Below are 57,671 nucleotides of genomic sequence, written 5' to 3'. Positions count from 1 at the left end.
AATCCTGTTTGGTAGCAGGGGAAAGTTCCGTCTTTGGTATTACGGAGAGCTGACCGCTGGTCTCAAGTATGGCATATTCCACATCCGATAGATTGTAATATCCCTGCATTCTGAGTTCCTCCATGAGGTTGTTTATGTTGAACTTTTCATCTTTCATTTTTTTCAGATCGAGTTTACCCTTGTTTATCAGTATACTTGGTTTGCCGCTGAAAACGAGCCTCATTTTTTCACTCTTGAGCTGTAAAAGTGCAAGTAGGGTCTGCAGGGTAAGGAGGGTTATTATCGGGATTATACCGTGGGTTAAAGATATTCTGGTATCCTGCATGGGAAGGGATGCAAGTTCCGATATCATTATCGCCACTGCCAGTTCAAAGGGCTCCATTTCTCCTATCTGCTTTTTGCCCATGAGTCTCATGGATACTACAACTAGCAAATACAGTATAATTGTCCTAAAAAGTACTATAAGCATAAAATACCACTACCACCTTTCGAGTTGTATACTTTGAATTTTCCACTTACCTATATTCTTGCATTAATATAAAAAAATATGAGTAAAATGAGAACATTTTCTGGTAAACATGAAGTATAATAGTAGTAACACTTAAATTAAGGGGATGAAATTATGGATGAACTTACTACTGGCTTGAGGTATGAAAATGCCAATACCTTTAGAAGCAAAGAAGACAATATGCTAAACCTTAAATTGGGGTGTAAAAATATTAGAGTAGAATATAACACCATTTTATATAAAATATTTAAGGATAATTATAGGACGCCGGATGTACCTGTAGTGCTGGCCAAGGTAAACGGGGAATATCTTGAACTTACAAATCCGCTCAAACAATCGGGAAACTTTGAAGTTGTGGATATAAGTGATAAACTCGGGAATAAAACTTATGTAAGGACCCTGCAGTTTGTACTTATCAAGGCTGCCTATGATTTATTTCCCGAAGCTAAGGTAACTATAGAACATTCCCTGAGCAAGGGGATATTTGGGGAAATCCACAAGAATACCCCACTTTTGAAAAAAAACATACGAGATATAAAGAAAAGAATGCAGGAAATAATAAAACTGGATATACCCATAAGGAAAATAAGCGTCAGCAGGGAAAAGGCTATAGAGCTTTTTAAAAGCTACAATATGGATGATAAAGTCAGGCTTTTAAATCATGTAGATGCAGATAAGGTGAAATTATACGAGCTGGATGGAAGATATGACTATTTTTACGGCCCCATGGCTTTTTCCACAGGGGCACTTAAAATATTTGACATCATGTATTACAAACCGGGATTCATATTGAGATATCCTGAGGAATCGGATCCCGGCCAACTTCCCGAATTTATGGAATATAAAAAATTGAGCAGGATATTTTACGAGACGGAACGGTGGGGCAATATACTCGATGTAGGAGATGTCGGCTCCTTGGACGACAAGGTGGATGACGGTGAAATGGTGGATATCATAAGGGTGGCGGAAGCTCTCCATGAAAAGAAGATAGCAAATATAGCAGATATGATAAATGAGAGGAAAGACGTGAAAATCATATTGATTGCAGGCCCTACTTCTTCCGGGAAGACTACTTTTGCAAAGAGGCTCTCGGTTCAGTTGAGGGTAAATGGAATGAAACCTGTTCCCATTTCACTGGATGATTATTTTGTGGACAGGGAATATACTCCCAAAGACGAGAATGGAAATTATGATTTTGAATCACTGTATGCCCTGGATCTGAAACTTTTCAACCAGCATCTGGAGTCTCTTATGGAAGGCAGGGAAATTGAAATCCCGGTGTTTAATTTTAAAAAGGGGGTCCGCGAATGGGTTGGGAAAAAGATAAAACTGCCCCCTAACGGTATAATTGTGGTTGAGGGCATACACGGCCTAAATGAAGCGCTTACCCGTGAAATACCGAGAAAGTATAAATTCAAAATATATATAAGTGCACTTACCCAGCTGAACCTGGATGATCACAACAGGATAGCCACCACGGACGTGAGGATTATAAGGAGGATGGTGAGGGATCATCTTTTCAGGGGATACAGCGGTGAGGACACCCTTAAAATGTGGCCTTCAGTAAAGAGGGGAGAGGAGAAGAACATATTTGTGTTTCAGGAAAATGCAGATGTGATGTTTAATTCAACACTGGTGTATGAGCTCTGTGTACTGAAAAATTATGCCCTTGAGCAGCTGGAAAGGATAGACAGCTCCAGCCCGGTGTACTATGAGGCATTGAGACTTAAAAGTTTCCTCCACTTTTTCAAGGAGGTGGATAAAAAATTTGTCCCTCCTAATTCTATTTTGAGGGAATTTATAGGCGGAAGTGAATTTGAAAGCTAAAAGTCCGGTCCCCGCCGGATAATCAGTTGAAATTTATTGGTACTACCAATATAATTATACTCGAGGCAGTGTTTGAGTTTAATATATTTTGTCTATGAGGTGAAAAAATTGGATGAAGCTGACTTAAGAAAATTGTTGAAAGATATCAGAGAAAAGAAAATAGATGTAGATGAAGGCGTGGAAAAATTAAAAGATTTGCCTTTCAAGGATTTGGGATATGCCATGATAGATAACCACAGGGAAATAAGAGTCGGATATCCCGAAGTCATATACTGCGAGGGGAAAACTGTAAAACAGGTGAGGGGAATTGTGAAATTTATGCTTACCAAGGGAAACAATATACTGGGAACCAGGGCCAGCATGGAGATGTACAGGGCAGTGAAGGAACTCTGCCCTTCTGCAAAATACAACGAATCCGGAAGGACCATAACCATAAGGCAAAAGGAGCAGAAGGAAACGGATTCCTATATTGCCATAGTTACGGCTGGTACTTCGGATATACCCGTAGCTGAAGAGGCATTTGAAACTGCCAGAATATTTGACAATAAGGTAGAAAAGGTTTTTGACGTGGGAGTAGCAGGAATACATAGGCTGTTCAATAAAATGGATATTATAAGACAGGCGAAAGTAGTTGTGGTTATTGCTGGAATGGAAGGAGCCCTTGCAAGTGTGGTAGGAGGAATGGTAGACAAGCCAGTTATCGCAGTTCCTACAAGTGTGGGATACGGGGCGAATTTCGGAGGGGTAACTGCACTCCTTTCCATGCTCAACAGCTGTGCCAGCGGTGTGAGTGTGGTGAATATAGACAATGGCTTTGGTGCAGGTTATCTTGCGAGTATTATAAATAAGCTTTAGCATGCACCTTATGGTGTGAAAGAAGGTAAAAATTATGAAGATTGCTTATTTTCAATGTACTGCCGGAATAAGTGGGGATATGATTTTAGGGGCACTTGTGGATTCCGGATTGAAATTGGAAACTTTAAAGTCTGAACTTATGAAACTCAACCTTCCTTTTGATTTGAGATCAAGACATGTATTGAAAAATGGAATAAAGGGTACAAAAGTTCAGGTTGTTGTAAATGAAGGACATGTTCATAGAAATTTGAATGACATTAAGAGCATCGTGCAAAAAAGCGGTTTCAAGGGAAAAGTCAAGGAAAATATAATAAAGATATTTACTAATCTTGCAGAGGCAGAGGCGAAAGTGCACGGCACCAGTGTGGAAGCTGTGCATTTCCACGAAGTAGGTGCGATGGATTCCATAATTGATATATGCGGTGCCGCCGCCGGACTGGATCTTTTGGGAATTGAGAAGATATACTGTTCCCCGATACATATAGGCACGGGATTTACAAAATGTGCCCATGGTATCATACCTCTGCCGGCACCTGCCGTGGTACAGCTGCTTCACGGCATAAAAATATACTCGAAAGGGGTTGAAAAGGAACTCGTCACCCCTACAGGTGCTGCCGTCATTTCAACTCTCTGTAGTAATTTTGGTGAAATACCCCCTATGAATGTGGAAAGCTGCGGATGCGGAGCAGGAGACAGGGATCTTGAAATACCAAACCTGCTTAGGATTTACGTGGGACAGCTGGAACAGGGTATAAAAAACAACCTGGTAAGAGAGGGAAAAGCGGTAAAAATAGAGGCCAATATAGACGACATGAATCCCCAGTTTTACGAGTATATATCTCAGAGATTGTTTTCAGCAGGAGCAGCGGATGTATATATGCAGACGGCTTTCATGAAAAAAAACAGAATTGGCAATATACTGTGTGTCAATACCTGTGATGAAAACATGGACAATGTGTTGAAGGTTATATTTGAAGAGACCACCACCATTGGGGTGAAAGTGTTTAATTTTCACAAATACATGTTGCCCTATGAAATAAAGAAAATAAGTACAAAATTGGGAGAATTCTCTGTAAAGGTTGCATTTTATGGCGATAGAGTTTCAAATATATCTCCTGAATACGAGGAATGCCGTGAAAGGGCGAGAGAATGTGGCATACCTGTTAAAGAGGTGTATGATATTGTAAAACGGGCTGCTGTTGGACAGAATATGATATAGATGATTTTGTAAAATATCCCGGGAAATAAATTCCGGGGTATTAGTTTTTTTTGTATTTTTATTGCACAAAAAGCCTTATCGGTTCCCTGTATAATCTAACAAACTTTACAGCCTTATTTTTGAAAATAATATATATAGTGGCTGATAAATGCCGGCTATATATGCTGATAGCATATATAAATTTTAAGCATATGGATTATTTAATTAATCGATTGTTATGTATAAAGTTAAAGTAAGAGGTTTAAAGACAGGAGTGAAGACAAATGAAGAACGATGAATCAATTGACGAACGGGAAGTAGGTCGCAGAGTCCGTGAAAAAAGAGAAGAGTTGAATTTAACAAGAGAAAAATTTGCTGAGATGGTAAATCTCTCTACGCTTTATATAGGACAATTGGAACGTGGAGAAAGGCAGATGAGCCTTACGGCTCTGGTAAGAATAGCCAATTGCCTTCACGTTACCACTGATTATTTGATATATGGAGAACATAGGGAGCAGACGAAGGACATGATAATAAGGGAGAGGATTAAAAAATATAAACTGACCAGGGCGGAGGGCGATGATGTGTTATACAAACTCCTTGAGAGATGTTCCAAAAAGGAACTGGATCTAATAGAAAACATGGTGAAATTGATTCTGCCTTACATGGGGTAGTACCCGTAGGAATATTTCCAGCAGTTTGATTTTTGCGTAAAGGGTTAGAAGACCTGACAGCTTTCAGCTGAAAACTGCCAGGTCTTCTAACCCTTATTTTTTAATTTTTAATGGCTTATTACGGGATATTCTGATAAAATAAATAATAAGGAGTTGGTTAATACTAAGGGACAAGGGCGTGAAAATTTTGACAAGGATATACGATTTTGATGCAGCATGGAAAACTATATTGGAGGCTTTTGAAGCTGAAATAGTAGAGCTTGTTTTTCCAGAATTGTTTTGAAGATAAATATGAAGAATTCAAGAAATCACAGGAAGGTGTATCTAAGATGTCTGTGGATGAAATAAGGAAAATATACTATACACAAAAGGGAAAAGAGGAAGGCAGGAAAGAAGGCAGAGAAGAGGGGAAGGCAGATCTACTTATTAAACAGCTGAGAAAAAAATTTAATGGGCTGCCGGAGAATTATGAAGAAAAGATAAGAAAACTTTCAAAGGAGAAGATTGAATCTATTGCAACGGATATATTTGATTTAGAGAAAATTAAGGATCTAGAGAGATATTTTTAATGGTTTTGATTTGAAATATATAAATAAAGGGTTAAAAGCTTTGGCGGCTGTTAGCCCTTGTTTTTTTAATTTGATTTTGAATTAAATTACCAGTTGGATACAATAAATAGGCTTACTGCCAATAAAAATTTCTTACATGTAGTATATGTATTTAATTTAATTCCAGATCTAAAATTAGGTAAAGATGGAAAATGTAAAAAAGTAATTATCAGCAAATACAGTTTTTGAATAAGAATCATTAGAGAATAAAGGTATAAGGATTAATATGTAAATGTTTGAATATAATTATATATTATAAAATATATTGAATATATGTTGACAAATAACATAAGTTGATATATTATGAAATTGATAAAATAATAACTTATCAGACAGGCTTTTTAAGAATCAATAGGGAAAGTGGTCAAAAACCACTGCAGCCTCCACTACTGTAGGGAAGATGAAATCCAGGAGTGCCACTGAAGACAGAGTTCTTTGGGAAGGTCGGAGAGTAAGATGATTCCAAGCCAGTATACCTACCTGTTTGGTGATATGTTCAGTTCTTTTGGAAGGAAAGACGTATATCGGATATGTTTTCATTTAAATGTCAGGTGGAAAATATATTGATTTTGATATGTGCGGACCTTCGAAAGAGGGTCTTTTATTTTTAACAGATGTGTTTTTTTATTCAGGTAACCTGCCAAAGCGGGTTATAAAAGGGAAACCAGGTGAGAAACCTGGGCGGTCGGGCCGCTGTAAATGGGAAATTTCAAAGTAATACCTCCAAAATTTTCAGATAAATTTGAATAAACCGGAGACATACTTGAAAAAGCCATAAGTCAGAAATCTTAACCTGGATATTTCATAAATAACTTTCCATGAAAAAGTGATTATGAGCTAAAGGCAATAAGGGGACAAGCTTAGGATTTATAATTTTGCATAAATGGACATGCCTTTTTAATAGTTTATATTTGAATCACAGCCTCAAAATCACTTTCAGGAAAAGAGGACTGTGATTTTTATATTTTAAGGGGGTGATGTTATATAAGGTATATGATAACAGGTCACTTTCTATTTAACATGGAGTTTAGGGGTAGAAAAATAATTGAAAGGAGATCTTAGTTGATGTTTAAAATTTTGAAAAATAAAGCATTTGCATTTGTTCTAAGCGTACTGGTAATGGCACTTGGGGTAGTTGTAGCACCTTCTTTTACAAACAATGCGCAGGCGGCGGCAGCTTCTGAGAAAACAGTTTACGTGGACGTGGAGAAGAATGTTTTGGGAGAATCCCCACTTATAAAACCGGTAAAGGTTACACTGGATGATTCTAAAACTATACTAGATGCAACGAAACAGGCTGATCCCAATATTGGTATAGATGCAACTACGGGTCAATATGCGTATATAAAAGCATTCCAGGATAATTCAGATAATCAGGCTGATTTTCAAGCTAATTATCCATCTAAATTTTATGATAAGCTTGATACTGTAACAAAGGGTGTTATTTTTAAAAATGATATATTACATCAGCCAATTATAACTGATACAGGCTGGCTTAGAGAAAAAGAATGTGACGGAGTATCTGGTTGGACATTTACAGTAAATGATTCGCAAACTTATGGTAGTAATGGAACTTATTATACTGCAGCAACTGCTTTATCCAATGTTCCAGATAATGCTGTAATACGTTGGGAGTTCTCGGCAGCAATGGGTGCAGATCTTGGAATAGCAAATTCAGCATATTTACCAACTGAAGTTACTGATGATGGTTACTACAACTGGGATACTTCAGTATATGTTGCACCACTCTTTGAAAGAGTAAGTAAATCAGATCTTATAAGAGATATGGCTAATTATGAAAACAAAAATGATGAAAACTATAAAGCAGCATTAACAACATTACAGACACTGCAGGCTACACAAGATCAGGTTGATGAAGCAATTAAGGGGTTATCACCTGCATCAACTGGAGCTAATATGGCGGTTTCTGGTCTGTAGTTAAAACAAATAACTGGCTATAAAATAGATTGATCCTCGTGGGTCAATCTATTTTTTATGAGATATTATTTTGTATATTAATTTGTGATTTTATAGTTAACTATATGCAGTAAGCATACAGCCAATGTCATATAAGTTTTATGTAAGATCAAGAATAAATTGTTAAAATAAAATGAAAATAATGTTGACTTTGGTAAATTTATATTTTATACTAAAAATTAGAGAATTAAATAATTTATGAAAATTTAATATATTATATCAGGTGCTGCTATATTTGACAGTTAAAAGGAAAAGTGGAATCGTAGCCACTGCAGCCCACCGTTGCTGTATGGAAGATGAAACCCCAATATGTCACTGGATTATATATCCGGGAAGACGGGGGAGTAAAATGAATCCAAGCCAGAAGGCCTGCCTGGTATTTTGTCAATTCTTTCGGAGGGGAAGACATTACATAGATTGCTAGACTGTTTGCCTTTATATTTTTTGGGTAAACAGTTACATTTAAGTAAAAATGGAGAACTCTCTGAGTTCTCCATTTTTTATTTTTATAATTATAAAATACCTCCCACAGCGTGAGGTATTTTTGCTGTTATAGGCAATCTTAATTGTGGATTTTATGTTGTAAATTGAATTTTAAGGAGGGGAGATTGAAATGCTGAGGAAGAAAATCGAGATGCTGCTGTGTATATCTGCAGTATGTTCCGTATCATTTGTCGCAGCAGACACAGGAAGGCTTAATACTGTCTATGCAGAAAGCCTTAATTCCAATACACCTGTGGTGAGTGAGCAGAATACTGAAGATAGTGGAGAAGAAGCTGTCGCCATAAATAATGCAAAGTTAAAAACCAAATTGACAGAAGCGGCCAATAAAGGCAGCGGCTATACGGGAGATTTAACTACATCTGACCTTGCATCTATTACAGGAGATATTGACCTGTCAGATCTTGATATTAAAGATGAGGATATGCCAATTATGAAATATTTAACTGGAGTGTCCGGTATAAATTTATCAAATAATACAGCTATTACTAGTAAAGGATTTAATAAAAAATATTTTGACTGGACAGTACCTAAGAAATTAGACTTCAGCGGTTGCACTGGGATTTATTATAATTATTTTTCTACATCACGTTCTGCTTTTCTGGGATGTGCCACGCTGGAGTCAATTTCTTTACCAGATAACATAGGTATTATCCCTACTGGAATTTTTGAAAATTGTACTGGTTTGACTTCCATAACTATTCCGAAAGGAGTTACTGATATAAAAAGTAATGCATTTAATGGTTGTACAGGCATTAAAGAAGTTAATTTGGATGATGGATTGTTGAATGTTTGGGATGAGGTATTTAAAGACTGTACCTCATTGAAGTATATAAAAACTCCTAGTTCTGTAGCAAGCTTTGGAGTAAATTGTTTTAGTGGAGATATAAATCTTGTAGTGGATACTCGGGGGACAAACTTTAAGCCTGAAGATGAGTCAGAGTGGGGGGATACCTCAGGAGTAGTATTTCTATATGGCGAGGATGCCAAGCTTCAGGATAAACTGACTTTAAAGACTGGAGGAGAGGAAGCAATTATTTTGCAGATTCCAGATGGTAAGACTGTTAATTGGGGAAGTAGTAATAATGAAGTGGCTGCAGTTGATGAAAATGGGAAGGTTACAGCGGTGAGTCCTGGTACTGCATTTATATATGCCAAGACTTCCGACGATACCTACAGTGGATTTTGTACTGTTACAGTTACCGATGAAGACGTACCTGTAACCGGGATAAATCTTAATAAAACAAATACAACTTTGGAAAAAGGAAGTACCGATAAGCTCACGGCAACTGTTACTCCCGAAACTGCCACTGACAAGGAAGTGGCATGGACAAGTAATAAACCCGAAGTAGCCACAGTTGACCAGGATGGGAATGTAGCTGCAGTGTCCAAAGGTACGGCGATAATAACTGCGGCTGCAGGAGATGGAAAGGAAACTGCCGCTTGTACTGTAATAGTCACCGATAGTAGTGCCAGTCCCATAGAGATAAGTACTGAGCTGCCTGAAGGTAAAACTTCTTTTAAATTGGGTGATGATGCTAAAGTAATTGTAAAGGCTGTGAATAATTCTGGTGAAGAACAGCCAGTTTCACTCATGCTGGGGCTGTTTGATAAAGATAATAATAACTTTATAAAGTGTACAAGCAACAAGGAAGATGTTGAACAGGGAGGACAGATTTCTCTGATTGGAACTATAGGTATTCCGGATACGGGAAATTATGAATTGAGGGCTTTTGTATGGGATGGCCTGGAGGATATGAAACCTCTTTCCGATGTTAAAACTATATCTGTTATAGATGGTGGAAGTAGTGATGATGACAGCGAAGTAACTTTTACCGATTCAGATTTAGAAAAAGCTGTAAGAGATGATATAAAGAAACCTACTGGAACCTTACATAAAAGTGATGTAGATAAAATAACTGAATTGGATGTCAGGGGAAAAAACATAGTGGATCTTGGGGGAATTGAAAATTTGACTTCACTTAAAACTCTTAATTTAGCCGACAATAGAAATTTAAATACGAAGAGTATAAGTTTATTGAATGAATTGCCACAATTGGAATCTCTTAATCTAAGTGGAACTACAATAAATGATTTAAGCCTTTTAAGTGGTTTGAAAAATTTACAATGTCTTAATTTACAAACGCTTAGTCTTGATAGCGGACAATTTATCAATACAAGTGGATTAAAAGATTTGAAAAACCTTAAAGAACTTGATTTAAGCGGAAATGGATGGAATATTAATAGTGATTTAAGTGAGCTGGAAGATTTAACTAAGTTGCAGATACTTAAATTGGGAGCTACTAAATTGAAGAGTACAAGTGTATTAAGTCAGCTGAAAGATTTAAGGTATCTTGATTTAAGTAATAATCCCATAAATGATGATTTAGAAGGACTAGAAGGATTAACTAATTTGCAAACTTTACTTTTAAATAAAAATTTTCAATGGGGAACTGATGACAAAATAAGTGATATAAGTGCACTGAGTAATCTGAAAGATTTAACAACCTTGGATTTAAGCTATAATCAAATATCTGATATAAGTTCATTAAGTGGTTTGAAGAATTTACAGTCTCTTAACTTGCAGAATAATAAAGTGAGTAATATAACTCCACTCAAAGATTATTTATCTGCCTTGAAATTACTTGATTTAATGGGAAATCAAATAACTGATATAAGTGGATTGGAGGGGTTAAGTGCTCTTACGACTCTCAATTTATGTGGTAATGAAATAGAAAAAATAGATGAGGCAGATGAACTAAAGGGTTTAACAAGTTTAACGGATCTTAATTTAAATGGTAACAAGTTAGTTGATATAAGTGGTTTAAGTGAATTGGAAAGTTTGAAGTCTCTTGAATTAAATGATAATCCAATAAGTGATATAACTCCATTAAGTGGATTGACGGGCCTACAGTCTCTTAGTTTAAGTAATACTCAACTGGACAATATAGATGTACTGGAGAATTTAACTAATCTACAGTTACTCGATTTAAGACAAGGAAATGGTAAAAAATTAAAGAACATAAGTGCACTGAGCAACCTGACTAAATTACAGAGCCTTTTCTTATATAGTAATGAGATAAGTAATATTACTCCACTAGAAAAATTAATTGGCTTGAAATCACTTGATTTAAGTCATAATCAAATAACTGGTGTAAGTATATTGAAAGATTTAACCAATTTAACAAACCTCGATTTGGGATACAATCAGATAAGCGATATAACTCCATTGGGTGGATTGACTAATTTACAGTCTCTTGATTTATCAAGAAATTCTGGAATAACTGATTTAAATTCATTAAAAGGCTTAACGAATTTAACAAGTCTTAAGTTGTATGGAATAACAATAAACGAAAGTAAACAGCAGGATTTAAAAAAATCACTTCCAAATTGTGAGATAATATTTTAAAGTGTATAGCGGTTAATCTATTATAATGATCAGTTAAAAATGTTGAAGTAACGATAGAATATGGTGGGAATTCATTAAGAGCGTTGTTTCACATTTTTAATTGTTGATTGTAGATTGTAAATTGAACTTAATAATAAGGGGGAGAGGAAATGGAAAAGTTGTGGAAAAAGGTAGTCCTTGCAGTAGTGCTTCTGTTTTCATTTGGAATATTTGCGCCTTGTGTGGCTCTGGCAGATACTGCAACACCGACTGAAATTGATGTAGATGTAAAAATACCGGCAGAAGACAAAGTCTATGATACAAATAAGAGTGTAGAAGACAACCTCAAGACAAGCTTGAAGTTAGAAGATATAGAAGTTGTTCCTGAATCTAGTGAATATAAAAATTTACTAAAACAATATAATGTTAAAGCCACATATAGCGGCAGTAAAGATGTAGTTTTTAATGCACCTACTATTGGGGTTGTTCCTGTGAATCCCTTGAATATTGATCCAAGTAAAGTAAAAATCACTCCCGAATCTGTTGAAAATGGCAGGTATAAATTTGTGTTAAAGAATGTATCGGCTGTAGGAAATTTGATTGATAATTCAACACCTGCAATAGATGAAGAAGGACAAATTGAAGAGGCAAAAGAAGCAGAAAACATGCTTTATGGTAAATTAAAGATTGGGGTTGGATCTGTACCTTCCTTTAATTGGAGCGGTAGTAAAGCAAGTTTTGATGGAGGTGAAGGCAGTATTGAATTGAAAAATAATACATGGGAAATGTTTTCTTCTGCACGTTCTGGTTATAAAGGTGTAAGTGAAAAATATTGTGATGATTGGATTATAGCTGTAAAAGATGAACTAAGGAGGATGAAAGCTGAAGGTATAAAAGCTCAGGATGTAAAGATGACGGAATGGGAAAAGTTAGCTTTAGCAGTTACAGCTGTGGGCTATGATCCAAGGGATATAACTTATGATGGTTCTAATTTGATTGATATTATTTCGAACAAAGATTACTTAAATGCATCTAGTCAGACATTTGCAAGACAATATGCTATATTGGCATTGACTTCACAGGATTATATAAACAGTGTACCCAAGGATGAAAAACATGTTGATGAAAATGATATAGAAGATAAGATACATTCTTTAGCTGATCTCGCACGTGGTAATACAGCAGCGGACGGTTCTACTATTTTATCAAATGCTGTTCCTGATATGGGAACTATGCAGATGCAGCCACTTGCAGCATATTATGATTCAAATGCAAAAGAGGAAGATAAATATTATGATGTAAAACAAGCTGTAGAATATTGGCTTGATCATTTTTCAAATTCTCAAACTTATCTTGGATCCTTCTGGGGTGGTATGGGCAATGATTATAACAATTCATGGACAAATGCCCAGGTATATATGACTATTGGAATGGCCGCAGAAGGAAATGGGAAGAATAAAACAGAAGATGGGAAATTCAGCAATAATGTAAATATTTTTGATAAAAAATATATTAAATGCGGTAAAACTATGATAGATGCAGCTCTAAACAAATGGTCAACCTATGACAGTGCCACCTATGAGCCCACACAGATGTGTCGTGGCTTGGATTCTCTTGTAAGGGCCTATGAAGGAAGGAATTCCATATTTGACTGCAGGGATGTTGAAAATTCTACCGTACCTGTAAATAACGCCATAGAGGCACTTCCCGATGCCATAACTTCTAAAGATGAAGAAAAAATCAATGCGGCAAAGGTTCTCTATGATGCACTTGGCAGTGCAAAACAGGCATCTATTGCCCAGAGTACGAAAGATAAACTGGCTGCGGCAGAAAGAAAAGTGGGACAAACTGTTGAAATAAGTGATCCTGATGCATCTTATAAGAAAGTATCTGTAAAGGCAAAGAATGTGTCAGATTCTTCTCAGAACGTTTCGCTTATAACTGCACTTTATGATGAAACCGGCAAATTCATAACTTATGTATCCGGAGAACAGAAAGTTGAAGCGGGCAGGTCATCTACTTTGAGCAATATGCTCAAAATACCGGAAGAAGGTATATATAAAATAAAGACCTTTGTCTGGGACAGTATTGAAGGTATGAAACCTCTTTCAAATGTTATAGATATGCCTGCCGGATCTGGTAAATAATTCATTTCTGTCTGATTGATAATTACGATTAAGTTTTTTGAGGGGGTTAATATGAAAAAGATTTTAAGCAAGATTATAACTTTCTTATTTGTCATAGGTATTGCAGTATCCGGTATTGGAGGGAATGTATATGCTTCCGGTCAAAATGGATCCAGGTCTGCAGGTGCTGATGTATCCATAACCAAAGAGAGGCTTTCTGGAAGTGACAGAATAGAAACTTCACTCAAGATAAGTCAAAACGGCTGGAAAAATGGTGCGGACACAGTGGTTATAGCCCAGGGCTACGGCTATGCCGATGCTCTCTGTGCAACACCTCTTGCCAAGAAGTACAATGCACCTATAATCCTTTCCAGGCAGGATGCGCTGGGCAGTGACACCATAGCTGAAATTAAAAGGCTCAATGCAAAAAAAGCCTTCGTTATAGGGGGGGAGTTTTCTCTATCAGACAATGTAATAGCCCAGCTTAAAGACATTGATGTGGATATTGAGAGAATAGGCGGCCTGGACAGATATGAAACTTCTGTTGAAATAGCCAGGAAGCTTGGAGATTCAGGTGATATAAGCAATATAGTGGTTGCTTCCGGGGCCGGGTATGCAGACAGCCTTTCCATGGCACCCATAGCTGCGGCAAAAGGGTGGCCGATACTTCTTACGGAAAGTGACAGTCTTCCCGAGAAAGTTGAAAGCTACATAAAGAGTTTAAATATAGATAAGACTTATGTATTGGGCGGCACTGAAGTTATCACGACGGGACTTGAAAATTTTCTTCCAAATCCCCAGAGACTCGGAGGAACTACCAGATTTGATACTAATCTTGATATACTTCAGAATTTCAAATCTGATCTTGATTTTAGCAATGTCTATATAGCGGCAGGGGATGGATCCAATGGGGATGAATTTGCTGATGCTCTTTCGGGAGGAGTCCTGGCATCCCGGAAGTCTGCACCATTGGTGCTTATTTACAAGACTGTAACTCAAAATACAGCGGATTTTATAACTCGGAATATGTCTGACAAGACTGTGCTTACAGCACTTGGGGGAACTCTTGTAGTACCTGATGCAGTTCCAAATGCTATTGAGAGTTTGTATAACGGCGAGAACCCCAATGAAGGTATAGGTCCTGTTGTACCTGTTACTCCTGTCCCCGATGGTGAACATGTGTCGCTTGTAATTGACGGATATAAGGGAAATATTGTAAACAAGTCCAACCTTTCTTTTAACAAGGGTGATACGGTTTTTGATGTTTTAAAGAAAACCCTTGATGATAAAGGTATTCCCATTTACTACGAGGGTACTGGTTCCCAGATCTATGTGCAGAGTATAAACGGACAAAGGGAATTTGACAGGCCCCGGGGAGGCGGGAAATCCAACCAGAGCGGCTGGAAGTACAGTGTAAACGGAAACTTCCCGGAATACAGCTGTGGTGATGAAAAGGAAACCCTTCATGGAGGGGAGAGCATACACTGGATCTATGTACTTGGTGCCAATGATACAACTTGTTTTAGAGATGTGGATTCAGTGAAACTAAATAAAAGCAGCCTTGATATGGATAAGGGTGACTCCGAAACTTTAAGTGCAGCTGTAAGTCCTTCTGATGCTACGGACAAGAATATAGTCTGGAGCAGCAGCGATGAGTCGGTGGCAACAGTGGATGATGACGGACAAGTTGAGGCAGTTGGCTCCGGAACGGCGGCTATAACTGCAGAGTCCATAGACAATACGAAGGGATTTAAGGTAAATTACGATGCTTCAGATAATGAAGACGTCTGTGATGTCACGGTATCAGGGGCGGTTAACCCCGACAAGGTAACAGGTGTAACTTTGAACAAATCCAGTACAGATTTGGAGGTTGGAAAAACCGAAAAGCTTGAAGCAACTGTCGCTCCGTCAAATGCCGCCAATAAGAAATTAACCTGGTCCAGCAGTGACGATTCTATAGCATCTGTGAATTCGGATGGCCTTGTCACTGGTGAAAAGGCAGGTACTGCGGTTATAACAGTTAAGACCTCAGATGGAGGAAAAACTGATACTTGTACTGTAAAGGTAAAAGACAAGTCTCCGGGAAAAATTATTCAGGAAGTTCATGAGGGAGGACTTGATTTGACCATTTCCCAGGGAACAGATAAGACTGTGAATATTTATGCCAAAAGTGAGAATACTTCAGATGATATTACTTTTGAACTTTATGATGGAGACGGAAATCTTGCATATATAGATCAATCTCCTGAATCTACGGGAATCATGGATTCAACTACGGTTCTTGCACCAGGTAAATATCATGGGTATATAAGATCATCCAGCACGAGCAAAATAGAAATACCCGAATTTATGGTAGAATAAATCTATAAAATCCTTTAAAGAATGGCGGGATTTTTCCGCCATTCTTTAAGCAGTTATAAAAGGAAGTGAAAAAAGATGGAACGTGAAAAAATAAGACATTATATAGATTTCAAGCAGTATCACGTGCTGACTGCTTCACTGGTGTTCCTTTCCATGATGATAATTATATTTTCTACGGACAATCCTGTGGTGCTTGCCTCGGTGTATGTATTTATGGTGGGAATAATACTGTTTTGCAGGGAAAAGATGAAATTTAAGACGGCCATTTATTATTTTATTCCAATTGCAATTTTTATAATAGCGCTGAATGTACTTTTTGTAAGTTCCGGAAGTACGACTCTCTTCTACCTTTTCCACAAGAGATTCACGCTGGAGGCTGCAATTTATGCGATCATAATGTGTTTTAAATTTCTGGCGGTTATATATTTGTTTTTGATACTTGAACTCATGATCGATTCAGACAGGGCGGTTTCCTATTTTTCTTCCATAATGCCCAAGTCAACCCTCATGCTCATGATAAGTTTTAAACTTATGCCGAGCCTTAAAAATAGATTTAAAAGCCTCAAGGAAATCTATGAGATAAGGGGAGTGGTATTTGACAAGAAAAAGGCCAGGGAAAAAGCTGCAAGTTATATTCCGGTAATGTCCGTACTTCTGGAGGATTCAATGGAGGGATCCTTCAATATAGGTGAATCTGCCTATGTGAGGGGATTCTTGAGCGGACACAGGAGTGTGTATGAAAGGCAGAAACTTAAAAGCAGGGACTGGCAGGTGATAGGGCTCAGCATTGCCCTCATGGTACTTTTTGGCGTGGCCCAGTTTAAGGAATGGGTGAAATTTGACATATACGACGGCGTGACTGCTGTAAACTTTTTTAATATAGGTATAGCTTTGATTTTGATTTTTATAATAGCAATTACTGTAACCATAATTTTAAATAGCGAGGAGAGGGAATATGTCGTATATAGAGGTAAATAATTTGAATTTCACGTATCCCCTGGAGAAGGAAAGAGCACTTAAGGATGTGAATTTGTCTCTGGAGAAAAACGATTTTCTGCTGGTGGCCGGGAGATCCGGATCCGGTAAGTCAACCCTGGCGAGGGCCATAGTCGGAACTGTCCCCAATTTTTACGGCGGAACCATAGGCGGAGAGATAAAAATAGACGGTAAGGCAATAGACAAGATGAGCCATCAGGAGAGGGCAAAGAAGATAACCATGGTTTTTCAGGATCCTGAAAAACAGCTTATGATGAACAAGGTTCACCGGGAAGTGGCATTCGGACTTGAAAATGTAGGGGTGGATGAAGGAATTATAAAGAGGAGGGTTTATGAGGCGCTTCAGTTTACGGGAATACTCGATCTGGCAGACAGGGACGTGACTTCCCTTTCCGGCGGTGAGAAGCAAAAGGTTGCGGTGGCCTCAGCTCTTGTATACATGCCAAGCTGCATAATACTGGACGAGCCTACGTCCCAGCTGGATCCTTCTTCTGCAGAAGAGATGCTGAATATTGTGAAAAAAATAAATGAGGAACTGGGGATAACCATAATAGTCATAGAACAAAGGGTTAACAGGTGGTTTGACACTGTGGACTCCATAGCTGTCATGAACAGGGGCAGCCTGCAGCTGTTTAAGGATAAAAAAGATTTTTATTGCAACTGCAGCGAGAAACAGTATATGTTTATGCCAGACTACCTGAAATTTTTTAAACAGCTTGGCTTTAAAGATATGCCGCGGAATTTTAAAGATGCCAGGGTCAAAGTCCTGAATACGCCGATTAAGATGGAAAAACACGAAGAGGCGGCGGCTGCCGAAAAAGATCAGCCGGCCATACTTTCCGTGAAAAAAATGGGCTGTAAATGTGGTTCCAAGGAGGTTCTCTCCGATCTGAATTTCCAGATAAAAAAGGGAGAGTTCATAAGCATAATGGGTGCAAACGGTGCGGGGAAAAGTACTCTTTTAAAATCCATTATGGGTCTTAAGGCTTACAGCGGCAGCGTGAAACTCTATGGAAAGGAAATAAGAAAAATGAGCATAAGGGAAATAGCCCAGCATATAGGTTATGTATCACAGAACCCCAACGATTACCTGTCCAAGAACAGTGTGTATGAAGAAGTCAGGTTTACTATGGACAACTATGATATATATGATCAAAAAATTGTGGAAAATGTTCTAAAGGAACTTGAAATATATGAATTTAAAGACAAAAACCCGAGGGATCTGAGCGGCGGACAGCGGCAGAGAGTGGCCATAGCCACAATACTTGTGCTCCAGCCTGACATGATCCTTCTGGATGAACCTACCCGGGGACTTGAAAGTGCCCTCAAGGACAAACTCGGCAGGATGCTTCAAAAGTTAAATGACAGGGGAACTACAATCGTACTTGTAACTCATGACACGGATTTTGCCAGCAGTTTTTGCAGGAGATACATGATAATGTTCAACGGTACTGTTGTGGCAGATGGCAGCAGGGGAAAGGTACTGGGGGACGGTATATTCTATACCACTTCAATGAATAAGCTCCTCAGGGAAAAGGACAGAAGCATATTTACTCTGGAAGATGCTGTTAGAAGGTGTGAGATATGATAAAAAAGGTCATAATTGCGGTTACAGCTGCCATAATAGCAGTTCTCATGGCGCTTACTGTAAAGAGTGATTTCCAGACTGGAATTTCTACCATGTGCATGGTAGGGGTATTTGTAATACTTTTCCTGAGTTATTTTTACTTTGAGCAGAGCAATGCAGGTACCAAGGAAATAGCGATCATAGCTACCTTAAGTGCCTTTGCCACTGTGGGGAGGATTATTTTTGCCCCCATACCGAATGTAAAACCTGTTACATTCCTTGTCGCACTTACAGGATTTGTTTTCGGACCCTATGATGGATTCCTGGTGGGGAGCACCACAGCTTTTTTGTCCAATATTTTTTTTGGACAAGGCCCCTGGACTCCCTGGCAGATGTTTTCATGGGGGCTCGTCGGAATCATAGCCGGATTTTGGGGGAAGAAAGGAAAGAAAGTTTCAGCTTTCAAGTTTTCCGTGGCATGCTTCTTCTTTGGATTCATGTTTGACTGGATTATGGATCTTCAGTACGTAATTGGTTTTGTCAAACCTTTAAATTTATGGACATTCATAGGAGGATATGTGTCCGGGCTGACTTTTGATGTGCTTCATGGGGGAAGTTCCTTTATATTTTCCATAATATTTTACAACGGTTTCTTACATGTATTTGAAAGGTACAAGAGAAAATTGATTATCAGTTATATGAAGTGATAGGAGGTGGTTTTTGAATTATGAAAATCAAGGAAAACAAGAAAAAATATATAATAGCTTTGGTGGCTTTTGCCGTATTTGCCGTACTGTTTGCCATTGGCCTAAAAGCAAATTCAATATATTCAAACACACTTACCAACAAGCAGATGAGTGCCCAGGAAAGTCAGGACAAATCTTCAGGGGCCGGGAACATATCGGGAAACACCGCAAAGGCAAATAAGGATGGGAAAAATGTAAAAAACACTGATGCGGCGAATAGCTCTGCTGGAATAGGTTCATCTTCTGCGGGCAAAAAAGGTAAATCTTCTATAAATTCTTCTACAAAATCAAAAAAAGGCGGATCAGGAAATACTTCTTCAAAGTCCAGCAATCCTTCTACTGTAACTTCGAATGGTATAGTGAAGGTGAGCGCTTCGGATCCGGAGAGCAGTGCAACTTTTCAGGTAGTAGATACCGTTCATGGAAACAAGATGATCATTTCGAGGAACATCGACAGCAGTATGAACGGTCAGACAGTGGGATATATAACGGAGAGGATTTTGGACAGTGCCAAGATAAGCTATAAGGCGACGGGATCTGCTTCTACATTGTATTTTGCCGCTATAGATGGACTTGAAGAGAAAAAAGCAGGAAAACTCTCAGGATGGTGTTACTACGTAAAGAAAAAGGGAGACAGCGTCTTTCACAAACCCAACATAGGCAGCGGCCAGTGGGTATGGCATACTGGAGATGTGGTCGTATGGAGATATCTTGCAGATGGTATTAACGATGGCTATGGAATGGATTGGGGGAAAGGCAGTTTTTAAATTAAATTTGGAGGGATTAATATGAAAAAAATTTTTAGCAAACTTATTGTGTGTTTATTTACAACCAGCATTGCAGTATCTGGGTTTGCCGTAGACGCCCGTGCTGATGCGGCACCTTCTGCAAACTCAGGTGTGAGTGTATCCAAAAACAGAATTTACGGCAGCGACAGAATTGAAACTTCACTTAAGATAAGTCAGGAAGGCTGGAAAGACGGTTCAGATACCGTAGTTATAGCCCAGGGATACGGTTATGCCGATGCTCTCTGTGCAGCTCCCCTGGCTAAAAAGTACAATGCACCTGTAATTCTTTCCAGACAGGATTCTCTGGATGAAAATACAATAAATGAACTCAAGAGACTTAAAGCTGCAAATGCGTTTGTGATAGGAGGAACGGCTTCCCTGTCTGACAATGTAATATCTCAGCTGGAGAACATTGGAATCAAGCCTGAAAGGCTGGGAGGCAGAAACAGATATGAAACTTCTGTTGAAATAGCCAGGAAGCTTGGAGATTCAGGTAATATAAGCAATATAGTAGTTGCTTCCGGGGCCGGATATGCAGACAGCCTTTCCATAGCACCAATAGCTGCCAGCAAGGGTATGCCCATACTTTTATCCGAAAGGGATGTCCTGCCGGATGCTACAAGCAGTTACATCAAAGGCAGGAATATAAGCAAAACCTATGTAATCGGCGGAACTGCCTCCATAAGTGACAGCTTGGAGACTTCTCTTCCGAATGCACAGAGAATCGGTGGTGCCACGAGATTTGCGACAAACCTTGCGATACTGCAAAATTTCAAATCAGATCTGAATTTTAAAAATGTATATATAGCAGAAGGAGACGGGCCTGCTGGAAATGAATTTGCAGATGCCCTCTCGGGTTCGGTACTTGCAGCCAGGGAATCTGCTCCCATGGTGCTTATATATAAAGATATTTCCGACGACACCGCCAGCTTCATAGTGTCAAATATGGAGAAAGATACTGCTCTTACAGCTTTAGGAGGGACTATTGTAGTACCTGATACCATCCTGACTAAAATTGTAGATCTGTATGAGGGGAAATCCCCTGTTGTAAGCAGTTCATTAAGTGCTGCAGTAAATAAGATACTTTCAGACGGGAACCTGGATGACTGGCAGGCACTGGCAGTTGCAAGATATGGTGCATCGGTGCCGTCAAGCTATCTTACAAACCTTTCAAACAGCATAGCTGCTGCAAAAGGGAACTTGTCAAAACCTACGGATTATGAGAGAATTACCCTGGCACTTATGGCAGTGGGACAAGATCCTGCCAATTTTCAGGGCTACAATCTTATAGAGAAGATATACAACAATACTGGAATTGATGATCAGGGGATAAATGCCTATGTATTTGCACTTATTGCCCTTGATTCCGGAAACTTTGAAACACCTTCAGGTGCTGTTTGGACAAGAGATAAACTTATAGATAAAATTCTGGAAAACAAAACTGCCGACAATGGCTGGTCTTATGCAGAAGACAGTGCAGATCCGGATATGACCGGTATGGCTCTTATAGCTCTGGCACCTTATAGAGACGAAGCTGCGGTAAAGGATGCTGTAGATAAAGCAGTAGACAAACTTTCCTCGATGCAGGACAGCGACGGTGGATTCTCTTCCTATAATGTAAGCAACAGCGAAAGTATTTCTCAGGTTATAATGGGACTTTGTGCAAATGGAATAGACCCTGCAAGTGCCGCTTTCACCAAAAACGGGAAGACGGCGCTGGACGCACTCTTGAGTTTTGAAGTACCTGGCGGAGGATTCGGCCATACAAAGGATTCAGGATATAATGCCATGGCAACAGAACAAGCCGTTCAGGCACTTGAGGCCTACAATATGTTTGAGAGCAATACAGGCACGGGGATATATAAGTTTAAATAGTGGATACAGTGGAGCACTCTCTATCATACAAGTTGTTGATGGGAGTGCTTTTTAGAGGAATTTTCCATTCGCAGGTAATTGCAGTATTTCCTGCAGTGCTATTGAAGTAAAAGCCTTTATGGAATAAAATAAATGGTGAATGTAAATAAATTTTGATACAATAACTATAGTTCGTAAGGAGGGTTCAAATGAAAAGAGCTATTTTATTTTGCTTAGTCGTAGGGCTGCTTTTTTGCGGATGCAGTTCCGGAAATAAAACCAGCAGCAAGTCTGTTACTATAGACGAACCAAATACTGGCACTGTATATATCATGGGCGGGAAAATCGCAACAAATGACAGCATAGATGTGAGTTCGAATATTGCTGGAAAAGTTGCCGAAATACCTGTGGATTTGGGTAAAAAGGTAAATGCTGGAGATATAGTGGCCAAATTGGATACTACAGAACTTCAGAATAAAGTGGATGAGGCACAGTCAGAGGTGAGTGCAGCACAAGAGGGATTGTCTAATGCCCAGAGCAGTGCAAGTTCAGGTTCTTCCGATGCTGGTGGATATCAATCCCAGCTTTCTCAGGCCCAATCCAAACTGGATGAGTACCAGAAGGAACTTGATTCGGCTGTTATTACGTCACCTATTTCGGGTACGGTGAGCTCGAGAAATTTAAATGTAGGAAGTACGGTAACTGCAGGCAAACCCATTGTTTCCATAGTCAATACGGAAAATCTCTATGTAAATGCATATGCCCCAGCTAGCATCTTAAATGAAATTAAAGTTGGACAAAGTGTAGCTGTGAAAATACCTGATATATCCGATGATGAGCTTTCGGGTAGAATAGCTGTCATAAATTCCAAGCTTGATTCTGAGAGTTCAGATGTACTTGTAAAAGTCACCCTGAATAGCAAGAGTCAACTTTTAAAACCAGGTATGTTTGCGGAAGTTGGATTGAAGTAATAGAAAAGGTGGGGTTTATATGAAGTTTGATATAATTTCTTTTATAAAGAAAAACCGAAAAAAGGTGACTCTAGGGGTTATCATAGCTGTTATAGCAGTGGCAGTTGGCTTGATTTCCCATTATGTGTACGAGCATATTTATTATGTTTCCACTGATGATGCAAAGGTTGCTGCTGATTTGATCAATGTGAGCCCCCAGATTAGCGGGAAATTATTGGAGTTTGATGTAGATGAAGGTGACATAGTTCTGAAAGATCAGATAATAGCCCGCCAGGATTTGGGAAATCTTCCTGACTCAGGGGTAGATAAGTCTCTTATAAGGGCACCTATTGACGGCTTGATTGTAAAAAAGCAGGCTGCCGTGGGAGATAATCTGTCTCCGGACAAGACCATTGCACTTTTGGCAGATCCAGATAATTATTATGTAATTGCAAATATAGATGAGACCCAGGTCAGAAGGCTGCAGAAAAAACAGACCGTTGACATATCTATAGACGAATTCGGATCTCAGAAATTCAAAGGAAGGATTGAATCCATAGGTCAGATGTCCCAGAATGCGTTGAAATCAAATTCCTATTCGGAGAAGGGGAAATACAAGAGAGTAGTTCAAAAAGTACCTGTAAAGATAAAATTTGATGGCTCAAGCAATTTGAAGAGCAAGTTTACGTTGGGAGACAATGCATCGGTAAAAATCCACGTTGTCGTCAATAATAATGCGAATAGTAAGAAAAAATAGCGGAAATTCAGATATGGTGATCACTATCATTGTATCTGAATTTTTTATACTAGTTAAATTATTGACATATTGAAAATAATAACCTATAATGAACATAAATAAAATTAATATAAAACACTGTACGACTATATAGCACAAAGTATATTGATTGCATTAAAAAATGAAAACGATGTATTTTTTTAGAAATTAATAAGAACGGTGTACTATAATATAGTACAAACAACAATAACTAAAAAATCTTCGTACTTTCAGTGAAAAGGAGGAAGGTAGATGTGGAACTTAGAAAATATCTCTTTTCCGGTGTGAAGGATCAGAAGTGGAATTTTAAAATATTTTCCAAGCAAAGCGGAATTTTTTCCGGAAGTGCTAAACTTGAAAAAATTTCGGATGAATTAAAAGTAGAAAGGGAAAAAATATATCCGGAAGGATATAAGATTGAAGCAGGTGATTGTGTATTTTCAGGGAGGGGGGAAGCGGAACAGGTTGTCAAATCCGAGGAGATGTTTTTGGGAACAATTGGAAAGTTTTCAGGAATTGCCACTGCTGCATCTAAATTTTCTCAAAAGGCGGCCAACAATATGAAGATTGTATGCGGGGCCTTTAAGAAAGTGCCTTTTGAAGACAGAAAAGATATTCGTCTCTCTGTTGTATCCGGGGGGATAGGAACCCGTATAACGGATAGTCCTTTTGTGTATCTCGATAAGAATTATGTCAGAATTTTAGGCTGTGTTGAAAGTGCTGTTAAAAAAGCCAGAAGATATGACAGCAGCAGGATAATAGTTGTACAACTCCGGGGTGAAATAGAACCTATAGTACAGGAGGCAGCCGGGGCTGTGGAAGCTGGAGCAGGGATACTCATGGTCGATACTGGAAGTATAGATGATTTGAAGTCCGTTGCCGCTGCACTGTCAAAATATAAAGATCCTGAAAATATCAAAATAGCCTATTCTGGTGGAGTGAATCTGAAAGATATAGAGATCATAGAAGAATGCGGTGCTGATATTGTCGATGTGGGCAGGGCCATTATAGATGCACCTATGCTTGATTTTAGCCTGGATGTTATTAAATGAAAATTTTGAAAGGATGAGTTTGTTTGGAATGGGATTTACTTGAAAAAACTAATTTTTGGATTGAGGATGTGCATCTAAAAAATGCTAATCTTGATGAAATCGCACAAAAAGTTTCAAAAGTACTTGGCATGACCACCGCAGAAATTATGGTGGTGGATGTGAGACCCGGGCTTTTGGCCTTTGATATCATGAAGCGTAAAGTTCAAGCCGAGTCAGTTATAGGGAAGGAGGAGGAAATACTTTCTAAATTGGCCGAAGTCCACGGGGTGAGACTTGGAAGTAGTGTTTCAGTACATTCTGAAGGAATACTCGGGCTTATTGCACTTGACCCTGAGGAAGCGGATAGTGTTTTGAAAAAATCAGAAAAGCTTACTGAACAAGTTAAAAGAGCAGTTTCAAAACGTGCTAAAGTATTTGCTTCCGGTACGGAGATCATAGATGGGAAAGTAGAGGATACTAACTCTCCCTATATCATGAAATCACTGGAGGATCTGGGATATAAAGTGAAATTTGGGGGAGCTTTGAGGGATGATGTAATAGCTGCTCAAAACGGTATAGAAGGGGCCCTTGAAGAAGGATACGGATTAATTGTAACTACAGGCGGAGTTGGAGCTGAAAATAAGGATTTCAGCGTGGAAGCCATACTGAGAATAGATAAAAATGCATGCACGCCCTGGATTCTGAAATTTAAGCCGGATTATCACAGGCATCATAAAGAGGGAGTTCGGATTGGAGTGGGAAAAGTTGGAATGAGCTATGTAGTAGCTTTACCAGGTCCCCATGAAGAAGCAAAATTGGGCTGTAATGCTTTGATAAAGGGAATAAAAAGCGGGCTTGACAAAAATCTGTTGGCAGAAACCATTGCCAGTGCCTTGCGCCGGCGATGGATAGATAAAATGAAATAAGAATTACCAGAAGGAGGATGAAAATATGAACTATGAAGAAATAGCAAAAAAACTTTTAGAATCGGAGCTGGCTGGAACCCCTATAGCACCACTTACAGAGAAATATCCTGGCCTGAGTATTGAAGATGCATACCGTATACAGCTTGCAGGAGTTAATATGAAGCTCTCTCAGGGTCGTAAGGTGATAGGGAAAAAAATTGGACTTACCAGCCGTGGAATGCAGAAACTTCTAGGGGTGAATGAACCGGACTACGGACATTTATTGGATGATATGCTTGTTTTGGAAGGTGACACTTTAAAGCGTAGTGATCTCATTGCACCGAAAGTTGAAGGAGAACTGGCTTTTGTTTTAAAGGATACTCTCAGGGGACCGGGAGTAACTATTGCGGATGTGTATAGGGCTACAGAAGGGATTTTTCCCTCATTTGAAATTGTGGACAGCCGTATTGAGGACTGGAAGATTAAACTTCCGGATACTATTTCTGATAATGCCTCCAGTGCCAGGCTGGTTCTTGGAAGTAGAATGGCTTCTATAAAAGACATTGACTTGAAGCTTATCGGTATGATGTATGAAAAGAACGGAGAGATGGTAAACAGCGGTGTAGGTGCAGAAGTTTGGGGAAATCCCGCGGCAGCTGTGGCATGGCTTGCAAACAAGCTCAGCACATTTGATATTGCACTTGAGAAAGGTGAGATCATCCTTTCAGGTGCCTTTACTGCAGCGGAAAAAGCCGAAGCAGGGGACGTATTTACCGTTTCTTTTTATGGGCTTGGAAGTGTGAGTATAAAATTTATTTAATTATACCAAGGAGGTAATAAATACAATGAAGAAAGTTACGCTTTTACCCCGAGTTAATAATGACAGGTGTAAGGCATGTCATACTTGTGAAAAGGTGTGCCCTGTCCTTGCAATAAAGGTTAAACAGCGTAAAGCTGTGGTTGATGCCGATAGATGCAGAGGCTGTGCAAATTGTGAACAAAGGTGCCTTTTTAATGCCATAACCATGACAAAAAGGGATAAGGCATTTGAAGTTGGTGTAGATGTGAAAAGTGTTGATTACAAAGATATAATAGATCTCTGTGTGAAAGCACATCTCCATCCGGAACAGACTATCTGTTACTGTGTGGGAGTTAGGGCGGAAGAAGTAGCTGCGGCTATTTTAAAAGGTGCGAAAACTCCTGAGGAAATTTCTCTTGAAACCGGGATCCGTACAGGATGTACAATAGAGTGTATACAGCCGATACTAAGGCTTTTGGATGCTGCAGGATATAAACTTGAACCTGTTGAAGGAGGATGGCAGTGGTACGGTAAAACAGCTACTGCATGGGATTTATCAAAGGAAGTTAAAGAAAAATATTCATCCCGAGGTTTCTATTTTGAAGAGGATAGAAAAGTATTGGATAAGATTATTGATGGATGTAAGAAAGGAGAGGATAAATGATGAGACATGCAATTACCCCAATATCTCCCAAAGTGTCGCAGTATGGTGTAGATCCCTCTTTAGTAAAGACAAGAGCTGCAGATCTTCCGGGCATGACTTCGGTTTATTTGAAGGAGCTGTTTCCCGATTTGCCGGATGTGATTTTTCCAGGTGAAAATGGCATAGAAAAAGTGAAAGAAGCTGCCTATAAGGCTCTTATGAAAGTGAATATGAGTATGATAAAGCCTGAACATTCAGTGAATATTCTAGCTTCCCATCATGGTTTCACCCTTTTGGGCGGTTGGCCTTATGCAGAACTTTTGAAGACCATAAAAGATGTGATAGAAAAAAGGACTGGCTGTAGGGACATACGTCTTCGTGCAGGTGTCGGAATGCGTTTTCGTGAAACTGAGGAGTATATAAAAAGATATGGGTTGGATAAGTATTTCAACGGGAAGGCAGTAGGAGTGGCACCCGTAGATGAAGGAATCCCTATAAAAACTGAAATAGGTACCTTATATGGACTTAAAAGGGTCTATGATGCTGATTGGATAGTGCATACACATCACAGCGATGTCAGAGAGGTTCATTTTCACCGTCAGGTGGATAAGGCTCTAAAGCCGTTTGGAATGTCCTATGCACGTATCGAAACTAGGTCCACATATCATCAAAACCTTGGACCGAGAGGTGCAAATTTTGTAGCAAGAGCCTTATTCGATTCGGATTTTGTACAAAAAAAGTTTGCATTTGCAGCTTTTCTGGATGTGGCACCAAATGGAATTGTAGGGGTGGATGTGGATAATGATCTGTACAGACTGAATGATAAAGTAACTCTTATAGGGTGCAAGCAGTACGGTAAAATAATGACTTTATTTGGTGAAATAGACAAGTGCATAGCCGTACTTGATTTTCCATGTCCTGTTCCCTATGTATTTTCAGGAGGGGTAATATATGCCAATTTTGCAGGGGCAAATACGGATCTGTATGATTTGAATAAGCCCATGCCGCCATATACCTGGTACACAGAGGCATTTTATGGTAAAAACGGAAAACCGCTGCTTGACAGTATTCCTCCTATAAATCCTGCAATAAAGATGTGTATCCACAATTATGCATGGACAGGTTATCCATCTGCTTTCTTTGCACAGCACATACCTACTCTGGTTGTAGGAAACGAACAGGCAGAATTGTTTAACCGCGATCCCCTGAATTTAAATTACATGAATTATGCAGCTCTTGTGAAGGATCTTGAAACTGCCATGAATTTTGCTTATACTGCTGCGGAAACTAAAAATGTGATTGTATTTGACGGGGCAATGGGAGCTTTGAATGTGAGCGAGCCCCTTGCAAAATTACTTCTTGAGAAAGCTCCCGGGGTAAGCAGAAGGGTGGATAAGGAACTGCTTCCCAAATGGCTTCGCCAGAGAGGCGTAGATGTATCTGTACTGAAAAAATAATCTATAAAATGAATTGCCGGCTGACAATTTTATAAATGAAAAGTATAATAGAAACATATATAGCTTAGAGGAAGGGAATGATGTTCGATGCCGAAAAGTAAGTCAAATTTAATTCAATCAGTGGATAGGGCTCTAAGAATATTGGAGTGCTTTTCCAGAAAAGAAAGTGAATTGGGTGTGACTGAGATTGCCAACAGGCTGGATCTTCATAAAAGTACTACCTTTGGAATTTTAAATACCCTGGAGAATAGAGGATATTTATGCCAAAATCCTGAAAATGGAAAATATAAATTGGGGTTAAAGCTCTTTGAATTGGGTAAGCTGGTCGAATATGGCATGGATTTGAGAACAAGTTCACTTCCCTATCTTAAAAAGCTGGTGGATAAATATGGGGAAACTGCTCATTTGGCGATGCGTGATGGAGATCAGGTAATATATATAGACAAAGTGGAGGGTGAAAAGGCAATTAAAATGAGCTCACAAGTCGGAAAAAGGGCATACATATATTGTACGGGAGTGGGAAAAGCCGTGCTTGCCTTTATGCCTGAAGATAACATAAAAGATATTGTGAAAAATATAAAATTTCATAAGTTTACCTTGAATACTATTACGGATTTGAACGAGCTAAAACTGGAGCTGGAGAAGATAAGAAAGAAAAGATATTGTATTGATAATGAGGAAATAGAAGTGGGTTTAAAATGTGTAGCTGCACCGATAATGAATTATAAGAACGTATCTGTGGGCTCAATCAGCATATCTGGGCCTACCAGCAGAATGAATGACGAAAGGGTGGATCTTATTTCGAAGGATATTAAATATGTGGCTGTGAAAATTTCTGAAACTCTTGGATATAAAATGCACTGTAACAATTAGATGGTTATAAAAAGGAGAGAATACAATGTTTAAGGGAATATTTACACCTATGATTACTATTTTTAATGATGATGGGACAATTGATACAGAGAATCAGGGTATTCTGACTGAAAAATTGATTTCAGACGGAATAGACGGTATTTTGGCTCTGGGAAGTGTGGGAGAATTTTTTAATCTTTCGCTGGAAGAAAAGAAGGACTATATAAAATTTATAAGTGGAGTTGTTCATGGCAGGACAAATCTTGTAGTTGGAACGGGAAGTAATGATATAAAGGATGTTATAGAATTAAATGAGTATTCTAAAAAATGTGGTGCAGATGCCGTTCTGGTCATAACTCCGTATTTTTTCAATTTGAATGAAGAGTATGTTCATGAATATTATGCTGATATAGCACAAAATACTGATCTGCCGATTATGTTATATAATTTCCCGGATAGAACGGGAATAAATCTGTCCCCAGACTTTGTACTTAGATTGGTAACTGAATTTGAAAATATTGTAGGTATAAAGGATACTACTGATTCTATAAGCAATGTAAGAGGGTATGTCCAAAAAGTCAGACCCCATAGAAAAAATTTTTCTATATTTTCTGGATTTGATGAATACTTGATACCTAATCTGAATTGCGGCGGATCGGGCATAATAGGCGGACTTACTAATGTAAAGGCTAAATTTTTTATTGATACCTACAGGGCGTTTTTAAACAGAGATTTTAACAAAGTACTGAGTTGTCAGAAAAAAATAAATGAGCTTATGGAACTGTATAACCTAGTGGATCCATTCATAGTGGGGATTAAGGAAGCTGTGAAAATTTCACTGAGTCTGGATATGAATGTATCACTGAAGAATTATGACATAGGGATAACTAAAAAAATAGAACAGAAAATTGAAAAAATCATACTGTAATATCATACAGACAGCGGATCTTTAAGGTGAGGGAAATTTGTTTTTTAAAGCATATTCTCCTTCACCTTGTTTTGAATATTGTTGACCTGTGATAAATTTTGATATATACTGAAAACTAGGAAAGGTATGTCCACTAATTGTTTTTAGGGGGAGATTGCATGACTTAGAAGTAATGTTGTGTAAGCACAGACCTTAGGAAATAGGAGTTCTTTTATTATTAATTGTTAAAAGTATATCAAATTATTTTTGGGATTAAGTAAAAATTGTTAGGGCGCGTATTCAAATATCAAAGTTAATTAATTTTCGGTCTTATCCGAAAATTTTCGTTATTTGATATACATATTTAAGCTTTGAATTTTGAAACAAATTGAGGGCGTTCGATAAAATTTTTGAAAGGTGGTTTTAAAATGATGTCTTTGAAATTGGAAAATTTGTATAAGAGTAAATTGTTAAGTGCCGATGAAGCCGTATCCAAAATCAATCCAGGTGATAATATAGTTTTTGGAACCGGATGTGCGGAACCTGTTATGCTCCTTCATGCACTCGTTAAAAACAGGGAAAGGTATAAAAGCTTGCATCTTTACAGTATGCTGCCTAGATCTGATGGAGAATATGTACAAGAAGGTATGGAAAAATATTTTCATTATAATTCACTGTTTGTAAGCAAGGGTGTAAGAGATGCTGTCAATTCCGGCAGGGCAGATTACATTCCATGTTTTTTCCACGAAATGCCCAGACTTTTTAAAGAAGGATATATTCCTCTGGATGTATCGCTGATTCAGGTAAGCAAACCGGATAATCACGGATTTTGTAGTTTTGGAATCTCAAATGATTTTGTAAAACCTGCAACGGAATGTGCAAAAATTGTAATTGCCGAAGTCAATGAAAACATGCCGAGGGTTTTGGGAGATTCTTTCATACACATTTCTGATATAGACTATATAGTCAGGAATGACCATCCTGTAGCTGAGATGGCACCTTCCAAAATAGGAGATGTGGAGAAAAAGATAGGAGAATATTGTGCTTCCCTGATAGAGGACGGTTCGACTCTTCAACTCGGCATAGGAGCTATTCCCGATGCTGTACTTTCATTTTTAAAGAATAAAAAGGACTTGGGAATACATTCTGAGATGATATCTGATGGAATTGTGGATTTGGTTGAATCCGGAGTTATAACTAATAAGAAGAAAACTCTCAAACCGGGGAAAATAGTTGTGACTTTCCTTATGGGAACTCAGAAATTGTACGATTTTGTAAACGATAATGCGATGATTGAATCCGATTCTGTAGATTATGTAAATGATCCTTTAATTATCATGAAAAATTATAAGATGGTATGTATAAATTCCTGTGTAGAGGTAGATTTGATGGGACAGATAACTGCCGAAAGTGTAGGATTAAAGCAGATAAGCGGAGTTGGAGGCCAGGTTGATTTTATGAGAGGGGCCAGCAGGGCTAAAGACGGTAAGTCAATCATAGCAATACCTTCTACGGCCAAGAAGGGTACAATATCGAAAATAGTGCCTTTTTTGAGCGAAGGTGCAGGGGTCACTACTTCAAGGAATGATGTACATTATGTGGTGACTGAATATGGAATTGCGGATCTTAGAGGTAAATCCCTAAAGGAGAGAGCGAGGGAACTTATAAATATCGCCCACCCTAAATTCAGAGATGAATTGATAGGGGAATTTGAGAAAAGATTTAACTCCAGCTATTATGATAAAAGATTTTTTTTAGGGAAAAAAGGTGACGGAGAAAAGACCAGGGCAAAGTAAAAAAAGGCTTTGGGTTATACAGCTGATATCTATTGACTGAGTAAAATTTATATTTTATACTTAAAAATAGAGGGATAAATATAAATAATTATATTGAGTATAATATAAGTAAAAGACCCTGATGGGTCTTTTTATTTGCAAAAAATTTTAATAAAATGATATTTTATTGACTGCCGGTATTAAATGGCGAGGAGAGGGAATATGGCATATATAGAAATTAACAATTTGAATTTTGCTTATCCCATGGAGAGGGAAAAAACCCTGAAAAATGTTAATCTGCATCTTGAGAAAAATGACTTTTTGATGATAACGGGCAGATCGGGCTCGGGAAAATCAACCCTTGCAAGGGCCATAGCGGGAACGGTGCCCAATTTTTACGGCGGAAGCATAGGGGGAGAAATAAAAATAGGCGGAAGGTCTTTGAAAGATATGAGCCACAGGGAGAGAGCAGAAAAGGTAACCATGGTATTTCAGGATCCTGAAATACAGCTTATGATGAACAAAGTTCATAGGGAAGTGGCTTTTGGACTTGAGAATATAGGGGTTGAAGAAGATATAATAAAGAGGAGGGTCTACGAGGCTCTTCAGTTTTCAGGAATACTTCACCTTGCCGACAGGGATATAGCTTCTCTGTCAGGAGGGGAAAAACAGAAAGTAGCAGTGGCCTCTGCCCTGGTGTATATGCCGGATTGTATAATATTAGACGAACCAACTTCACAGCTGGATCCTTCTTCTGCAGAGGAAATGCTGAATATTGTGAAAAAAATAAATGAAGAGCTGGGAATAACCATAATAGTGATAGAACAGAGGGTTAACAGGTGGTTTGACACTGTGGATTCCATAGCCGTGATGGATAATGGTATTTTGGAATTGTTTGAAAATAAAAAGGATTTTTATTATAATTGTAACAAAAGGCAGTTTATGTTTATGCCTGATTATCTCAAATTTTTCAAGAAAATGGGTTTTGAGAATATGCCCGATAATTTTAAAGATGCCCGGGTGAAAATATTGAACAGCTCACTGAATGTGAAACCGGAAAATGAAGTTGCTGCAGATGAAATTCAGGGTGACAAAAATGAAATTCTTTCCGTTAAAAAACTTAATTGCAAATATGGTTCCAAACAGGTATTGAAGGATGTTGGCTTTACTGTAAAAAAGGGTGAATTTATTGCAATAATGGGGGCCAACGGTGCCGGAAAGAGCACGCTTCTTAAAACCATTCTGGGACTTAAAAAATATGAAGGTACTATAAAGATTTACGGAAAAGATGCTGCAAAAATGGATATAAGACTGATAGCCAGGCATATAGGCTATGTATCACAGAATCCCAATGACTATCTCTCAAAGAATAGTGTTTATGATGAAGTCAGATTTACTATGGACAATTATGGAATATACGATGAAAAAGTAGTGGAAAATATTTTGAGGGAACTTGAGATATATGACTTGAAGGATAAGAATCCGAGAGATTTAAGCGGGGGCCAGAAGCAGAGAGTGGCTATAGCCTCTGTACTTGTATTACAACCTGACGTTGTCTTTTTGGATGAACCTACAAGAGGCCTTGAAAGCGGTCTGAAATATAAATTGGGGAAATTGCTTCAGAATTTAAACAAAAAAGGCACTTCTATTGTGCTTGTAACTCATGACACGGATTTTGCCAGTAATTTTTGCAGAAGATATATGATCATGTTCAATGGAAGCATCGTGGCAGATGGAGATAAGAAAAAAGTACTGGGAGACGGGATATTTTATACGACTTCTATGAACAAACTGCTGAGAGACAGGGATAATAGTATATTTACCCTAAAGGAAGCTCTGGAAAGGTGTTCAATATGAAAAAATCAATTATAATAGTCACTTCCCTTATAATTGCAGTACTTATGGTACTTACAGTTAAAAGCAGTTTTCAGACCGGAATTTCACTTGTGTGTATGATAGGTGTTTTTGCAATCCTTTTTATGAGTTATTTTTATTTTGAAAAAAGTCATGCAGGTACCAAGGAAATTGCCATTATAGCTACTTTAAGTGCTTTTGCAGCTATTTCCAGGATAATATTTGCTCTTATACCAAATGTACAGCCTGTTACCTTCCTGGTAGCTATTTCCGGTTTTGTGTTCGGACCCTATGAGGGATTTTTGATTGGAAGTACTACTGCATTTTTATCGGATATATTTTTTGGGCAGGGTCCCTGGACTCCATGGCAGATGTTTTCATGGGGACTTGTTGGGATTATTTCAGGAATATTGGGAAAAAGGAGTGTAGAGATTTCAACTCTTAAATTTTCCATCTTGTGTTTCCTATTTGGTTTTATGTTTGACTGGATCATGAATATACAGTATATACTGACTTTTATAAAACCTGTGAATTTAAAAACTATTTTAGCCGCCTATGCCTCAGGATTGACTTTTGATATAATACACGGGGTAAGTTCCTTTGTATTTTCAATTGTATTTTACAAGAGGTTTTTACCGATACTGCGGCGTTATAAGAGAAGACTTATCATAAGTAAGATAATTCAATAGATGGGGGAGAAATACTGATGAAAAGCAAAAAGAAAAAATTTATAATAATTGCTGCTGTGGCGATATGTGTTGTTATATTCGCCCTTGCAATTAAAGCTCAGAGTATATATACGAGCACTATTTCAAACAAACAGATGAGTGCCGAAAAGACTCCAAATAAATCCAGTGGTACAATTCAAACTGGTGGGGAAAATCAAGGCAGTGCTAATGGTGCCGGTGAAAATGGAGAAAACTCCGCTGCATCCGGTAAATTATCTAATGCATCAGGTTCCAGTAGTTCCAAGGGTGTTTCAAAGTCGAATGGCAAAAATGGACAAACTTCTTTAAATAAGGGAAGTTCTTCTAAAAATTCCGGTACATCTGCTGTTAACTCTCAGAAATCGGATAACCAGTCCTCTCTTGAGATAATTGATGCAGTTCACGGAAATAAGGTCATTTTCCAGAAAAGTATACAAGGCGTAGATGGGCAAACTGTGGGATATGCGACTCAAAAAGCCCTTGATGCGGCTAAAATGAGTTATACTACCAGGGGAAGCGGCTCGACAATTTATTTTTCAGATATAGGTGGATTGAAGGAGAGAGCAGAGGGACCGATGTCCGGATGGTGTTTTTATGTTAAAAAGAAAGGACAATCCCAGTTTACAAAGTCCAATGTGGGGAGTGGACAGTATGTATTGAAAAACGGGGACTCTGTAATGTGGAAATATGTTAAAAATGGTATGTAATAATTAAACTACATCTTTTAAAATAATTATAAATGGAGGGGAAATGTAATGTTAAGATCAAGAATAAAATATGCTGTTTTGAGTACGGCTGTAGCTTCAGTTTTAGCAGCTCAGCCTTTGCTGGTAAAAGCTGCTTCCGTAGATAAGTCCATAACTGATCCCAATAAAACATGGACTATAAAGTTCAATAGGCCTGTAGGTTTTGATGAAGAGACCAAAAATTCCATTACTGTAACAGACAGCAGTGGAAATGCCGTGAATGCAGGTATAAAATTACTGGACAGCAACAAGGTAGAAGTGATTGCACCGGAAGACGGCTATAAGCAGGGAGAAACCTATACTTTAAATGTAGGCGGCAGAGTTCATTCCATAGGAAATAGATATTTGAAAAATACTGCAAAATGTACTTTCCAATTCAAGCCTGCTTCCCAGGATTATAATTATAAATCCCAGGTGGATAGTTTACTTGACGGCACCGTGGACAAAATTTTGAAAGACGGGATTAAAGATGACTGGCAGGCATTGCTGGTGTATAAAGACGGAAAAGAAGTTCCTTCGAGTTACATTGAATCCCTTAAAAATAAGTTGAATTCGGCTCAGGAAGGTTCCCTTACTCCCATGGATTATGAGAGAATGACAATTGTGTTATCTTCTATAGGACAGAATCCTGCAAATTTTGAGGGAAAGAATTTAGTGGAAAAAGTATATAATAATGCGGACATGAACAACCAGGGCATAAATGCATATGTATACGGACTTATGGCCTTGAATTCCGGAAATTATGACGTACCGGACAATGCACTTTTTACCAGAGATAAATTTATAGATAAAATAATAGCTGCAAGGACGGCAGATAATGGCTGGAACTATGATCCAAGCAGTGAAGCTAAAGCGGATCCGGATATGACGGCCATGGCCCTTACAGCTCTGGCACCTTATAAAAACAGGGAAGATGTGAAACAGGTTATAGACAGTGGAATTTCAAGACTTTCTTCTATGCAGGACAGCAGTGGAGAATATTCCTCCATTATGGGTTCGGCAAACAGCCAGAGTTTATCCGAAGTTATCATAGCTCTTTGCAGTAATGGAATAGATCCTGCCGGCAGTGAATTTACTAAAAACGGCAAAAATTTGATAGACATACTTTTGAGCTACAAGGTTGATGGAGGATTCAGCTATGACAGGCAGAAGGCCGGGTATGATGCTTTTGCCACTGAACAAGGTGCTGAGGCGCTGGAATCCTACAAGATGTTCAAGGAGCAGTCCGGCAGTATATTTAGGAACTAAGGTGTTGAATATTAAAATGTGATAGATTTCCGGATGAAACCGGAAATCTATCACATTTTAGTTTTGGGGCTGGCGTACCTGAAAACCTTCTTCCCGCCATTTTTTCTTGGAACGTTCCGTCCTGTTTAAGGAGTTGTTATGTGCGTCCAATGTTGTTTCGTAAAAAACTCTTTGGCTGTCCAGGGCTTTTTTCCCGCCGCGCTTATCTATATGGGAATAGGAACCGTCGCTGTTTAACATTCTGGCCTTGATCGTATCATTTAACTGGGTGTTCAATATCCTTTTCAATTTATTTTTTACATCCGCATCTTCTATGGGAAATAAGAGTTCAACTCTCCTGTCCAGGTTCCTGTTCATCCAGTCTGCACTGGACAGGTATAGATCTTCTTCTCCATTATTGTAGAAGTAATATATTCTGCTGTGTTCGAGAAATCTTCCTACAATGCTTATCACGCTTATATTCTCGCTTACACCCTTTATGTTTGGCCTCAGACAGCATATGCCTCTTACAATTAACCGGATCTTCACTCCTGCACAGGAAGCGTCGTACAATGCTTCAATCACATGTCTGTCTACAAGTGAGTTCATTTTGGCAATTATTTTGGCCGGCTTGCCGTTTAAAGCGTTGTCTCTTTCGTGTTCTATGAGGTACAGGAACCTTTCCCTCAGGTTAAGCGGTGCTATACAGGTTTTCTTGAGTTCTTTCGGTATGGAATGACCTGAAAGCATGTTGAATATTACGGAAGCGTCCTGGCCGAAATAGGGGTTCGTCGTGAAAAGACCCAGATCCGTGTATATTTTTGCAGTTACGTCATTGTAGTTGCCGGTACCCATATGGACGTATCTTTTTATCCCGTCCTTTTCTTTTCTGACAACAAGTATTAATTTGCAGTGAACTTTGAGCCCTACCAGTCCGTAAATAACATGGCATCCTGCTTTTTCCAGCTGTTTAGCCCATATTATGTTGTTCTCTTCATCAAACCTTGCCTTTAGTTCTACAAGTACTGTGACCTGTTTTCCATTTTCAGCAGCTCTTATAAGTGATTTTACGATGGGAGAGTTTCCGCTGACCCTGTAAAGCACCTGCTTTATGGCAAGTACTGAAGGATCTTCTGCTGCCTGCCTTATAAATTCTATAACGGGTTCAAAGGATTCGTAGGGGTGGCTTAGAAGTATGTCTTTTCTGGATATGACGGAGAAGATATCTTCATATTCCATATTTTTCAGGGGATTTACCGGTTTTATGGGTTCATAGCACAAGTACTTGTACTTTTTTATGGATATGAGCTTATTTAAAAAAGTTAGATCCAGAGGCACATTCAAAGCATATTCCTGAATTTTGGATATTTCCATCTCTTTTTCGAGTGTCCTCACTATATCCTTGTTTATTCCCTTTTCAATTTCCAGCCTCACTACGGCTCCCCATTTACGCTGCTTTAAGGATTCTTCTATGGCTTCGAGCAGATCTTCAGCTCCCTCTTCGTCAACGGTCATATCTGCATTTCTCGTTATTCTGTAACACCCGCAGGAAAGTATATTGTCGCTTCCAAAAAGGGTTTTCAGGTTGGTTTTTATGATGTCTTCCAGAAGTATTATGTCAAAATCCGCCTCACCTGGCAGCACTACTATTCTGGGAAGCACCGAAGGTACCTGCACAGTGGCAAAGGACTTTTCCCCATTTTTTTCAATGATAAGTCCTATATTCAAACTCTTGTTTAATATGAGAGGGAAGGCGCTGCTGCTGTCTAGAAGCATTGGAGTCAGGACAGGGAAAACATTTCTACGGTAATAATTTTTTACGAATTCACGCTGTTCTTCATTCAAATCCCCCGGCTTCAGAAATTTTATATTCTCTTTTCCCAGGGCTATTTTTAAAGAACGGTTGTAATAACTGCACTGTTTTGACACTAATTTTGTCACGTTTGAATGTATCTTTACCAGTTGTTCTTTTGGTGTCAGACCTGCAGGATCTTTCTTATTGAAACCTGCCTTTATCTGATCCATGAGTGAACCAACTCTTACCATGAAAAATTCATCCAAGTTGGAACAGGTGATGGAGAGAAATCTCAGGCGTTCAAAGAGAGGGTGATTTGTGTCTCTACATTCTTCCAGCACCCTTTTGTTGAATTCTATCCAGCTTAACTCTCTATTTATAAAATTTTTACTTTTGTTAAATTTACTCATAAATTGAGCCTCCTTAAATTGTTGGTTTTAAGCCGAAGACTTCCTGGAAAAAGTTTGCTTTACCATTAAAAGCCCATTCTTCAAGGCTTATGTCTTTTTTTGATGCTATATTGAAAAATAATGTATCGCTGCTTCTTGTAAGTTTTATATCCGTTATTTTCTGCAGATGGGATGTATCAAGTGCTTCGGATAATTTTAAAATGGCGGACAGCATGGATGTAATCATCTTGTCTTTGGAATTTAAGATCGAATAATTATAATCTGTTTCTTTTGGTATTATGTCCCAGTGATATTTGGCTATGCTGGCTATTATGTTCAATTCCCTGTATGAAAATCCCATTATGTCCTGATTTATTATTATATTGTAGGATTGAATTTCAGGGTTTACTGTATCTATGAATTGCCCTACATCATGCAGCTTGCTGGATACCTGAAGGTACAGCCTTTCCGGTTCCCCCATCTTGTGAATTCTTGAAGTCTGATCAAATATTGAGAGTGCGATTTTTCCCACATAATCCGAGTGAGTTTTGTCAATACCATATTTTTTGGCAATGTGATCTGTGGAGCTTAAAATATCATCTGTGAGCATTATCCTGCGCGGCAGATTGTAGATGTTATCCGAAAGATCCTGGAGTACTCCGAGCCTTAAAGTTATATCGGGATTGTATATCACATCCGTATTTGCCATTTCAAGAAAACAATTAAACAGGAGTACTGTGGGGAGCAGAAGTTTTATTTTCTGGGTACTTATTTTGTATTTAAAAATTATTTGTTCTTCCGTCATGCCTTTGATTTCATTGTACAGCGATTTGAAATCTTTTTTAAGTATCACATTCTTCATTTTGGAATTATTGCCCCGGAGATTGATTAGATTCACAATTGTATGTATTTCGCCTCCAATTATTATGAGATTTTCTATTTTCAAATGCTTTGTATTGGACCTTATCCAGTACAGCTTGCTCTCTATGTATTCTGTCATTAAATTGGAAAAGTCCAGTATTTTATTTTCCAGTCCTATAAAAGTCTCTTTCAACCTGAGGGATCCTGCTTGAATGTGCTCCGTAAATTTCAACTTGTTATTTTCAAAGATCGAGGCTTCTACCGAACCCGTTGTTATACTTATCACCAATGTGGTTTTTTTATCAAAGAAATTGAATTCAGATATATTGTATTTTAGGGCTTTCATCATGTAGAAACGCTCTTGTGATACATTTATATCTTCTATTTTTATTCCCGTTCTTAATTTTACCTGCTCTAAAATATACTGCTTGTTTTCAGCTTCCCGTATTCCGCTGGTGCATACGGCCTTGCAATTTCTTATTTTATAATCCTTCATCACCTGTGTGAAGCCTTTTATGTCATTGCAGGTATTGTGAATGGTATCTACAGATATCCTACCTTTTGAGAAGGTATCTCTTCCTATATTTGTAGGTTTGATTAGATCTTCTAGAATATTGATGCGGCCGCCGGGATCTATATCGGCGATACTCATTCTCAAATAATTGGAACCTGCATCTATGGCTGTTACCGTCTGTGAGGATTTAGTATTTTTCATTTGAATCAACTCCAATGCAAATTTTAAAGTCTGGCATCTATATATTATAGACAATTAAATTATACTTTATTAAGGGTGGGGAATACCTTGATCTTAACAAGATTTTAACATGCAAATAACATAAGCTTAAAGGTAGTTGCAAATATTTGTTAAATATTTTTGAAACTTATATAGTATAATAAATATATTATATTGGTTATAATTTTATATAAGGAGACGAGTTATGAAAAAGTTAGCTGTAATAGACATTGGTTCTAATTCCATGAGACTTCTTATTGTAAAAGTCATTAATGGGAGAAATTATCAGCTCGTGGATGAATTGAAATCCATAGTAAGGCTTGGAAGGGATATGACAGCTGAAGGGGCCATAGATGAAAAAAAGATTGAAGCGGCAATTATTACGTTGTCCCATTTTAAAAGGCTGTGCAGTTCATATGATGTGACCGAAATAACAGCAGTTGCAACAGAGGCAGTACGAAGGGCCTCCAATCAAAAGGAGTTTATAAGCAGGGTAAAAGAGGAAATAGGAATTGACATAAGGGTACTTTCAGGGAATGAGGAAGCGTATTTTGATTACCTTGCAGTGGTCAACAGCATTGACGTTGACTCTGCTCTTTTAATGGATATAGGTGGAAGCAGCACTGAATTCATACTGGTTAAAAACAGAAAGATGGAAGAATGTATAAGTATTCCGATGGGTGCTATTACCCTAACTGATAAATTTTTATCATTTAAAGGGAACAAACAGAAAAAATTAAAAGAACTGGAATCTTTCCTGGTGTCTAGTTTTGACGGGATAAAATGGCTTAAAAAAGCTGAGGGCATGACACTTGTAGGTATTGGAGGAAGCCAGAGGACTGTTGCTAAAATACATAGAAACAAAATCAATTATCCTTTTAGTAATTCTCATAATTATATGATCTCTTCCAAAGATGTTGCAAATATTTATAATTCTTTAAAAGATATGGAAATTTCTCAATACAGGAAAGTTAAGGGAATATCCAAAGACAGGGCGGATATATTCATAGGTGCTATCTGCTGCATAGCCGGTGTAGTGAAATACTGCAGCACTGATAAACTGTGTATCAGTGAAAATGGATTGAGACAGGGGATAATCTACAGCAAACTTATAAAAAATTATCCTCCCCTTGTCGAGAACATACTTAATTTTTCCCTGAGCAATATAGTCAATAATTATGGGCTGCCAAAAGATCATTTGAAGCTGGTGTGGCATTTTGCCGAGAAATTGTGTTCGGCTTTTTCAGATGTATTACCTATGAAAGACGATGATTATAAAGTATTAAAATCTGCAATTATGCTGAGCGACTGTGGAATTTCACTGGGTTTCGGCAGCCAGAGAAAATATTCTTTCTATATTATTAAAAATCTGAAGATATACGGACTCACTCACAGGGAACAGATAATGGCAGCTTTTGTTGTGTCTGACTTTGAAGAGAGCAAAATTAAAAAGTCTGATTATTTTGGAAAAATTTTGGATACCAAGGATGTTGGAATGATAAAAAAATTATCCCTGATATTTTATATTTCAAGATCACTTGACAGGGCCTACGACGGCAATGTGACGGATATAGACATCAGGAGTGAAAAGGAAAAAATCATTTTGAATATAATTTCAAAGAGAGAGTCTCAACTGGAGATAGGTATGATTGACGAGTGCAAAGATTATTTTTACAAGGTATTTGGCAAAGTTCTTCTGGTAAAATGAGTTCATAGCAGATGAAATACTGTCATATTATATTTAGTGTATAAATTAAATGAAAGGATTTTTATATGCTCAATATATATGATTATATGAAGATTGGCGATGTGCTAAAAACAGCAGAAAAGTACAATGTGAAGAATATTATGGAACATGAGATCAAAGTGGAGAATTTTGCTGTACGAATATATGATGTAATGAATAAAAATTCTTATTTAAGGGGAACCTTTGGAAGTCTTTTGAGCTGCAGTGCAATTTTGCATGACGTAGGATGTTTTATAAACAAGACAAATCACCAGCGGCATACCAAATATATAATATTGCAGGAGGAGAATTTTAAGAATGTCCCCTGGGAGTTGAGGCATTGCTTGTCCATAGTTGCAGGAAGCCACAGGAAGGATTTGGATTGTGATATTGGCCTGTATGAGGGGGCAAGAAAGAGAAAACTCTTAGAACTGATAGCTATTCTCAGGGTATCTGATGCCCTGGATCATACACATAAATTAAATACTTCCATTGAAAATATAGATTTAAAAGAAAAATGTTTATACATTGATATGAGGGGAAATAATCTGGAAAAAATATTTTTGAAGCTGAATGATAAATCTAATCTGTTCGAAAAAATATTTTCTGTAAAGGTCAGGGCGAGAGAGGTATAAAGTTATAATTTATTATAATTTTAATATAAATAGTATAGTTGAATGTATCATGAATTTTGGGCAGGGTGATAAGCATGTCCCATAGAAAGATAATTGAAGAGTACTATTGTGATGTAAACAACCTGACGGATTTATTGTCTAAATTGACCAATTGCTACAGACTTCTTATAGGGGGAGCAGGAGAACTGAATTCCATAGCTTCCGCCCATAAAAAGGAAATAAAGGATGCCCTTCATAGAGTGGATAAGTTAGGCGATGTGATTGACAAACTTATAGGTGTTATAGATAAATCTACTGCGGAGTATGAACAATACTGTAAAATGAGAACTGAAATCATCAGCGGAAAGATGAAAGCCCAGTATATAGAAACCGAAATAGATGAAGAGCTGTTTTTGAATAATTTAGATGAAGTGTATGATGAGAATACAAAAGAAGAATAAGCCATACACCTATTCTTCTCTATAATGAATATCAAAAGTTAAAATTTTTTAAACCTATGTTTGCTCACCATAAGGTAGGAAAGACCTATTAAAAGTAAGATTGTAACTTCCTGAGGAAGAGGATGTCTCAATGTAATCAGACAGTAAAGTGCCATGAACATACCTGCAAAAGTTATTGGAATACCAAAGAATTGTCCGTCAAACTCAGTTACATTATATCTTGCCAGCCTGTACGCACCACATATTGGAAGCAGTAATACCAGTACATAACCCAATAAACCCATGGTGAAAAAATTATAGAGATTGAAAGCAAGAACTGAAGGTGCTACACCAAAAGAAACTAGATCCGCCAGTGAATCAAGCTCTTTACCCAAATCACTGGATGCTTTTAGGAATCTTGCAACTCTTCCATCGTATCTATCAGCTAAACACGCCAGCAGTATAAATGAGCCGGCCAATATATATTTTCCTTCAAAGGACATCAGTAAAGATATTATACCACAGCTAAGGTTGGCAAGCGTAAATGCATTTGGAACAGTACTTTTAGCTATTTTGATTTTAACCATAAATGGTTCACTCCTTAAATATCATAAATTTATTTTATAGAAATTTTATTGTTTAAATTGAGTAAAAAGTATATAATTACATAAGCTAATTATAACTCATTTCATAAAAATAGTTAAGTAAATAATTCTTTTTTATTGGAAATTTATAAATTTTTATTAAAAGTGTGTTTTCAAATTTTAATTTGGCTTTAAAGTATTTATAAAAAAGGATAGTCGGGAATTCATGAAGATTAATGATAAAAATATTGTAAAATTTATAATATTTGCCCTTTTGGTTTTATGCATCCTGATATTATTGTTTATCTATAAAGATAAAATATTCAATATAGATGTGTATAAAATTAAAAGTTATATACAAAGCTATGGGAAATTTTCTGCCATTATGTTCGTTGTCATGTATACATTAAGACCATTGCTGATTGTATTCCCGGCATCACTTATGTCCATTATTGCCGGAAACATATTTAATCCCCATATAGCTGTTTTGCTGAGTATGATTGGATGTTTTGGATCTGCTACCGTAGCTTTCCTATTGTCAAGATTTTTAGGACGCTCTTTTGTAAACAGGATTTTAAGGGGAAAGGCTTTGATATTGGACAAAAATATAGGACAGTACGGATTTAGAATTATGACCATAATGCGGCTGTCATTTGTATTTCCATATGATCCATTGAGCTATGCGGCGGGACTTACAAAGATGAAATACAGGGATTTTATTTTTGGAACACTTTTGGGAACCCTGCCTGAGATGGTAGCCTATTCTCTTATGGGGAAAAATCTGGCAGATCCCTTTTCAGTCAAATTCATACTTCCCATAGTGGTCTTGTTTGCGATAGCCTCTTGTTCTCTGTACATACATAAGAAAAAATCCAAGGATACCAATAATTTACAGGCAAAATAACCTCTGATTTAGGACATAATATTTTATGTAATCTAAATTACAAAGGGGTGTTTATAAATGAAAGTTAAGGATATAATGACCAAATTGGTAGTTAGCTTGAATGCCGATGACACTATTGAAAGGGCAGCTGAGATTATGCGGCACAATAATATAGGGGCCGTTCCAGTATGCGATAACAATAAAATTATAGGAATTGTGACAGACAGGGACATTGCCATAAGATCCTCGGTTAAAGGCGGAGACTACAAGTCGGGAAAAGTCAGGGATATAATGTCTTCAAATCCCGTAACAGGCTCTCCGGATATGAATGTGGAAGATGCTTCCAGAGTGATGAGCGAAAGGCAGATAAGGAGAATACCTGTAGTTGAAAATGACTGCCTGGTGGGAATGGTTTCACTCGGTGATTTGGCCACTAACTCCAAGTCCAATAATCATGCCGGAGATGCACTGAGCAATATATCTAAACCAAGTATGTCCTAGAGTTATAATTTAATAATTTGTAAATAAATCCACAGGAATTATCGGTAATCTTGTGGATTTATTCCTTTAGGTGATATAATATCAGGTGATATAAGTAGAAATTTTATTAAATATAGGTATATAAATAGGAGAGTTCAATATGAATAAGGTAAAATTTATTTATAATCCATATTCGGGAGAAAATGCTATAATGTCTAACATAGATGAAGTGATCAGAATACACCAAAAATATGGATATGAACTAATTCCTTTTAGAATTAGTTTTGATGTCAACATGGAAGATGCTTTTGGGGATGTGGATGAAACCTATAAATACATATTAGTAGCAGGTGGAGACGGAACAGTTGATGCTGCAGTGAATTACATGAAAAAACTGGACATAGATATACCGATAGCTATTCTTCCAGTGGGGACTGCCAATGATTTTGCAAAATTTATAGGCATACCAGGAAATATATCTAAGGCCTGTGAGCAGATAATAAACAGCAAACCTAAGAATTTGGATTTGGGAAAGGTAAATGACAAATATTTTGTGAATGTGGCCAGCACGGGGTTATTTACAGATGTGTCGCAAAAGACCGATGTAAATTTAAAAAACACCATAGGAAAATTGGCTTACTATGTTAAAGGTCTGGAACAGCTTCATAATTTGAGGAAACTCAAAGTGAAGGTTAAATCTGAGACAGCTTTTTTTGACGGAGACATGTACCTTATGCTGGCATTCAACGGCCAAACCGCTGGAAATTTAAATCTTGCCTATAAAGCCAGAATAGATGACGGACTGTTGGATGTCATAATTGTAAAAGCCGGGGTAATGAAGGATATTATTACCCTTTTTATAAAAATGCTGAGGGGAGATCATCTGGAAAACACTGAAAGTCTCATATATTTTAAAGCTGATAAAATACAGGTAGAGTGCGATGAAGGTATAGTTACGGATATAGACGGTGAAAGGGGACCTGATTTTCCGCTTACGATAGAATGCATAAAAGGTGGAATGAAAGTTCTGGGAGTTAACATGGGCTCAAAGCCCAAGGTAAATATATAAATTTTTATTTGAAAACAGTAATATAAAGCTAGCAACATTAATAGATATAAATTAGAATGCTGTGAGAAGGAGAGTACCTGGTGTTTTATATTTATATTTGTCTGCTGCCTATTATGTTTGTAATGATTGTGAAGGGACTTGTTTGGACTAAGCTTTTACCAAGTAAAGTAAAAATCATGGCCTTCTTTATTTTGACAGCCATGATGTTCAGATATATCTGTATCCTTATTTTATTTTTGGACAACAATATAAAATATTTATATATGCTTAAGATGCCTTTTTTCCTAAATTTAATTGCCGTACCCATGATAGCGCTTACTTTGATTTATATTTTTATGAGAAGGGACAATATCAAGTTTCATTATATTTTCATATTATCTGCACTGTTATGTGTACTGTACGGCTTTACCGTATACAATTGTGGGGCCGTGGTAAAGAATGTGCAGCAGTATCCATTTGTATGGGGGTATACGATGAATTTTCCAAAAGACTCATACATATACTGGTCATATGTGCTGTTCAATACTCTGGTGCTGTTTTTTTCCCTGGGGTTCATGGGCAAAAACAATCCGAACAGATTTGGCATATATATGATGGTATTTGCTGCAGCTGTAACTTCAGCGGAATTAATAGCCTGGTTCTTGAATGTAAATATATTAGTACAGCCCATACTGGGTGATATGAGCTGGATCGCCGTTTTTATTTATGTTCTAAATAAAATCAAAAAGAGAGTCGCTTCCGGCTGATCCGCAGGAAAGATCTGCTAAGAATGCCTTTTTCCAGTCCTGGGCGGATTTTTCCGGATGAGGCATTTATGATCATTTCCTATCAGGTCTTCACGGCCTGCTGCAATCAAGGCCTCTTTTACCAGCTTGTAGTTTCTTGGAAAGGCAAATTGTAAAAGAGCCCTCTGCATGTTCTTTTCTTTCTGCTTTTTCGGAACATAGACTTTCTTGCCGGTTAGAGGATTTGTGCCAGTGTAGTACATGGTTGTGGATAAGCTTCCCGGTGTGGGATAAAAATCCTGAACCTGTTCGGGTGTGTATCCCATTTTTTTTATATAAAGTGCCAGTTCTATAGCTGCATCCAGGTCGCTGCCGGGATGGCTGGACATTAGATAGGGTACCAGGTACTGCTTCTTGTCAAGCCTTTTGTTTATCTCGAAATATTTTTTTACAAATTTGTTGTATACGTCCATTCCAGGCTTTCCCATCTGCTCCAGAACTTTGCCGTTCACATGTTCAGGAGCTACCTTCAGCTGGCCGCTTATGTGGTATTTGCATAATTCCGTGAAGAAATCTGTGTTTTTATCCTCTATCAAATAGTCATATCTTATTCCAGATCGGATAAATACCTTTTTTATGCCCGGTATTTTTCTTATTTTTTTCAATAAATTTGAATATTCCCTGTGATCTACAATGAGATTTTTACATGGAGTGGGAAATAGGCACTGCCTGTTTTTGCACACTCCCACTTTTTCCTGGATTTTGCAGGCCCTGTGCCTGAAATTTGCGGTAGGTCCCCCCACATCATGTATGTATCCCTTAAAATCATCTAATGTTGTGAGAAGTTTTGCTTCATCTATTATTGATTTTTCACTTCTGCTCTGTACAGTTCTCCCCTGGTGAAAAGTCAGGGCGCAAAATGAACAACCGCCGTAACATCCTCTATGACTGGTGATGGAAAAACGCACTTCTCTAATTGCAGGTATTCCTCCCAATTTTTTGTACACGGGATGATAGGTTCTGGTATAGGGGAGATTGTATACTATATCCATTTCTTCTTCTGTCAATGGATACTGGGGAGGGTTTTGAATGACATAGTGATCTCCATGCTTCTGTACCAGAGTTTTACCTCTTATTGCGTCCTGCTCCTGATATTCCAGCTTGAAACTTTCTCCATAGGATTTTTTATCTTCCAGTACTTTTTCAAAGGAAGGTACCTCTATGTAGTTTTTCAGACAGTTTTTATCTTTTGAGGAATACACAGTTCCCCTTATATCTTTGATATCGTGTATATCCATGCCGTATTTCAGCAGATTTGCTATCTGTACTATGGATTTTTCCCCCATTCCATATATAAGCAAATCGGATTTGGAATCTACAAGTATGCTTCTTCTTATTTTGTCACTCCAGTAATCGTAGTGGGCAAACCTTCTCAAGCTGGCCTCTATTCCTCCTATTATTATGGGGGTATCCCTGTAGGCTTCTCTAGCCCTGTTGCAGTATACTATGACTGCCCTGTCGGGTCTGTATCCAGATTTTCCTCCTGGGGAGTAAAGATCCTCATGCCTTCTTTTCCTTGAGGCAGTATAATGGTTCACCATGGAATCCATATTTCCGGAGTTAATTAAAAATGCCAGCTTTGGTTTTCCAAGCTTTTTGAAATCATCTGCACTTTTCCAGTTTGGCTGGGCTATTATTCCAACTTTAAACCCCTCCCTCTCTAAAATCCTGGATATTATTGCGGTGCCGAAGGAGGGATGGTCTACATAGGCATCTCCTGTTATGAATATAAAATCCAGTTGCTTTATGTTGTTCAATTTCATATCTTCTTTGCTGATGGGTAAAAAATTTTTATTTAGATGCAATTTACATTCTCCATTCCTGTTTTTTCTGTTGGTTTCATTATAACATAGGGAGTTAATGACTGCAGAGTTCTATTTACAGTTTATTCATTTTTTGTTCATGATTTGTTCATGACCCCCGGGGGTTGCCTGTCCACCTTGTTTTTCTCGGCATTTTCCAGTGGGTTGCCTGTCCACCTGGCGTGTTTGATGGAGGCAAGCCTGCCCATCCTGCTTTTCTCGGAACTTTTCTGCACTGATCTAACAGAAATGTCATCGACAGGGGTGACCTGACTGTACCAAAAATGAATGTTTAGTATATAATGGATGTATAGAGAAATTTAAATCAAAAAGCATGATATTTGCAATTAACATGAGTGAGGCAAGGTAAAGGGGTATTGCCGTGCAAAAAATAAATAAATTTAGCATTTGCTTATTGCATTTTGGCGAATTTGTAATATAATTATAGTATAAAAGATAATACTATGTACTTGCATTATTATGTTAGGTGAGGCTCCTATATAGACAGATGCTGATGCCCGGAAACATCGAGAGATGCCAATGGGTCAACAGATATTACCGGATTAAGGTTTTATCTAATGCAGCTGGATTAATTTTTATCTTAAGCTATATAGTGCTAAAACTCGGACGAAAAAAGTTTTAGTTTATGTGGAGAGCCGAAAGGGCTCTTTTTTAAATTTTTAATTTAGGTGGTGTAGTTAATATGGATAACGGACCTTATGGAGGTCGGTGTGACTTTTTACAAATTGCAAAATTTAATAAATATCTGCGGAGGAATATTTGAGTAAATTCCTAAACTTTAACTTTGAATAGATACTGTTTAATTTTTGGTTTGAATATTTCTCCGTAAGTTAAAGGAGGAATATTTATGAAAAAATTAACTAGTTTCTTCTTGAGCAAAGTTCTTTATAGGAAAGTCTATGATGAATTCAACGAGTACGTTGGGAAACTTGTAGATATATATGTATCTACTGATCATGGAATGCCAAGAGCTATAGGGTACAGGATAAAGGATGGCTCGGAAATATCAGATTGTGAATGCAAGAATATAGATTTTTACGAAGATAACAATAAAGTTACTATTAAAGTTGAGGGCATGAGGGGAATAATAGTTCAGAGTTATTCATACCTTTTGTCAAAACATCTTTTGGATAAGCAGATTGTGGACATAAATGGAAAAAAGCTGGTAAGAGTCAATGATTTGAGGATTGCAAAGATAGCGGGAGAGTACAGGGTTGTAGCTGTTGATACAGGTATTTTGGCTCTCGGAAGAAGATTCGGCATCGAAAATATTATAAAAAAATTTTATGGCATATTTAACAGAAAAGCAGAAGATAGTCTTATAATCTGGGACAATGTAGAAGCTCTGGATATGGTAAACAACAATTTAAAGCTTTCAGTTCCCTATAAGAAATTGTCAAAACTTCATCCTGCGGATTTGGCAGATATACTGGAAGACATGGATGTAAACTACAGGAAAAAGGTATTTGAAAATCTGGATGAAAACTTGGCGACAGATACGCTTGAGGAAATACAGCCCAAAATACAGGCGAATATTCTGGAAAATCTGAGTGAATCTAAAAGAGATGAGGTATTGTTTAACATGCCCAAGGATGAGATTGCAGATATTTTGGACGAAGTTGATGAGGATACGGCAGAAAAAATGCTTTTGAACATGAAAAAAAAAGATGCCGATGAAGTGAAGACTCTTATGAATTATAAGGAAGAAACAATTGGAAGTATTATGAAGAAAGACTTTATTTCCTTCAATATAAATATAACTGTCGATGAAACTGTTGAGCTGTTTAGAGAAATTGATCCGGAAGATGAAATTTCCTATTATGTATATATTATAGATGATAAGGAAAGACTTCAGGGAGTTGTGTCCTTAAAAAGTCTTTTGCTGTCCGACGGTAAGTCTAAATTGAAAGAAATTATGGAAAATGATGTAATTAGTGTAAATCACAATGAAAATATAAGCAAGGCTATAGAAAATTGTTCCAAGTACGATTTACTTTCCATTCCTGTAGTGAATGATGAGGAAAAATTATGCGGTATAGTGGTAATAAATGATATTGTGGAAGATGTGTTGATACCTAGTTGGAAAAAGAGGTTGAGAATGGTTGGGTAAATCTGTGGAAGTTGCTGTAGATGGCTTTCTAAAAAAATATTGCACGGGAAATGTGTTTTGACAAGGCTTGTGATTATTAAACGGGGTCTTGTTGAAACACATTTATTTTGCTTTTTATTGACTATTCCCTATGTATTTTTTATTGTATTTGTGCATAAACTATGTTCACGTAAAGGTAAATTACAAGTTTAAATACTAAAGGAGAGATGGTCATATGGGCGGAAAGTCTGTGAATTTTAAAACAAGATTGGCAATGATACTTGCCATATTGTTCACATATATATCCACTTCTTTGTTTTTACTTCCCTATGACAACGCGGTGAAAGCTATAGCATATTCCTATGGCTCTAAGGGAAACGTGGTGACACAGATACAGACAAAACTTAAAAACTGGGGATATTATAATGGAAGTGTGGACGGGGCCTATGGGTACCAGACCTACACTGCCGTAAAATATTTTCAATCCAAGAATGGTTTGACTTCCGACGGAGTGGCGGGGGATGCCACATTGGCAGCCTTGGGCATAAATGTTTCCAGTGGAAGTACTTCTTCCGGAAGTGAAAGCAGTAACCAGAGTGTAATACTTATAGCGCGCCTGATAAACGGGGAGGCGAGAGGTGAACCATATGAAGGTCAGGTTGCCGTAGGTGCTGTTGTATTAAACAGGACAAGAGATCCAAGATTTCCCTCCACTGTACCCGGGGTCATATATCAGCCGGGAGCATTTACAGCTATAGTGGACGGTCAGATACATGCAAATATGGAACAAAGTTCTATAAATGCGGCCAGAGATGCGTTAAATGGCTGGGATCCTTCTGATGGGGCCATATATTATTTCAATCCTGCAACGGCTACCAGCTCGTGGATATGGTCGAGGCCTCTCATAAAAATCATAGGAAAACACAGGTTCTGCAGATAAGTTGATGGGGCTGCGGCCTGCTCAAATGTTAAATTTATAAAAACAGATAGTCAACATACATGAAATTTCGACAGCAAACTTCAATAAAAACTGTTAATATATAGTATAAAAGTATATTTATACTTTTAACTGGTTAGATGAAAGATTTTTATTGTCATATATAAGAGATAATTTATAATCCAGCTAATCATGAACTGACATATTTTTTTGCAACTATGTGGTAATATATTTTTGAGTCAATGATATTAGCTAATAATTACAGGGGGAAATGTTTATGATAGTTGAGAATTTTAGCTTTAATAAAATAGTGGGGGATAAAAAATACGCATATTTTTACAGGATGCTTAAAAAAAGTATTTCAATTCCATGCAGAAATGAATTTATACAAGTCCAATCCTATGGGATTGAAGTTGAGAGACAGGATATATTGAATAACAAATTGGTAAATGTAGAGAGAGAGTGCATTGAAAATATAAGTCCTGAAAGGTATAAAGTACATAAGCTGTTGAAGCTGCTGTATGATCATCAGGTATCTCCTATACACCTGGTTGATGTAATTGGGGACTATGTAGATGAATATATCCTGGATTTTGATAAACAGATAAATTATATAGCTTATTAGAGAAAGGAGGAGAAATCCTCTTTTTTTGTGTGAATTTAATTTATTATATATTATATTAAATAAATAAATATAATATAAAATTTGATAATTGCTGTATAATTAAGTTATTGAATGGAGGTGTAATATTTTGATATTTGGAATTGGAGTGGATATAGTTGAAATCAGGAGGATTAAAGAAGCTATTAGTAAACATGCCAATTTTATGGACAGAATTTTTAGCAAGAATGAAATAGAATATCTCAAGAGCAGAAATTTAAGGCCTGAATTTGTAGCTGGAAGATTTGCAGCAAAGGAGGCTGTGGTAAAAGCACTTGGTACCGGATTTAGAGGATTTGACTTCAAAGAAGTGGAAATAGACAGGGCGGCTTCCGGCAAGCCTACTATAATATTGAAGGGAAAAGCCAAATTGATGGCAAATAAATGTGGAAATTATAAAATACATCTTAGTATATCACATGGTGTGGATAATGCCGTAGCATGTGCAGTGATGGAGGTGGATGAGATTGAGGATAGCACCAGTGGAGATATGCAGGAAGATAGATGATTATACTATAAATGAGCTAAAGATACCCAGTATCATTTTAATGGAAAATGCAGCTTTAAAAGTAGTTGACAATATAGATTTAAAAAACTATGACAGTTTTTGTGTAATATGTACAAAGGGGAACAACGGCGGGGACGGTTTTGCCGTGGCAAGACACCTGTACAATTTAAATAAGAAAGTTCATGTGTTTTTGGTGGGGAAAGAGGAAGGCATGAGTGAAGAATGCCGGACAAATTTTAATATACTGAAGTCCCTGCATGTTGATTTGGACAAGGTTAGCTCTTTAGAAGATATAGCAGAACTTATGGAGAGCATAGATGAAAGCCAGGTAGTTATTGACGGCATATTTGGCACGGGAATCTCTAGAAACATACGTGGAATACAGGATTCCGTCATATCATTGATAAATGAGAAGAGCAAATATACTGTATCAATTGATGTTCCTTCCGGACTTAACGGAAATACGGGAGAAACTATGGGCAACTGTGTAAAGGCCGATAAAACTGTTACATTTCAGTTGTATAAGAAGGGTTTTCTCAGATATGGGAGCGATGAATTTACGGGAGAAGTGGTAGTGGAGGATATAGGGATTCCGGAAATTGCCATTAAAAAATTTATTGGTCCCGAATTTATAATGGATAAAGATTTTGTGGGGGAAAGGTTGAAAAAGAGGAATAAACTCGGACACAAAGGCGACTACGGCAGAGTACTTGTTATAGCAGGTTCCCAGGGATTTACCGGGGCTGCTTATATATGCACCCAGGGAGCTGTAAGAAGCGGTGCAGGGCTTGTCACCTTGGGCTGCTACAAAAATATACAGCAAATACTGAGTTCAAAACTGGTAGAGGGAATGACAATACAGCTGGAAGATGATTCAAGTATGAAAAAAGCAGTGGAAAAAAGTGATGCTATTGCCATAGGACCGGGTATGGGAGCAAATGACAGGACGCTGGATATTGTTGCCAGCATTTTGAATATTCCCGGAAAAAATGTAGTTATCGATGCGGACGGTGTAAATGTATTAAAGGGAAATTTGCAGATATTGAGGGATAAGAAGTGCAAGGCAGTATTGACTCCTCATCTTGGGGAGATGGCTAGAATAACCGGATTTGATATAGGATATATAGAAAAAAACAGGATAGAGGTAGCTAAAAATTTTGCAGCTCAAAACGGCGTAATTGTTCTCCTGAAGGGATACAATACTGTTATTACAGATGGAGAGAGAGTAGCTGTGAACCCTGAGGGGAATTCATCCATGGCCTCAGGGGGTATGGGAGATTGCCTTACGGGAATTATAGCATCCTTTGCAGCCCAAAAATATGATCTCTTTGAGGCAGCTTGCATAGCTGCTTTTGTGCATGGGTATTCCGGAGAGAAATTATCCCGATACATGTTCTGTGTGAATGCCGGCCATGTTCTGAAGGAACTTCCATTTTCCATAAAAGAATTGATGCGTTAAAAAATGTAATAAAAAAATAGTAATATAAGGAGATACAGTAGAATAAATTAATAATAAAGCTCTTTAAAAACTAGGAGGACGGCGTGAAAAAGCTGCTAATAGGTATAGCTGTTGTATTTTTTGTTTTACTTACTATTTTTTTATTTCATGATAGAGATATACAGAATACGGAAAAGATAATATATTATTTAAAGGACCTGGACAGTTACAGCTGTAATGTGAATATAAAGATAAAGAATGATAAACAGCAGATAAGTTACAGCGGCAGGCAGTACTATGACAGTAGATATGGAGAGAGGTTTGATCTGGACAGGGACAGAGTAATTGTATACAGTGGAAACAGGATATTTGTCAAGAATACTGACAACAGTGATAAATACAGTATGAAAAAGAATTTTAACAGCCTGTTTAAATTTTGTTTTATAGGAGAATATATATCACTGCTGTATACTAACGAGAAGATCGATAATTCTTTCAAAAAGATAAATGATCTCCAATATCAGGTTGTACATTTGGACATACCTGGTAATAATAAAAATATAAACAGGGCTGAGTTGTATATAGATTTGAAACACAATATTCCCACTTACCTGAAAATATTTGATTCCACCGGCAGAAACAGGATAGAAGTGGAATATACCGACTTTAAAGCAAATGTGGAAATGAATGCGGATATTTTTAAAATAAATTGATATTGAAGTAATTGTACTCACAATATTTGCTGAAATGGTATATAATTAAATCAATGTATTAAAATTATTTATTTTCTTTCAATTATATGTAGAGGTGATGTATAGATGTTTAGAAATTATAGACCGGTGTGGGAGGAAGTTAATTTAGATAATCTTACATATAACATAGGTCAAATAAAATCAAAAGTGGGCGATAGGCAATTAATAGGAGTGGTGAAGGCTGATGCCTACGGACACGGGGCAGTTGAGGTTTCACAGGTTCTTCTTGAAAATGGAGTGGAAAGGCTGGCAGTGGCTGTTCTGGATGAAGCCGTAGAGCTTAGGCAAAATGGGATAAAGTCACCTATAATGATACTTGGCATAGTGCCGCATACGCTTATTGATGATGTCGTGGATTATGACGTGGAGTCCATAGCTCCTTCCTATGAATATGCATGTCAGCTGTCTAGGGCGGCTGCAGATAAGGGAAAGATTGCCAGGATACACATTGCTGTGGATACTGGTATGGGTAGAATAGGATTTTTGATAAATGATAACAGCGTAGATGAAATTTACAAGATAAGCCAGCTGCCCAATATAGAAATACAAAGCTTGTTTTCACATTTTGCTACTGCAGATGAACTGGATAAAACCTATTCTGGCGAACAGTTTGAAAAATATAAGCTGTTTTATAAAAAACTACTGGACAGGAATATAAAGATAAATATGAGGGATATAGCTAACAGTGCTGCCATAATGGAACTGCCTGACACCTATTGTGATGCCTGCAGACCCGGAATAATAATCTATGGTTATTATCCTTCCTCTGAAGTGGACAAGAATCAGCTGAGTGTAAAGCCTCTCATGACTTTGAAAGCCAATGTTGTTCATGTAAAGACACTGGAAACTGGACAGTATGTAGGTTATGGAAGAAAATTTAAAGCCGGAAGAAAAAGTGTGATTGCTACTTTGCCGGTAGGATATGCAGATGGTTACACCAGGAGATTATTTGGAAAGGCGAAAGTCATAATAAATGGGAAATTTGCTCCTGTAGTTGGAAACATATGCATGGATCAGTGCATGGTTGATGTTACCGATGTGGGAGATGTCAATCCAGGGGATGAAGTTATTCTTATGGGGGAGAAAGATGGACTCAAATTTGATGCTGAGGATATAGCCAGAATCCTCGGAACTATAAGCTATGAAGTGCTCTGTATGGTGAGCAAGAGAGTACCAAGAGTGTATGTAAAAAATGGGAAAGTGGTAAAAGTTAAGAATTATCTGATCAGATAATTTTGATGGTAGATGTTTGTCTGCTTACTATTCTGGTAAGCAGGCGATATTGGCAATTCTGTCATATGCTTTTTTGACTGATTGAAAATAATAATTTGCTTGAGTTTTAGGTGAAAATTACATATGGAAATTTATACGGTGCATTTGCAAAAACCTTTTATTGTAAATTAATAATTATGTAGTATATTTACATACAATGATTTCATATATGACAATATTGTGAATATAAATTTAAAAATTGGTATAATATAATAATATGTGAATTACATAATTATTTGGATTGGTTAATGCCTGATTAATATTGATTTTTCCAATAAAATATAAAGATTGATACATACAATATTAAATTAATATCTATTGATTTTTACATATAAATTATAATAAGCTTAAATGAAGATATTTGAAGAGCTGTATTAGAATAATTATAGAGATAAAGACTCCCGTGTAAAAAAATACAAGCGTAGGACAATGAATTTTTTTTTGACAGAGCTGCGGATTTGGTACTATAATGAGCTTGTATATATTTTGCTTAGGGTAATAGGAGGTATTAATTTGTATATGTCAAATTCTAAAAGATTAGTAATAGACCTCTCAGAAACACTATATAATGAATTTAATAAAGCACTTAAGGAAGATTGCAAAAAAAGGAGTGAATTTATTAGGGAAGTTATCATATTATATATTAGTGAGAAAAAAAGGCTAAATAAAATATCAGAAATGGAAAAAGGATATAGGGAAATGGCACAGCTTAATCTTGAATTTTCAGAAATGGGCTTTGCAAGTGACATAAAAGAATTAAAAGAATATGAAGCGAAGCTTTCGGAGAGTGATTTGCCAGATGACGACAATAGTGAAAAGAGGAGATATATTTTATGCTGATTTAAGCCCTGTAGTTGGGTCCGAACAAGGAGGAGTGAGGCCTGTTATTATCATACAAAATGATGTTGGTAATAAGTACAGCCCTACCGTAATTGTTGCAGCTATTACTTCCCAGATAAATAAAGCAAAACTTCCGACTCACGTGGAGATATCTTCAGAGGCCTATGGACTCAATAAGGATTCGGTTGTGTTGCTGGAACAGATAAGAACTTTAGATAAAAGAAGATTGAAAGAAAAAATTGGTCATATGACAGATAGTGATATGAAGAAAGTAGATAATGCACTTTTGGTAAGTATTGGGCTCCAATAGTTTTACAGTTGAACTCAATAGCTTATAATTCCCTATAATTTTAATTTTAACGGAGAACCTGGATGTTCAGGTTTTGTTGT

48 protein-coding genes, 1 pseudogene and 4 riboswitches (1 of these 53 only partly in view) are annotated in these 57,671 nt (G+C 37.5%); of the genes and pseudogenes, 44 read left to right on the top strand and 5 right to left on the bottom strand.

Annotated elements, in window-relative coordinates; genetic code table 11:
• A protein-coding gene (locus AB8S09_RS02820) for a DUF421 domain-containing protein (RefSeq protein ID WP_294181194.1) crosses the window boundary here: on the bottom strand, positions 1-469 show its 5' portion. It extends 215 nt beyond the left edge of the window; the window shows 469 of its 684 coding nt (coding positions 1-469); the start codon lies at positions 467-469; its stop codon lies beyond the left edge, outside the window.
• Positions 470-688: 219 nt separating this feature from the next.
• Here AB8S09_RS02820 and AB8S09_RS02815 point away from each other — a divergent pair, with 219 nt between their 5' ends.
• The 28 genes from AB8S09_RS02815 (at position 689) to AB8S09_RS02680 (ending at position 36,623) form a co-directional block, all read left to right on the top strand.
• Complete coding sequence (locus AB8S09_RS02815; RefSeq protein ID WP_294181285.1) at positions 689-2,335, top strand: nucleoside kinase; 1,647 nt, start codon at positions 689-691, stop codon at positions 2,333-2,335.
• 108 nt (positions 2,336-2,443) lie between these two features.
• Positions 2,444-3,190: a nickel pincer cofactor biosynthesis protein LarB gene (larB, locus tag AB8S09_RS02810; protein WP_294181283.1), complete on the top strand. Its 747-nt coding sequence runs from the start codon at positions 2,444-2,446 to the stop codon at positions 3,188-3,190.
• 34 nt (positions 3,191-3,224) lie between these two features.
• Positions 3,225-4,409 carry a nickel pincer cofactor biosynthesis protein LarC gene (larC, locus tag AB8S09_RS02805; protein WP_294181190.1) on the top strand — a complete coding sequence of 395 codons (1,185 nt, stop codon included), beginning with the start codon at positions 3,225-3,227 and terminating at the stop codon, positions 4,407-4,409.
• A gap of 263 nt (positions 4,410-4,672) precedes the next feature.
• Positions 4,673-5,062, top strand: a complete 390-nt coding sequence (locus tag AB8S09_RS02800; protein WP_369868464.1) for a helix-turn-helix domain-containing protein — start codon at positions 4,673-4,675, stop codon at positions 5,060-5,062.
• A gap of 260 nt (positions 5,063-5,322) precedes the next feature.
• Complete coding sequence (locus AB8S09_RS02795) at positions 5,323-5,631, top strand: DUF4351 domain-containing protein (protein WP_369868463.1); 309 nt, start codon at positions 5,323-5,325, stop codon at positions 5,629-5,631.
• A gap of 356 nt (positions 5,632-5,987) precedes the next feature.
• Positions 5,988-6,168: riboswitch (cobalamin riboswitch) on the top strand.
• 115 nt (positions 6,169-6,283) lie between these two features.
• Positions 6,284-6,481, top strand: a riboswitch (cobalamin riboswitch).
• A 308-nt stretch (positions 6,482-6,789) separates the two neighbouring features.
• Complete coding sequence (locus AB8S09_RS02790) at positions 6,790-7,608, top strand: hypothetical protein (RefSeq protein WP_369868462.1); 819 nt, start codon at positions 6,790-6,792, stop codon at positions 7,606-7,608.
• Positions 7,609-7,851: 243 nt separating this feature from the next.
• Positions 7,852-8,038, top strand: a riboswitch (cobalamin riboswitch).
• 222 nt (positions 8,039-8,260) lie between these two features.
• Positions 8,261-11,557, top strand: coding sequence for a leucine-rich repeat domain-containing protein (locus tag AB8S09_RS02785; RefSeq protein WP_369868461.1), 3,297 nt, complete (start codon positions 8,261-8,263; stop codon positions 11,555-11,557).
• Positions 11,558-11,706: 149 nt separating this feature from the next.
• Positions 11,707-13,683, top strand: coding sequence for a hypothetical protein (locus tag AB8S09_RS02780; RefSeq protein WP_294181182.1), 1,977 nt, complete (start codon positions 11,707-11,709; stop codon positions 13,681-13,683).
• Positions 13,684-13,734: 51 nt separating this feature from the next.
• Complete coding sequence (locus tag AB8S09_RS02775) at positions 13,735-16,023, top strand: cell wall-binding repeat-containing protein (protein WP_369868460.1); 2,289 nt, start codon at positions 13,735-13,737, stop codon at positions 16,021-16,023.
• 75 nt (positions 16,024-16,098) lie between these two features.
• Positions 16,099-17,001 carry an energy-coupling factor transporter transmembrane component T gene (locus AB8S09_RS02770; RefSeq protein WP_369868459.1) on the top strand — a complete coding sequence of 301 codons (903 nt, stop codon included), beginning with the start codon at positions 16,099-16,101 and terminating at the stop codon, positions 16,999-17,001.
• Positions 16,979-18,607 carry an ABC transporter ATP-binding protein gene (locus AB8S09_RS02765; RefSeq protein ID WP_369868458.1) on the top strand — a complete coding sequence of 543 codons (1,629 nt, stop codon included), beginning with the start codon at positions 16,979-16,981 and terminating at the stop codon, positions 18,605-18,607. Before AB8S09_RS02770 ends, AB8S09_RS02765 begins: the two co-directional genes overlap by 23 nt.
• Positions 18,604-19,293, top strand: coding sequence for an ECF transporter S component (locus AB8S09_RS02760; protein ID WP_294181173.1), 690 nt, complete (start codon positions 18,604-18,606; stop codon positions 19,291-19,293). The genes AB8S09_RS02765 and AB8S09_RS02760 overlap by 4 nt, the downstream gene beginning before the upstream one ends.
• Positions 19,294-19,313: 20 nt before the next feature.
• Entirely contained in the window at positions 19,314-20,099 is a 786-nt protein-coding gene (locus AB8S09_RS02755) for a DUF4430 domain-containing protein (protein WP_294181172.1), read from the top strand.
• Between the two features lie 21 nt (positions 20,100-20,120).
• Positions 20,121-21,995, top strand: coding sequence for a cell wall-binding repeat-containing protein (locus tag AB8S09_RS02750; protein ID WP_294181171.1), 1,875 nt, complete (start codon positions 20,121-20,123; stop codon positions 21,993-21,995).
• Positions 21,996-22,183: 188 nt separating this feature from the next.
• Entirely contained in the window at positions 22,184-22,945 is a 762-nt protein-coding gene (locus AB8S09_RS02745; protein ID WP_294181168.1) for an efflux RND transporter periplasmic adaptor subunit, read from the top strand.
• A 19-nt stretch (positions 22,946-22,964) separates the two neighbouring features.
• Positions 22,965-23,681, top strand: coding sequence for an HlyD family secretion protein (locus AB8S09_RS02740; protein WP_294181166.1), 717 nt, complete (start codon positions 22,965-22,967; stop codon positions 23,679-23,681).
• A 272-nt stretch (positions 23,682-23,953) separates the two neighbouring features.
• The gene (locus AB8S09_RS02735) at positions 23,954-24,751 is read left to right on the top strand and encodes a beta/alpha barrel domain-containing protein (protein WP_294181165.1); all 798 of its coding nucleotides are present in this window, start codon (positions 23,954-23,956) and stop codon (positions 24,749-24,751) included.
• Positions 24,752-24,774: 23 nt separating this feature from the next.
• Positions 24,775-25,656, top strand: coding sequence for a molybdopterin-binding protein (locus AB8S09_RS02730; RefSeq protein ID WP_294181163.1), 882 nt, complete (start codon positions 24,775-24,777; stop codon positions 25,654-25,656).
• Between the two features lie 25 nt (positions 25,657-25,681).
• The gene (locus AB8S09_RS02725) at positions 25,682-26,455 is read left to right on the top strand and encodes a 2-keto-4-pentenoate hydratase (RefSeq protein WP_294181161.1); all 774 of its coding nucleotides are present in this window, start codon (positions 25,682-25,684) and stop codon (positions 26,453-26,455) included.
• A gap of 25 nt (positions 26,456-26,480) precedes the next feature.
• Complete coding sequence (locus AB8S09_RS02720) at positions 26,481-27,098, top strand: 4Fe-4S binding protein (protein WP_294181160.1); 618 nt, start codon at positions 26,481-26,483, stop codon at positions 27,096-27,098.
• The gene (locus AB8S09_RS02715) at positions 27,098-28,534 is read left to right on the top strand and encodes a hypothetical protein (RefSeq protein ID WP_294181281.1); all 1,437 of its coding nucleotides are present in this window, start codon (positions 27,098-27,100) and stop codon (positions 28,532-28,534) included. The genes AB8S09_RS02720 and AB8S09_RS02715 overlap by 1 nt, the downstream gene beginning before the upstream one ends.
• An 87-nt stretch (positions 28,535-28,621) precedes the next feature.
• A complete protein-coding gene (locus tag AB8S09_RS02710) occupies positions 28,622-29,407 on the top strand; it encodes an IclR family transcriptional regulator (protein WP_294181158.1) in 786 nt (261 codons plus the stop codon).
• A 25-nt stretch (positions 29,408-29,432) separates the two neighbouring features.
• Complete coding sequence (locus tag AB8S09_RS02705; RefSeq protein WP_294181155.1) at positions 29,433-30,314, top strand: dihydrodipicolinate synthase family protein; 882 nt, start codon at positions 29,433-29,435, stop codon at positions 30,312-30,314.
• Between the two features lie 416 nt (positions 30,315-30,730).
• Complete coding sequence (locus tag AB8S09_RS02700; protein WP_294181276.1) at positions 30,731-32,089, top strand: acetyl-CoA hydrolase/transferase family protein; 1,359 nt, start codon at positions 30,731-30,733, stop codon at positions 32,087-32,089.
• 201 nt (positions 32,090-32,290) lie between these two features.
• A complete protein-coding gene (locus AB8S09_RS02695; protein WP_294181153.1) occupies positions 32,291-33,925 on the top strand; it encodes an ABC transporter ATP-binding protein in 1,635 nt (544 codons plus the stop codon).
• Complete coding sequence (locus tag AB8S09_RS02690; protein WP_294181152.1) at positions 33,922-34,611, top strand: ECF transporter S component; 690 nt, start codon at positions 33,922-33,924, stop codon at positions 34,609-34,611. The genes AB8S09_RS02695 and AB8S09_RS02690 overlap by 4 nt, the downstream gene beginning before the upstream one ends.
• A gap of 17 nt (positions 34,612-34,628) precedes the next feature.
• Positions 34,629-35,336 (top strand): DUF4430 domain-containing protein, encoded by a 708-nt coding sequence (locus AB8S09_RS02685; protein WP_294181150.1) that lies wholly within the window; start codon positions 34,629-34,631, stop codon positions 35,334-35,336.
• A 48-nt stretch (positions 35,337-35,384) separates the two neighbouring features.
• Entirely contained in the window at positions 35,385-36,623 is a 1,239-nt protein-coding gene (locus tag AB8S09_RS02680; protein ID WP_294181148.1) for an Ig-like domain-containing protein, read from the top strand.
• Between the two features lie 57 nt (positions 36,624-36,680).
• On the opposite strand, the pseudogene AB8S09_RS02675 reads toward AB8S09_RS02680, so the two are convergent.
• Together AB8S09_RS02675 and AB8S09_RS02670 are read right to left on the bottom strand one after the other, a co-directional pair.
• A pseudogene (locus tag AB8S09_RS02675) lies at positions 36,681-38,813 on the bottom strand (RNA degradosome polyphosphate kinase); the annotation flags it as partial.
• Between the two features lie 7 nt (positions 38,814-38,820).
• A complete protein-coding gene (locus tag AB8S09_RS02670; RefSeq protein WP_294181147.1) occupies positions 38,821-40,362 on the bottom strand; it encodes a Ppx/GppA phosphatase family protein in 1,542 nt (513 codons plus the stop codon).
• A gap of 223 nt (positions 40,363-40,585) precedes the next feature.
• On the opposite strand from AB8S09_RS02670, the gene ppx reads away from it, so the two are divergent.
• The 3 genes from ppx (at position 40,586) to AB8S09_RS02655 (ending at position 43,181) form a co-directional block, all read left to right on the top strand.
• Positions 40,586-42,088: an exopolyphosphatase gene (ppx, locus tag AB8S09_RS02665; protein WP_369868457.1), complete on the top strand. Its 1,503-nt coding sequence runs from the start codon at positions 40,586-40,588 to the stop codon at positions 42,086-42,088.
• 86 nt (positions 42,089-42,174) lie between these two features.
• Positions 42,175-42,741 carry a hypothetical protein gene (locus AB8S09_RS02660; protein ID WP_369868456.1) on the top strand — a complete coding sequence of 189 codons (567 nt, stop codon included), beginning with the start codon at positions 42,175-42,177 and terminating at the stop codon, positions 42,739-42,741.
• A gap of 65 nt (positions 42,742-42,806) precedes the next feature.
• A complete protein-coding gene (locus AB8S09_RS02655; protein ID WP_369868498.1) occupies positions 42,807-43,181 on the top strand; it encodes a hypothetical protein in 375 nt (124 codons plus the stop codon).
• Between the two features lie 38 nt (positions 43,182-43,219).
• Here AB8S09_RS02655 and pssA read toward each other — a convergent pair whose 3' ends face one another.
• Entirely contained in the window at positions 43,220-43,747 is a 528-nt protein-coding gene (gene pssA, locus AB8S09_RS02650; protein WP_294181139.1) for a CDP-diacylglycerol--serine O-phosphatidyltransferase, read from the bottom strand.
• 223 nt (positions 43,748-43,970) lie between these two features.
• Here pssA and AB8S09_RS02645 point away from each other — a divergent pair, with 223 nt between their 5' ends.
• The 4 genes from AB8S09_RS02645 (at position 43,971) to AB8S09_RS02630 (ending at position 46,922) form a co-directional block, all read left to right on the top strand.
• The gene (locus AB8S09_RS02645; RefSeq protein WP_294181137.1) at positions 43,971-44,648 is read left to right on the top strand and encodes a TVP38/TMEM64 family protein; all 678 of its coding nucleotides are present in this window, start codon (positions 43,971-43,973) and stop codon (positions 44,646-44,648) included.
• Positions 44,649-44,705: 57 nt separating this feature from the next.
• A complete protein-coding gene (locus AB8S09_RS02640) occupies positions 44,706-45,128 on the top strand; it encodes a CBS domain-containing protein (RefSeq protein ID WP_294181135.1) in 423 nt (140 codons plus the stop codon).
• 139 nt (positions 45,129-45,267) lie between these two features.
• Positions 45,268-46,176 (top strand): YegS/Rv2252/BmrU family lipid kinase, encoded by a 909-nt coding sequence (locus AB8S09_RS02635; protein WP_294181133.1) that lies wholly within the window; start codon positions 45,268-45,270, stop codon positions 46,174-46,176.
• 80 nt (positions 46,177-46,256) lie between these two features.
• On the top strand, positions 46,257-46,922 hold the full coding sequence (locus AB8S09_RS02630) for a hypothetical protein (protein WP_294181131.1): 666 nt from the start codon (positions 46,257-46,259) through the stop codon (positions 46,920-46,922).
• Between the two features lie 17 nt (positions 46,923-46,939).
• Here AB8S09_RS02630 and AB8S09_RS02625 read toward each other — a convergent pair whose 3' ends face one another.
• On the bottom strand, positions 46,940-48,766 hold the full coding sequence (locus tag AB8S09_RS02625) for a YgiQ family radical SAM protein (RefSeq protein ID WP_369868455.1): 1,827 nt from the start codon (positions 48,764-48,766) through the stop codon (positions 46,940-46,942).
• Positions 48,767-49,235: 469 nt separating this feature from the next.
• Positions 49,236-49,406: riboswitch (M-box (ykoK) riboswitch) on the top strand.
• A gap of 225 nt (positions 49,407-49,631) precedes the next feature.
• Here AB8S09_RS02625 and AB8S09_RS02620 point away from each other — a divergent pair.
• From AB8S09_RS02620 to AB8S09_RS02580, 9 genes are all read left to right on the top strand, one after another.
• A complete protein-coding gene (locus AB8S09_RS02620) occupies positions 49,632-50,894 on the top strand; it encodes a magnesium transporter MgtE N-terminal domain-containing protein (RefSeq protein WP_294181129.1) in 1,263 nt (420 codons plus the stop codon).
• Positions 50,895-51,108: 214 nt separating this feature from the next.
• Positions 51,109-51,813 (top strand): spore cortex-lytic enzyme, encoded by a 705-nt coding sequence (gene sleB / locus AB8S09_RS02615; protein WP_294181127.1) that lies wholly within the window; start codon positions 51,109-51,111, stop codon positions 51,811-51,813.
• A gap of 274 nt (positions 51,814-52,087) precedes the next feature.
• Entirely contained in the window at positions 52,088-52,435 is a 348-nt protein-coding gene (locus AB8S09_RS02610; RefSeq protein WP_294181125.1) for a DUF6514 family protein, read from the top strand.
• Positions 52,436-52,562: 127 nt separating this feature from the next.
• Positions 52,563-52,979 carry a holo-ACP synthase gene (gene acpS, locus AB8S09_RS02605; protein WP_294181123.1) on the top strand — a complete coding sequence of 139 codons (417 nt, stop codon included), beginning with the start codon at positions 52,563-52,565 and terminating at the stop codon, positions 52,977-52,979.
• Positions 52,939-54,438: an NAD(P)H-hydrate dehydratase gene (locus AB8S09_RS02600; protein ID WP_369868454.1), complete on the top strand. Its 1,500-nt coding sequence runs from the start codon at positions 52,939-52,941 to the stop codon at positions 54,436-54,438. The genes acpS and AB8S09_RS02600 overlap by 41 nt, the downstream gene beginning before the upstream one ends.
• An 83-nt stretch (positions 54,439-54,521) precedes the next feature.
• Positions 54,522-55,130 carry a germination lipoprotein GerS-related protein gene (locus AB8S09_RS02595; protein ID WP_294181119.1) on the top strand — a complete coding sequence of 203 codons (609 nt, stop codon included), beginning with the start codon at positions 54,522-54,524 and terminating at the stop codon, positions 55,128-55,130.
• 105 nt (positions 55,131-55,235) lie between these two features.
• Positions 55,236-56,402 carry an alanine racemase gene (alr, locus tag AB8S09_RS02590; protein ID WP_294181117.1) on the top strand — a complete coding sequence of 389 codons (1,167 nt, stop codon included), beginning with the start codon at positions 55,236-55,238 and terminating at the stop codon, positions 56,400-56,402.
• Between the two features lie 558 nt (positions 56,403-56,960).
• The gene (locus tag AB8S09_RS02585; protein WP_294181115.1) at positions 56,961-57,281 is read left to right on the top strand and encodes a CopG family transcriptional regulator; all 321 of its coding nucleotides are present in this window, start codon (positions 56,961-56,963) and stop codon (positions 57,279-57,281) included.
• Complete coding sequence (locus AB8S09_RS02580) at positions 57,241-57,591, top strand: type II toxin-antitoxin system PemK/MazF family toxin (protein WP_150356746.1); 351 nt, start codon at positions 57,241-57,243, stop codon at positions 57,589-57,591. Before AB8S09_RS02585 ends, AB8S09_RS02580 begins: the two co-directional genes overlap by 41 nt.
• The last annotated feature ends 80 nt before the right edge of the window (positions 57,592-57,671 follow it).

Source organism: Clostridium lapidicellarium (assembly GCF_041224415.1).
GTDB classification, from domain to species: domain Bacteria; phylum Bacillota; class Clostridia; order Clostridiales; family Clostridiaceae; genus Clostridium_B; species Clostridium_B lapidicellarium.
Note: the sequence above shows the minus strand (reverse complement) of the source record. Positions and strands in the feature narration are given on the sequence as shown.

Excerpts from the sequence above, each read along its gene's own strand:
- AB8S09_RS02815 (WP_294181285.1), top strand. The coding sequence starts at position 689 with ATGCTAAACCTTAAATTGGGGTGTAAAAATATTAGAGTAGAATATAAC.
- larC (WP_294181190.1), top strand. The coding sequence starts at position 3,225 with ATGAAGATTGCTTATTTTCAATGTACTGCCGGAATAAGTGGGGATATG.
- AB8S09_RS02800 (WP_369868464.1), top strand. The coding sequence starts at position 4,673 with ATGAAGAACGATGAATCAATTGACGAACGGGAAGTAGGTCGCAGAGTC.
- AB8S09_RS02790 (WP_369868462.1), top strand. The coding sequence starts at position 6,790 with ATGGCACTTGGGGTAGTTGTAGCACCTTCTTTTACAAACAATGCGCAG.
- AB8S09_RS02785 (WP_369868461.1), top strand. The coding sequence starts at position 8,261 with ATGCTGAGGAAGAAAATCGAGATGCTGCTGTGTATATCTGCAGTATGT.
- AB8S09_RS02780 (WP_294181182.1), top strand. The coding sequence starts at position 11,707 with ATGGAAAAGTTGTGGAAAAAGGTAGTCCTTGCAGTAGTGCTTCTGTTT.
- AB8S09_RS02775 (WP_369868460.1), top strand. The coding sequence starts at position 13,735 with ATGAAAAAGATTTTAAGCAAGATTATAACTTTCTTATTTGTCATAGGT.
- AB8S09_RS02770 (WP_369868459.1), top strand. The coding sequence starts at position 16,099 with ATGGAACGTGAAAAAATAAGACATTATATAGATTTCAAGCAGTATCAC.
- AB8S09_RS02765 (WP_369868458.1), top strand. The coding sequence starts at position 16,979 with ATGTCGTATATAGAGGTAAATAATTTGAATTTCACGTATCCCCTGGAG.
- AB8S09_RS02760 (WP_294181173.1), top strand. The coding sequence starts at position 18,604 with ATGATAAAAAAGGTCATAATTGCGGTTACAGCTGCCATAATAGCAGTT.
- AB8S09_RS02755 (WP_294181172.1), top strand. The coding sequence starts at position 19,314 with ATGAAAATCAAGGAAAACAAGAAAAAATATATAATAGCTTTGGTGGCT.
- AB8S09_RS02750 (WP_294181171.1), top strand. The coding sequence starts at position 20,121 with ATGAAAAAAATTTTTAGCAAACTTATTGTGTGTTTATTTACAACCAGC.
- AB8S09_RS02745 (WP_294181168.1), top strand. The coding sequence starts at position 22,184 with ATGAAAAGAGCTATTTTATTTTGCTTAGTCGTAGGGCTGCTTTTTTGC.
- AB8S09_RS02740 (WP_294181166.1), top strand. The coding sequence starts at position 22,965 with ATGAAGTTTGATATAATTTCTTTTATAAAGAAAAACCGAAAAAAGGTG.
- AB8S09_RS02725 (WP_294181161.1), top strand. The coding sequence starts at position 25,682 with ATGAACTATGAAGAAATAGCAAAAAAACTTTTAGAATCGGAGCTGGCT.
- AB8S09_RS02720 (WP_294181160.1), top strand. The coding sequence starts at position 26,481 with ATGAAGAAAGTTACGCTTTTACCCCGAGTTAATAATGACAGGTGTAAG.
- AB8S09_RS02715 (WP_294181281.1), top strand. The coding sequence starts at position 27,098 with ATGAGACATGCAATTACCCCAATATCTCCCAAAGTGTCGCAGTATGGT.
- AB8S09_RS02710 (WP_294181158.1), top strand. The coding sequence starts at position 28,622 with ATGCCGAAAAGTAAGTCAAATTTAATTCAATCAGTGGATAGGGCTCTA.
- AB8S09_RS02705 (WP_294181155.1), top strand. The coding sequence starts at position 29,433 with ATGTTTAAGGGAATATTTACACCTATGATTACTATTTTTAATGATGAT.
- AB8S09_RS02695 (WP_294181153.1), top strand. The coding sequence starts at position 32,291 with ATGGCATATATAGAAATTAACAATTTGAATTTTGCTTATCCCATGGAG.
- AB8S09_RS02690 (WP_294181152.1), top strand. The coding sequence starts at position 33,922 with ATGAAAAAATCAATTATAATAGTCACTTCCCTTATAATTGCAGTACTT.
- AB8S09_RS02685 (WP_294181150.1), top strand. The coding sequence starts at position 34,629 with ATGAAAAGCAAAAAGAAAAAATTTATAATAATTGCTGCTGTGGCGATA.
- AB8S09_RS02680 (WP_294181148.1), top strand. The coding sequence starts at position 35,385 with ATGTTAAGATCAAGAATAAAATATGCTGTTTTGAGTACGGCTGTAGCT.
- AB8S09_RS02670 (WP_294181147.1), bottom strand. The coding sequence starts at position 40,362 with ATGAAAAATACTAAATCCTCACAGACGGTAACAGCCATAGATGCAGGT.
- ppx (WP_369868457.1), top strand. The coding sequence starts at position 40,586 with ATGAAAAAGTTAGCTGTAATAGACATTGGTTCTAATTCCATGAGACTT.
- AB8S09_RS02660 (WP_369868456.1), top strand. The coding sequence starts at position 42,175 with ATGAAGATTGGCGATGTGCTAAAAACAGCAGAAAAGTACAATGTGAAG.
- pssA (WP_294181139.1), bottom strand. The coding sequence starts at position 43,747 with ATGGTTAAAATCAAAATAGCTAAAAGTACTGTTCCAAATGCATTTACG.
- AB8S09_RS02645 (WP_294181137.1), top strand. The coding sequence starts at position 43,971 with ATGAAGATTAATGATAAAAATATTGTAAAATTTATAATATTTGCCCTT.
- AB8S09_RS02640 (WP_294181135.1), top strand. The coding sequence starts at position 44,706 with ATGAAAGTTAAGGATATAATGACCAAATTGGTAGTTAGCTTGAATGCC.
- AB8S09_RS02635 (WP_294181133.1), top strand. The coding sequence starts at position 45,268 with ATGAATAAGGTAAAATTTATTTATAATCCATATTCGGGAGAAAATGCT.
- AB8S09_RS02620 (WP_294181129.1), top strand. The coding sequence starts at position 49,632 with ATGAAAAAATTAACTAGTTTCTTCTTGAGCAAAGTTCTTTATAGGAAA.
- sleB (WP_294181127.1), top strand. The coding sequence starts at position 51,109 with ATGGGCGGAAAGTCTGTGAATTTTAAAACAAGATTGGCAATGATACTT.
- AB8S09_RS02610 (WP_294181125.1), top strand. The coding sequence starts at position 52,088 with ATGATAGTTGAGAATTTTAGCTTTAATAAAATAGTGGGGGATAAAAAA.
- alr (WP_294181117.1), top strand. The coding sequence starts at position 55,236 with ATGTTTAGAAATTATAGACCGGTGTGGGAGGAAGTTAATTTAGATAAT.
- AB8S09_RS02585 (WP_294181115.1), top strand. The coding sequence starts at position 56,961 with ATGTCAAATTCTAAAAGATTAGTAATAGACCTCTCAGAAACACTATAT.
- AB8S09_RS02580 (WP_150356746.1), top strand. The coding sequence starts at position 57,241 with ATGACGACAATAGTGAAAAGAGGAGATATATTTTATGCTGATTTAAGC.